The following is a 43801-nucleotide window of genomic DNA, read 5'->3' as shown; positions in this document are numbered from 1 at the left end:
GCCCCCGGGTTCGCCGGACGTGTCCGCCCAGGCGACATCGTGGTCGCCGGCAAAAACTTCGGATGCGGCTCCTCAAGGGAGCAGGCGCCCATCGCAATAAAATACGCGGGAATAGCGGCGATACTCGCCAAGTCTTACTCCCGGATATTCTTCAGAAACGCCATCAACCAGGGCATCCCGGCCTTCATCTGCGACACTGACGCCATGGAGGCGGGGGACGAGGTCACGGTAGATATCGAGAGAAACCACACCGAGCTGCCTGGCAAGAGGCTCGTAGTTCCGCTTGCGCCTCTTTCCCCCGTGATGCTGGACATTCTGGAAGAGGGAGGTCTCGTCGAATACCTTAAGAAAAACGGCACCTTCATCCTCCCCGAATGAGGCGAAAAGCGAAAGGAGAGTGGTAGGTCGGACAAAACACATCGTTTTAGGATCAAATAATGACAGGAGGTACGAAAAGTATGACGCGCAAAAAAATCATGTTCACAGCGGTGTTCGCCGCGGTACTCGCAGGTATGCTCTTCGCGGGCGCCGCAGGAGCGGAAGTGCATCTGAATATGGGCAGCACCTCCTCGACATCGGGAGTCTACGCCTGGTGCGTCGCCGCGGCCAACCTGGTCAACAAGGCCGACAACGGCATCCAGGTGACGGTGGTCGAAAGCGGCGCGGGCATGGACAACCTCAGAAAGCTCAGCGCCGGGGTCTTCGACTACGCCATGGCCATCGACCTTCCCGGATCACTGCAGCTCTACAAGGGCATCGAAGGCTTCGAGGGCAAGCAGTTCAAGGACGTGCGCTGGCTCTTCCTTAGAAACATCTTCGCGGACAGGCTCTACGTCCGCAAGGATTCCGGCGTCACATCCTTTGGCGACCTCAAGGGCAAGAGGTTCTGCCCCGGCATCCCCGGCTCCGCCTCGGCCGCCTACATCATGGATTACGACAAAATTCTGGGGCACGAGATAGACTTGGTCCCGTCCGCGCTAGGCGACGCGATCACGGCTCTCAAGGAGAACAGGATAGTCGGCATGCAGAAATCCAGCGGACTCAACAACATCGACGCGGCCCTCATCGAAGTCAATCTCACCACCCCTCTGACAGTGGTGGGGTATTCCGAGGAGGACGTCAAGAAGATCCAGGAGAGGATCCCCTACATGACCTTCCTTGAGCGTGAAAAGGGGAGCATAGTGGACTTCCCCGACGTCGGACCCATCTGGGAGGAGTGCCCGATAGCCGGAGCGGTCGCGACCGCGTCCATGCCGGAGGAGATCGGCTACCAGATAGTCAAGGCCTATGTCGAGGGATTCGACGAGGTGGTCGCCGCCTACGGCCCGGTCAAGGGCTTCGACCCTGTGGGAGACTACTTCAAGAACGCGGGCGACGACGTGGTTCCTGCCCATGCGGGGCTTATACGCTACGCCAAGGAACAGGGAATAGAGGTTCCCGAGCGTTTCATTCCGCCGGAGTACAAGGAATAGCGCGATAAGGCAATACTCTCTCCCGGCCGCGCCGCGGCGCGGCCGGGAGATTCCGGGAGGGAAACGATATGCTCTTTTCATCATTCGGCGAATACAAGACCAAGGTCATATTCTTTCTTGGCCTTCTCCTTGCGCTCTTCCAGCTTCTCGCGCCAATCTACCTGACCGGCTTTCTGGACATCCAGTTCAGGGCCATACATGTGGCGTTCGGTCTTTCAATAGCCTTTTTTTATTATCCTTTCTCGCGCAAAGCGGACAGGGACGACCAGGATGAAGGCATAACCCTTCTCGACGTCCTGCTGGTGGTCGCGCTTCTCGTCGCCAATATAAACGCCTTCGCGGAGGCGCTGAACATGTATACGGGGATGCGCGAGCCGAGCACGGTCGACCTCGTCCTCGGGGGAATCCTGGTGCTGCTGGTTCTCGAGGCCGCCCGCAGAACAGTGGGATACGCGATCCCGATAATGGTCGTCCTGCTCCTAGCATATATCTTCACAGGCAAGCACTTCCCGGGTATTTGGAAGATCAGGGGCCTCAACCTTGAGTACATCCTCAGCTCCCTCTACTACTCCCCCCTGGGGATATACGGAAGCGTCACGGGGATGTCGGCCACCTTCATCTCAATGTTCATCATCTTTGGCTCTCTCCTCTCCGCGACCGGCGGAGGCAGGACCTTCATCGACATGGCACTGGCCATCACGGGCAAGTACACAGGCGGCCCGGCCAAGGCCGCGGTCGTGGCAAGCGCCCTCTTCGGGAGCATCTCCGGGAGCTCCGTGGCCAACGTCATGGTCACGGGAAGCTATACCATACCTCTTATGAAACGCCTTGGTTACAAGCCCGAGTTCGCAGGGGCGGTGGAGGCCATAGCCTCCTCGGGGGGCGGCATCACGCCTCCCATCATGAGCATCACCGCCTTCATGATGGCCGAGTTTCTGAACATCTCGTACTTCCACATCATTGGCTACGCATTGCTCCCCTGCCTGCTGTACTACACGGGCGTCTTCAGCGGCGTCCACTTCAGGACCCTGCGCATGGGAATCGACAGGCTGCCGCCGGAGGAGATACCCAAGTGGAGGGACATCCTCACCCTGGAGAGGCTCGCCGGCCTGATAATCCCCACGGGAGTGCTGCTCTACCTCATCGCCGTCGGACAGCCCCTGCAGCTGGCGGGCTTCTATGCGTGTCTCTCGGCTCTGCTAGTCTTCCTCATCCTAGGCATGCTCAAGAGGGATATGAAGCAGACACTGAAGCTCATAGTCTCCGCTCTCTCCGAGGGAGGCCGCGACGTGGCGCAGCTCGTGCCCATCCTCGTCTCGGTGAGCATGCTGGTCAACCTGATAGGTCTCACAGGGATAGCCCCCAAGGTGAGCGGCGTGATCCTGGACATCGGAGGGACGAACATCTACTTCTCCCTACTGATCGCCACCATCGTGCCCTTCCTGCTTGGAACCTCCCTGCCCACGGTTCCCACCTACGTCCTCTCGGTGTCGATACTTGTACCCCCTCTTCTCAAGCTTGGCATAGACCCGGTAGCAGCCCACTTCTTCTTCATCTACTGGGCGATCCTGGGCGGCGTGACGCCACCCACATGCACCGCGGCCGTGGCGGCGGCGGGAATCGCCAAGGCGAATTGGGTCAAGACGGGGTTTTTCTCCGTCCGGCTGGGGATAGTGGCCTTCATACTGCCCTACTTCTTCGCCGTAAACCCGGCGCTGGTCGCAAGGGCGCCCTGGTCGGAGATACTGATCCACGGCAGCACGGCGTTCATAGGGTCGATATCGATCGCCTACGGACTGTTCAGCTACAGGGAATGCGCGATCAACCCGTTGATCTGCGGCGCCTTCGCGGTAGCGGGACTGCTTCTGCTCTTCCCGGAGACGATGCTCTCCGTGATCGGGCTCGCGATGCTCGGGACAGCGTTCCTCGTTGACAGAAAAGTGCGCTCCAACGGCGCTGCAAGCGGCAATCCCGCTGTATGAACGACAAACAGAGAGGAGACTGTAACTTGAAAAAGACCACAATGCTAAAAAACATGATCCTCGAGAGAAAGGCCCTCGTCTGTCCGGGGGCGCACGACGCCATCTCGGCCATGCTGATCGAAAGAGCCGGCTTCAAAGCCCTGCAGGTGAGCGGCTTCGGACTCTCGGCCACATACTTGGGACTACCCGACATGGCCTTCATCGGCTTCAGCGACGTAGTCCACTTCACAAAAAACATCGTAGACGCGGTGAGCATCCCGGTAATGGCCGATGCGGACACCGGCTACGGGAACAGCATCAACGCCATGCACGTGACCAGGGAGTTCATCAAAGCGGGCGCGGCCGGGATGAACATAGAGGACCAGGTGTTTCCCAAAAGGTGCGGGCACCTCGAGGGAAAGCAGATCATCCCCATCGAGGAGATGGTCCTTAAGATAAAAGCGTGCCGCGATGCCAGGAACCAGCTGGATCCGGACTTTGTAATAAACGCCCGGACAGACGCCATAGCCGTCACCGGGATCGACGAGGCCATCCGGCGGGCGAACGCCTATGCAGACGCCGGGGCGGACCTCGTCTTCGTGGAGGCGCCGCGGTCGGTGGAGCAGATAGAGAAAGCGGTCCGGGAGATCAAGGCGCCCGTAAGCATCAACCTCATGGATGCGGTCACTGGAGGCAAGACCCCCCTGGTCTCCATCGACAGGCTGCGCGAGATCGGCGTGGGAAGAGTGAGCATCCCGGTGGGCCCGTTGTTTGCCGCGGTGAGGGGCATGACGACCTACCTGGAGGCAATAAAAGACGACAAGATAGCAGAAGGGAGGACAGAACTGGTGGCGCCATTCTCGGAGTTCAAAGAGCTGGTGGGCTTCGAAAAGTTCAGGGAGCTGGAAAGGGGCTATCTTCCCGAGTTCGTGGATTAAAAACCGATCCCTTCCCTGGACGGAAGACCGCAGGAAGCTACTTCATCGAATCGTAATCGACCCGGAATACCCCGAGACGCTACGGTTACTCCATAACGCAAACGGCCGGCATGAGGGTCGATAATGTCGTCCCGAACGAGCGACTCACTTGTTGTCATCCCGAGGAGCTACTCTCTTGTTGTCATCCCGAGGAGCTACTCTCTTGTTGTCATCCCGAGGAGCTTGCGACGAGGGATCTGCCTTTAAGGCACCCTTACACCGGATCCCTCCTCCCGCTGGTCGTTCGGGATGACAACCCCCCGTAGTACCAAGCAAGCCGCCCCAATTATGTCATCCCGAGGAGCTACTCTCTTGTTGTCATCCCGAGGAGCTTGCGACGAGGGATCTGCCTTTAAGGCACTCTTACACCGGATCCCTCCCCTCTCCTCTGTTTATCAGTCTTTTTCGATGCTCTTTCCGACGGAGAACGCGTCGGCCACCGGTTTGTCCCCCAGGCCGTAGTACAGGCCGTACTGAGGCGCGAATACAAGCGGACGGACCTTGAGCGGATCCGGCTGCCCCTTGTCGTTCAGACACTCCTCCAGCGCCCAGGTCCTGACGACCTTTCCGACGAAGAGCACGTGCGAGCCGAGCTCCGCCGAGTGAACGACCTCGCACTCGAACGATATGGGAAACTCCTCCACCAGCGGGGCGTCGACCAGCTCTCCGCGCTTGGGGGTCAACCCCGCGGCGGCGAACTTGTCCCGGTCTCGCCCGGAGAATATCCCGAAGTAGTCCGCCTGTGCGGCCTGCGCCTCGGAGGGAATGTTTACCGTGAAGGCCTTCCGCGCCTCAATGCCGCCGAAGCTGTGCCGCGACCTCTGCACAGCGATGGAGATACACGGCGGCTCCGAGCAACACACTCCGCCCCATGCGGCGATCATGCCGCTGGGGCGAGACTCTTCGTCGTACACGCCCACCAGAAAGACGGGGGCGGGATAAACGGGAAGGGGTTTTGCAACGACTACTTTCACCTTGATCAGCTCCTTATCTGATTTCTCAACAGCGCAGCCAACTCTCATTCTATCCCATCCGGAGTATCCTGAGGACGGCTAGAACCAGTTCCCTCGGAATGATATTGTACGAAAACAAGAGATACACCCTGATATTTCTTGATATTTGCCACTAAATACGCCTGACACCGATTATCTACACTTGCCTGACCAATACTGACGTATATAATAGTATCGTAGGTCAATAAAGGTCAATAATAGACGGAGGTGTTGACTATGTCACGTAGATTTCTTGCAATAAGGCCAAGCGACAACGGATTGCCACTGAACGTTTTTCCCTCTATGGACAGGATGATGCGGGATATGATGAGGGTCTTCGGGGATTTCACGTCCGACGTGGGATATGCGGCCGATGCCGAGAGGATGCCCGCCGTCCCGAGGGGAGACTTCTACCGCAAGGACGGGAAGGTCTTCGCAGAGTTCGAGCTTCCCGGCGTGGACCCGTCCAAGGTGGAGCTGAACGTCTTCGAGGACAGGCTCGAGCTCAAGGCGGAAAAGTGCGACGAGAAGTCGGTCGAGCAGGGCGACGTGCTGCGCTGCGAGCGCTACTTCGGATCGGTGTCGCGCTCCATCCAGTTCCCGGTCGAAGTCGACCCGGACAGCGCCAAGGCAAGCTTCAAGAACGGCGTGCTGACGGTCGAGGTCGCGGAGCAGGTGCAGGCCGAGAAGATGAAGAAGGTCGCGATCGAGTCGTAGCAAGCGGCTCCCAGTATCAAAAGCAAAAGACAGCAGGAGGACGGAAAGGCTTCCAGGCCAGCCCATCCTCCCGCCGTCTTTCAGGACGACCGGAGTTCTGCTAGTAGCGTTGTTCCTCAGGATAAAAGAATACTCCCTGTCCCGAGCGTTTTCTCTCTGTCATCCCGAGGCGGTTTCATCGCCGAGGGATCTTGTTTTGTTTCACCAGGCCAGAGATCCCTCCAGCGCCTCACGCGATCCGGACCGCGTCACCTCTGCTTGAATAGCAAGACGGCGAAGGGCAGAAGCAGCAGCAGGGTCGAAGCGCCCCCTCCCCCGGCCGAACATCCGCCACCGCCGCCGCCTGGGAAGTGCATGAACTCGTAGGCCCCGATATCGATCCCCGAGCCCTGAGGCCTTTTAACTCCGCGCTGGTCCGTAGCGGGGGCGCCCTCGGAAGTGCCGGCGTCGATTGCCGGGCTTCCCGCCAGCAGGGCCATGGTCTTAGTCGGGCCAATGTTATCCGCAAGCTCGCCAAGCTTCGGGTCTTCGTCGATGATATGGTTCTCTTCATCGTCGTCGTCATATCCGCCCTTTATGATGCAGTATTTCACTTCACCACAGGAGCATCCAGCGGATCATGGCCGGCGATCTGCTCGCCCTGAGCCTCGCCCCAGAAGATGCTGTTTACGGCGGTCAAGCCGGCAGAGGCCTTTATTGACTCTCCTCCAACTCCATCAACAGTGCTGTTGTCCATGAAGGTGCAGTTCATCACCCTGACGTCGTCGATACTAAACAGCGCCCCTCCCTCGCCCGCTGAATTTCCCGCAAAGGTGCAGTTCACGACGGTGGTCGGCCTGTGCTTGAGTCCTAGAACAGCGCCTCCGTACAATTTCGCGGTATTGCCCGCGAAGGTGCATCCCTCGGCGCTGAATGCCGTGTCTGGAGCCAAGTAAACCGCGCCGCCGCCCAACACGCCGTTTGCCTTGTTCGACTTGAAGGTGCAATCTTTGGCGCTGAATGTCGCATCGCTTTGCGCGAAAACCGCGCCGCCGGAATCTTCAGCAGTGTTATTCTGAAAAACGCAACGCTCGGCGACAAACATCGCCTTTTCGTACAAGCAAACAGCAGCGCCGTAAATTGATTCGTTCCGAATGAAGATACAGTCCCTGGCCAGCAATTTACTGTTGTCACGACAGGAGACTCCCCCGCCAAATTCTTTATAGGAACCTTTTTTTGATTTCCCAAGGGTGATGGTGAGCGAGTCGAGGACAAAGTCATAGTCTTCCCCGTTGTCCGCCACGACGATGCGGTCAAGGGCATTCGGCGCATTCCCGTCCGGCAAGTATTCGAACCTGAGCACCGACGCGCCGCTGCCTCTCAAGGTGGTGGCGTTCGCCCCCGGGGTCCGCTCGTCCGGGGAGCTTTCGTCTCCTTTAAATCCGCCGTAGATGGATACGCCAATGGCGGGCTCGAAGGATTCATCGGCTTCAGGGGTGTACACGCCCTCGGCAAGCCAGAATTCGGTGCCGGGAGCGGCCGACTTGATCGCCGTTCTAAACGTCTCCTCGCCCATTGCTTTTGTCCAGGAACTTCCGTCCCCGCTGCCCTCGGGCACGACATACTTCACAGCCCCCTCGCCTTGCGCCGGAAGCACAAGAGAGAAGACGATCAATAAAACCGCCAGAAAAAAATACCTCCCGCCAAATCCGCGCGCCTTGCTCACGTGAAACCCCTCCTTGCCTAAGCCCGTCATCTTGACAACAGACTGTTGAATTGCCGCCATACTATCACATGATAGTTATTTATCAAGAGGAATTCTTCAGGCTAGGCACTTCAGTCTGATATATTTGACGTGCGGAGAGGGGTGAAGAGAGCCTCCTCGCGTTTCGCCTCCTCGATATTGCAATCGCCGGAAACGGCAATGCGAGGGCTAGGCCATGCTTGTCTCGCTTTTCCACAACGGCTAAGGAGACGTCTGGGCCCAGTACGATTTGGGCGCCATGTACCACAGAGCTCCGCTTGGTCCGCGGGGCGACTGTCGTCCCGTGGAGTGGCCTTTTATGTCATCCCGAGAAACTGCCTCTTTGTCATCCCGACGACCAGCGGGAGAAGGGATCTCGGTTTGGAGCGAGTTTGCCCCCGAGATCCCTCCGGCGCTTCGCGCCATTCGGGATGACAGAATGAATGGACATCGGGACGAAGAGAGGGTTGCAATCCTCGTCCGACCAGTACTCGAGTTCCTTCTCCGCTCTTGGCGACAGCTCAATCGTCCAAGTCAAGTCGCAATCGTCCATTGACGTTCGTTCTCATTTTGATAACATGCGGTCATTGGCTATTCCATCGAATACTTTAATGAACGGGTTCACGCCGCTATAAAAGCTTGGCCTGTCGGCATTCTCGCCGATTATGCCCGGATTGTCGAGATGCTTATGGAGTTCGGCCCCGAGCTGGGCATGCCGTTTTCGCGATCGATGGGAGACGGGCTGTTTGAATTGCGCCCCGGAGGGCGGGAGGGAAGCGGGCGAGCCTTGTACTGTTACATGACGGGTCGGCGGCTGGTCATACTCCACACCTTTGTGAAGAAAACCGGTTCCACGCCGCGCAAGGACTTGAACATCGCCCGCCGCAGATTGAAGGAGGTGCGCCATGACCGTTAGCGAGTATAGACCGGTGCCACACGATCACGAGGGTTTCCTGGCAAGGATGTCGGAGAGGCAAGGATTCGACTCCGCATATGACGCTCTGGAGGATGAGTATAAGCTTGCTCGCGAGCTCCTGGCGGCCAGAATCAAGGCCGGACTCACTCAAGAGGATGTCGCTGAGTCCATGAAGACCAGCAAAAGCGCGATTTCTCGGCTTGAATCGGGGAGAAGACACTCTCCTTCGGTTCAGACGCTGAAAAAGTATGCCAAAGCAGTGGGCTGCGAAATCGACATTCGTCTGGTAAAAAAAGAGGCTCGACTCGGGAACGAAACCGAGAACCGGTGTAACAACGACAGGTAAACCTACGCTCTTTGATCGCTCGTTCGGGACCGCCTTTGTAATCCCAAGGAGATTGTCCGTACAGAGATCCCTCCGGCGCTTCGCGCCGTTCGGGATGACATAAGCAGGCGACCGAACGAGCGGTTTTTCCGTTCGTGTCGATCGCTATCCCGAGGAGCGCAGCGACGAGGGGAGGGATCTCCTCGTGAAGCGAGTTTGCTCTTGAGGTCCCTCCCCCTATGTCAGCGCCCGTCCCGCTACTTCAGCATTCCCACCAGCTTCCTGATCCAGCCGGCCTTCATCTTGCCCATCATCCAGTCCTCGGCGAGCATCTTGTTTATCATGGAGATCGACGGGAAGGCGTGCTGCATCAGCATCACGTGGTGCATCTTCTTCTTGTACTGTATGGCCATCGTCCACTCGTGGATCAGCTCGCTGGCGGCCTCTCCGACTATGGTTGCCCCCCTGATCCTGCCCCTGGCGTCCATGACGACCTTGATAAAGCCCTCGGGGCGGCCGTCGGCAACGGTGCGGCCGTAGGAGCGGAACTCCTTCTTCACGACCTGTTCGGCCACGTCCAGCTCGCGGGCCTGCGCCTCGGTGAGTCCGACCTGCGCTATCTCCGGCTCGGTGAAGACGGCCCACGGCACGGCGTACCTTTCGCGCTTGAGCATCGGCAGAGACAGGGGCGACAGAGCGTGCATCAGGGCCAGCATCCCCTGGTGCATGGCGGCATGAGAGAGCAGGCTTTGCCCGTTGCAGTCGCCTATCGCGTAGATGTGCGATTTGCTGGTCCGCATGTAGCCGTCCACGGTGATGCCGCGCCTGGTGTGCTCTATCCCGGCGTTCCCGAGCTTCAGGGCCTCAAGCGCAGGTTTGCGCCCGGCTGCGACGAGTATGCGGTCCGAGGTCATGTCCCCCTTGTCGGTGCGGGTGATTATCTTGCCGCCCTTCATCTCGACGGCGGTGATCTTCGCGCCGTTGAGGACTTTTATCCCCTCCGCCGCGAAGGCCTCCTCCAGCACTCGCGCGGCCTCCTCGTCGGCCGGGGGGACGAGGTGCGGGTCCATGTGGGCCATCGTCACCCTGGCGCCGAGGCGAGTGAAGGCCTGCGCCATCTCGGAGCCTATCGCGCCGCCGCCGATTATGGTCAGCGACTCGGGTATCTTCTCTATCTCGAACATGTTCGTGTTCGTCAGTATATCCGGGACGTCGGCGAGCCCCGGAATGGGGGGCACGAACGGCTCCGTCCCGGTCGCTATGAATATGTGCTTCGCAGTGTACGACTCGCCGTTCACCTGCACTGTCCGGTCGTCGACGAACTCCGCCGTCCCGGGGATCAGAGTGGCTCGCTCGAAGGCCGACTGGAACTTCTTGTCGTTTATCCTGTGGATTTTTTCGCGGACGACCCCCATCGGGTCGGCGGACTTCACCGTCAGATCAGCGTCAAAGCCGAACTTGGCCAGGTCCCTCGCGGAGTGAAGCGCCGACCCGGCCTTCAGCAGGGCCTTGCTGGGGATGCAGCCGCAGTTGAGGCACTCTCCGCCGACCTTGTGCTTCTCGACGGACAGCACGTCCAGCCCCATCGCGGCGCCCATCGCGCTGACGGCCATGCCCGCCGGGCCCATTCCTATCACTATGATGTCGAACTGTTTCACCATCCATCACCCTCCCTTTATCACTCGGATGCGGATATTATACCCTCTATGTGTATTTATTAAAACCGGTTGCGCAGGGTGAACTCCGCCGCCTTCTACTCGTCAAGAGACGTGCTCTCGGAGCAGCCTGAGAAAGGCCTCTCCGTACTTATCCCGCTTCACCAGCCCCACTCCGTTGACCTTGAGCATTTCGTCGGACGTTTGGGGCTTCTTTCCGCACATGTCGAGAAGAGTTGCGTCGGAGAAGACCATGAACGCGGGCACTCCCTGGGCGGCCGCTATCTCCTTTCGCAGGGCGCGTAGCTTTCCGAAAAGGTTCGGAGCTGCTGCGGGCATCTCCGGCACTGGCTCTTTAACAGGCACGGGCATCGCCAGCGTTTCCCCCCGGAATAGGACTCCCTTCGCCTGCGGGGTGGTCCTCACCACGGGGAAGGTATCGTCGCTTACGTCCAGAAACCCCCTGGAAACCAGAAAGTTTATCTTTCCCCGAAGCGACTCACGGCTCTCGTCCTTCATAATGCCATAGGTGGAAAGCCCGTCCAGCCCCAGCTGCAGAATGCGCTTGCTCCGGCTGCCCCGCAGCGTGTCTATCAGCAGGGTTATTCCGTAGCGCTCTTTCATTCTGAGCACGCAGGACAGAATCTTCTGGGCGGGGATGGTAATATCCTCCATCCTGAATTCCCTTGTGCAGTTGAAGCAATTGTCGCACGAGTCCGGGGCGTCATCGCTGAAGTACCCCAGGATGGTCGAGCGCAGGCAGTTCGTAGTGCGGCAGTACTCCACCATCTGGCGCAGACGCTTCCGGTCGGCCTCGCGAACCTTCTGAAGGGTTTCGAAGTCCAGCTCCTCGTTTTCACGGTCCTTCTCTATGAAAAACTGGTTGGTGATCACGTCCTGGCCGCCGAAAAAGAGCACGCACTCGGCGGGGGAACCATCCCTCCCTGCGCGCCCGGCCTCCTGGTAGTAGCTCTCCATGTTCTTCGGCATGTTGTAGTGGAGCACGTAGCCCACATTCGACTTGTCTATCCCCATGCCGAAGGCGTTGGTGGCGACTATTATCGGCGCACTGTCCGTCTGGAAGCGCTCCTGGTTTTCGCGCCGCTCCTCCTGCGACAGCCCGGCGTGGTAGCGCGTCGCCGGGTAACCCGCCTTGAGGAGCTTTCCCCAGACATCGTCAACTCCCCTCCTGGTCAGGCAGTAGATTATGCCGCTCTTCCCCCTGCGGCTGCCGAGGAACTCCATCAGAGAAGCCTCTTTGCTCTCTGGAGTCCGCACCTCGAAGTACAGGTTTTTCCTGTCGAAACCGGTGGTGACCAATCGAGGTTTGCGCAGGTCCAAAAGCCTGACAATGTCGTCCCGGACCTGTGGCGTGGCGGTTGCGGTGAAAGCTCCCAGCACGGGGCGGCAAGGGAGAGACCGGACGAAGTCGCCTATCTTCAGATAGCTCGGGCGGAAGTCCTGACCCCACTGGGAGACGCAGTGAGCCTCGTCCACGGCGACGAACGGTATTGACGCACCACGGGCGAAATCCACGAAATCCTCCGTGTCCAACCGCTCCGGGGCGACGTAGAGCAGCGGATACTCCCCGGCTGATGCATTTTTGAGCACTGCCCTCATCTGCCGGTAGGTCAGGGCGCTGTTCAGATAGGCCGCCGCCACGCCGGACTGGCGAAGGGCGCCCACCTGATCCTTCATCAGAGAGATCAGCGGCGATACGACAAGAGAAACTCCCTCGAAGATCAGGGAGGGGAGCTGAAAGCAGAGCGACTTTCCCGCGCCGGTGGGCATTATCCCCACCGCGTCGCGCCCTTCAAGAAGGGAGTCGATTACCTCCTCCTGCCCGGTCCTGAAGCCGTCGAAGCCGAAAAGCTCCTTCAGAGCCGCCTCCTTGCCGCCCGTCAGCACCCCGCCGCTCCTGAAGGCAAGGCGATCAGGGACTTCCCGCCCCTTTCGCTCAACGCCTCTCCTCCTCAAGCAGCACAAGCGCGCTCTTTGTCATTTCAAGCTCCTCCTTCCAACAGAACGGACAGCGCCGTTAAAGCGTTTATCTTTTACTCGCCGCTCCATATTCAACATTCTAGCATGCAACTGGCAGGGAATAGGGGATTAAGCTCGTGACGTGCGCAGGCCTTCAGCCTGCGGGGCGTTTCCGCTCGTGTATAATTACGGACATAACAGGTTAAAGGAGGGAGAACTTTGCAAGACGCTGTGAAAGAGGCGATTAAAGCCTTCTTCGAGGGGGACGATAACGTCCGCCTAGCCTTCCTCTTCGGCTCCATGGCCAGTGGGACTGCCCGTCCCGACAGCGATGCGGACGTGGCGGTTCTTTTTGCTTCGCCCCCTTCTTCCCTAGAACTAGTGGACCTGCGCACCAGCTTGGAAGAGCATCTGAGGCGGGATGCCGACCTGATCTCCCTGAACAGCGCGGGCTCCATAATAAAGATGCAGGTTCTTAAAACGGGAATTCAAATACTTGGAACAAAGAGAGATTACGAGGAGTTTTTCGTCAGGACCGTCAACGAATACCATGATTTCAAGCGAATAATCGCCCCTCTGGAAGAGGCTGTGCTGAGGAGGAGAATCTATGGCTGACCGGGATGTGATTCTGTTGAAAGCGGCGACAATCCAGAGATGCCTGGCGCGGATAGCCGAGGTCACCGGCTTTGATCCTGAGAGCCTTGAGGACATAGACAAGCAGGACATTTTTGTCCTCAACCTCCAGCGGGCGGTTCAGGCCGCCATCGACATGGCCGCTCACGGGGCAGCCTCGGAGCACCTGGGCATTCCCGAGACCGCCGCCGGAAACTTCACCCTGCTGCAACAGGCCGGAGTTATTGATGATCAGCTAACGGAGAAGATGAGAAAAATGACGGGCTTCAGAAATATCGCCGTGCATGACTACGAGGCGCTGGACATCGAAATATTGAAATCCATCCTGGTTCACAGGCTTAAAGATTTAGAGGGCTTCTACAGCGCCATGCTTAAGCGATTTGAGAAATAGGCAGGACTCAGCAGGACTCAACGGAAGAGACATTCTCTCAGGTTGGCTTCTTAAGAAGAATCCTCTCTTTTTTAATATTCTCCCTGAAGGAGGCCGGAATCCCACGCCAGTCCAACACATCGACAAAAAAGGGCAGTGAGGACTCCTCAAGAGCGTCCAGGAGAGCGCCGAGCCTCTCTATCGGGACAGGCTCCGCTCCAACAAGAACCAGATCAAGATCAGAGCCCCGATGGGCGTGCCCCGAGACCCGGGAGCCAAAGGCCCATACCTCCCGCTCTGGCACATGCTCATTCAGGATTTGCAGCAACGTCGCCAGGTGTTTTTCTTTAATGTCCAGGCAATCCTTCATTCTCTGCCCCCTGAGTTCGACGCCCCTTTAAGACGCATAGCGTCAAGAAGAAGAGTCGCCTGCTCCTCCAGATTTTCCGCATGGGAGAGCAACATGGCGCTTTTCTCCTCGCTGTAGTCGTGTGAAGTGCCGAGGCGGGCGTCCCAGAAAGTTATCCAGGTTTCCGCATCAAGCATGCCGAGACTTCCTGCAAGCCGGAAAAGACTCTTTGGGCCTACTTCTCTGTCGTACCCCTCCGTCTGCACAAGAAGCCTCTTACATGTTTTCCACGAGGACTCTATCAGATACTCAAAACGCTGAATCAGAGCCTCCCTTACAGTTACAACGAATGGTTCAAGAGGCTGCTGCACAGGGGTTGTGCAACAGCCTCGCACGAGTTTATTTAAAACCGGTTGCGCAGGGTGTAAGTGACGACCTTCTCCTCGCCCGGCTCCGCTGTTATATCAAAGCGAAGTCCGAACGCGTCCGTCTTCTCGTATTCCTGCGAGGATGAGAGCACCTCCCAGGTACCGTAGACCCTCTCCATGAACGACACGGTCGCAGGCTCGTCCTTCTTGCGGTTTTTGACGACAAGCTCCCAGGATGTCTCTATCACGTTCTCCGCTATCTTCTTGTACTTTGTCTGGCGTCGCTCGGCCACCACGTCGAAGGCCTCGCCCACGGTCAGCCGTACCTCCTCGTCGCGGGGAGTGTGGTCTATTCTGTCCTCGCCGATGAACTGGAGGCTGCCGCTCGAGTCCTTCTTGTACAGGCGGATTATCCCCTTGGGCAGCGGCATGCCGAGGTTGTTCTCCTCGGAGTTCTTGAACGAGATCACCACGTTCACCTTCTGCTTGATGCGCCCTCCCCTGTACTGGGAGCGGAAGTAGTCGACCGACCCGCCCGCGATGAGCTCCTTCTTCAGCTTCGAGTCAAAGGCCTCCAGCAGGCTGATCTGCTTGGTCTGGTTCTGGCCGATGGTGGTCCTGCGCGAGAGGTTGTAGATGTGGTACTCGAAGAACTCCTCCTCCTGAAAGGAGGGCGGCGCGGCGGGCGCGGGCATGGCCGCCCTGCCCATGTACATGGCTGGGGGCATGATGTCTCGGACCTCCTTGACCTCGCCCGCGATCAGCTTGAGCACGGCGTCGTTGTAGCGAGCACCGCTCTGGTTGTTGATCGTGACCCAGCCCGTGAGGTCCGCGGTCCTGTCGTCGCCGCTCAGCACCAGGATGTAGTCTGCCTTCCAGTTCATTCCCCTGGTCATGTAGGAGACCTCCATCTCGTGCGGCTCCTTGGAGGAGTTGGCGCACAGCCAAGCGAGTGTCGGGCGGGCGTAGAGGTTGTCCGGGATAGAGGGGACGATCTTCATCCCCGGATAGTTAAGGTAGATCTGTCCGTCTATCTCGAAGACCATGCCGTTGTTGACGCTCAGCAGCTTCGCGTCGACCATCCTGGATTTGTCGTGATAGTCGTTGCGCAGCTCGATCTTGATCTCTCTGCCGACGAACTTCTCAAGCAACTTCTCCGGGCTGATCAGGTCGTACTCGTAGTTCTGCTCCAGTATTGCGAGGCCATCCGGCCTGTTCTTCGACTTTACGTGGACCGTCTCCGGCTTGATCGCCGAGGCCACGTCCATGAAGCGCAGCTCCCCCTCCCCCTCGGGTAGCGAAACGCTGCGGGTGTCCTTGACCAGCGCGAGGTCTGAGTTGTAGACGGTCACCTCAAGCCCGGTCCGCTCGGAGTCCGTGCTTGTGGTCGTCTCGGCGAGCGCTGGAAGGGCCGGCAGCAGCAGGAAGAGCAGGATGATTATCTGTAAGCTTTTCATGTCTTGGAGCCTCCTTGAGTTATGGTTTTTCCCCTGCGAGCCTCTTGATATCGTCTACGAGGAAGAGCACCCGCAGCAGGTAGATGAGCACGCCGCCGTTGGCGATCAGCACTACGCTGATGACGAGGCCCGGTATGATGCCCGGCAGTAGCATGGACGCGCCGAACAATATGGAGACGCAGCCCATGACCGCCTGCGTGCCGAAGAGCCTGAGCAAGACCCGCCCGACCGGCTCCGGCGGCGGAGATTTCCTGGTCGCGCTCAGTGACGGCAGGGCCTTCAGCAGAGTCATAAGGCCGTTGATCACGTTCAGGGCCCCTATCAGGATAGTGAGGGTCGGGACAAGCACGTCGGGCACCACGCACGAGACTATGCCCGCGCCGGCAAAGAGCAGCCCAAGCAGCAGCATCGCCCTGCTACGAGGGAAGGGTCCTATGGGAGTGCTGCCCGCGGCGAGCATCTGCACCGAGTTCACCACCATCAGCAGGCCGAGCTGGGCGCTTGGAGAGAATGGAAGGATGCCGAGGTTCACGGGGACGAGCAGGGCTCCGAGCAGGACGAGGAAGACTCCCATCAGAAGAAGCATGCCTTTGTCGAACGGAAGCCCGCTCCCCTCCTCTGGCTGCGGGTAGGCCCTGTAGACGGAGGCCAGCAGTCGCGCAAGGTGGATGACCGCTCCACCCTGCAGCATCAGCATGAAGGCGGTCAGGTAATGCACGGAGGCGGACTGGTCTGCATATAAAAGCGCCCCTATCACCATCGAGAGGAGGTATACGGCGGCGCACGAATAGGGCAGGTGCTTGAGCACCCCGCCGGTCCTGACCCAGAGGCGGAACCTCTGCGGAGAGAGGATCATCTGGGCCATCAGCAGCATACCGCCGGGCGTAAGGCAGATGAAGAGCGCGATCCTTACCGCGCCGTCCGGGACGGACGGTATGACGCACGTCACTATGCCGGCCGAGGCGATGAGTAGCCCGACCGCCAGCAGCCCCCTGGACGCCGGCAGCTCTCCGAACGGGGTTTTTCCCATCAGCATGGTCTGCAGGGCAAATATGAAGAGTACAAGGCCATGCAGGCCGCTCTCGTAGTAGGGCGTCAAACCCGCCGTCGCGGGGAGGAGCAGCGTTCCCGCGATCAGCGCGGTCATCCCGACGACGACGAGCACCGCCGTCTCCAGCGGGAGCTCGGCCTCCGCTAAAAACCACCTGCGCACAGTCAAGCAACTCCTTTCATCATGGCAAGCAAGATCCTGGAAGGGTCCACAGAACAGTAGGCAGCCAAGGGCTTCGGCCCCCTTTCGGAATAATTTTTCTTATTATACTCCTTTCGGGTTCTCGGGCGAAGCATCCCCGTCTTTTTCCGGGGGAGTCGACGGGCGGCCGCCACAGAGCGGCGCCGGCGCTGGATCCCCTCTATCGCCCTGCTCGGTCCAGCTCGTCCAGGGCCAAGGCCAGAGCTCCGCAGACACCGGCGTCGTCGCCCAGGCCCGGGGGAACGATGTATTCGTCCATCCCCTCTTCCAGCGAGGGAGACACAACGTATCCGTTTAGAACGTCGCGCAGATCGGCGCGCACCATCGCGAAAAATCTCTCCGCGCCGAGCAGGCCGCCCTTCGGCACGCTGCCGCCGAGGATTATGCGCCGGGGCGACAGGGTGCAGACGATGTTGCCGAGGGCGAGGGCCGTGTAGCGGGCCTCCAGCGTCCACGCCTCCGAGTCCGGCGAGATCTCCGTCGCCGCCATCCCCGTGCGTGCCTTCATCGCGGGCCCCGAGCACAGCCCCTCCCAGCAGTCTCCGTGGTAGGGGCAGACTCCGGGGAAGCCGTCCCCGTGAAAGCGCGGGATGCGCATGTGCCCCGCCTCCGGGTGCACCAGTCCGTGTACCGGCTTTCCTGTAGTCACCACCCCGGCTCCTATTCCGGTGCCGATGGTGATGTACACGAAGTCGTCCAGCCCCTTCGCAGCCCCCCATCTCCTCTCGCCGAGCGCAGCGGCGTTCACGTCCGTGTCGAACGCGACCGGGACGTTCGCAAAGGCGCGCCTCGCCCTGCCGAGCACGTCTGTGTCGCGCCATCCCTGCTTCGGCGTGGAGGTTATGAAGCCGTATCGCGGAGAGGCGCGGTCCAGGTCCACAGGGCCGAACGACCCTATCCCGACGGCTCGCAGCAGCCCGCGTCTCGCCTGTTCAGCGAGCAGCCATCCGAGAACCTCTCCGAGCGCCGTCTCCGGATCCGACCCCGAGGGAAAGACGGCCCTGGTCAGATCGTCCGGCCCTCTCCCGACCGCGCAGACTATCTTCGTCCCCCCCGCCTCTATTCCACCGACAAGAGGTCTCTCCCTCATCCCGCCATCCCTCCCTCACATGCAGATTATATCCTTTTCCCGCCCGGAGTGCAGTTGCGCGGCTTTCTTCCATGGACTATCATTGCGAAGCTGGCAAAGCAGCGGGGAAAGAGAGGACGAAGGAGGCATCCGATAGTGAAAAGATTTACGATGAGAGGGGCGTTCTTGGGGCTGACGGCGGCATGCGTGCTCATGGCGGCATGCGCTTCGGCGGATGCGGCGATGAGGGTGGCGAGGGTGACTGGAAACGGAGTGAATATGAGAAGCGAGCCGTCGACCTCCGCCGGCAGGATCTCCGGCCTGTCGAACGGCGACTTCCTGCTTGTGATGGAGGAAAGAAGGGGGGACAAGCACCCCTGGTACGGAGTGATGGCTGAAGGCGCGGTGGAGGGATGGGTGTACGGGCATCACGTTCGGTTTCTGACGGAGGAGGATAGGGACAGGTCCTACGACATGGATGTCTACGAACAGTTCGAGGCCTTTCACATGGCGGTCCTGGACCAGCTGCCACATAACCACGAGGGAGCGAAAGAGCGCTTCGGCAAGCCCGCCTCGGAGGAACACATACCCATTCCATCGGATCACGACCCCAGCAGCATTGTCGACTACTACACTCTGAACTATCCGGGCTTCGAGCTCATCTACTTCGAGTCGGACGGCGGCTCCGGCCTGCTCGGAATCGACCTTCCGGCACCTGGCCTCACGCTTGGCAAGCGAGTGAAAATAGGGGCGGACGTGTCGGATGTGGTTCTCGAAGCGGGAGCCCCCATCTTCTGCGAGGAATCGACGCTTATTTGGACGGATTTCTCGGGTTACACGGAATTCTACGTCTCGCTCGATGGAAGGAGCGTCACGAAGATCAAGCTGTTGACCTGGCTTGACTGACCGTAGCCCGGCGCGCGTGGTATGATACCCTCGACTCGACGAGAGGAGATAGTCCATGCTTGAGACAATACTTGTAATCCTGATCGGGCTGGCCGGGGGCGTTGCGGTCGGTCTGCAGTCGCCTCTCGCCGGTGCGCTGGGACAGAGGATCGGCCCGGCGGCCGGCAGCGCGATAGTCCACCTTGGGGGGCTGCTGCTCTCCCTCATGCTGGTGCTGCAAAGGGGCGGAGAGAGGATAGGCGAGTGGGCCTCCGCTCCTTGGTACATGCTGGTCTCCGGTACCCTGGGCGTCGTGCTCTTCCTGACGATCAACGTCACTCTGCCCCGCCTGGGCGCGGCGGCGATGATAGCACTGATCATAGTGGGGCAGCTTCTCACGGGAGTGCTGATCGACACGCAGGGTTGGCTGGGCGTGCCCGTCCGCCCGCTCGACCTGTACAGGGCGGCGGGTATCCTGCTGTTGCTCGCGGGAGGCTGGCTGTTGGTGCGCTAGGCAAAGGAGCAAGGCCTATGTTTTGTCGTCCCGAGCAGCCCGCTACTCTACCGCGTCGGCGGGCCTGCCTGAGGCGAAGGCGAACAGGAACGCCCCCGAGAGGATGATAGCGCCCCCTACGACGGTGGCTGAGTCCGGAAGTTCTCCTACGATCAGGAAGCCCTGCAGCGTAGTAAGGAAGGGCGTTATGAACATGTAGTTGGTGACGTAGGACGTGCGCTCGGCCTTCATGAAGGCCTTGGCCCACGTTATGTACGCGATCGCACTGGGGAATACCCCCAGGAAGACCACGTAGGATAGAAGCGTTCCGGAGGCGGTGCGCGCCTCTTCTATCGAACCGGGAAGGAAGACCGCCAGCATGATTGTACCGGCGAATATGCCGTAGGTGGTCACCTGCAGCGCGGAGTAGCTCCTGGTGAGGAAGCGCTGCAGCAGGTTGTAGGCGCACAGAGAGACGGCGGCGAGAAGCAGCCACAGTATGCCGCTGTTTATGGTGAAGACGCCGTCCTTCATCGTGAGCACGACGATCCCTGCGAATTCAATGGCTATGGCCAGCCACTGCACTCCCCTGAGGCTCTCGCCCAAGACCATGCGGGCGAAGAGAGCGGTCATCACCGGCACCGTGGCCATGATGACGCTGCTGGTGGAGACGTTCACCGTCTCGCACCCCTTGTTGAAGGCTATCATGTAGAAGAAAAAACCGAGTGCACCGGCCGCGGCGAACCACTTGATGTCCTCCCGCCGGGGCGGCTTGATCCCCGTGGCGAGCGCGACCGGGAGCAGGGTGAGGGAGGCCGCCAGGTACCTGAGAAACCCCAGCGAGTACACGGAAAAGTGGTGGAGCGCCAGCCGGGTGGTCACGAAGGCCAGCGACCAGAAGAGGATCGTGGTCATTGCGTAAGGGTGAAAAGAGTCCCGGAATCTCGTAAGATCTCCCCCTAAAGACAGTCTGATTCGGCTGAAAAAAAGACAAGACCACCACCAAGGGCCGGATTCCTGTCGGCCCGGGCAGCACTGAAAGAACGAGGCTTGAATTACACCAGTTTCTCTATCTCGAGCGCGTTGATGTAGAGTTCGCCGCTGCCCAGCGAGGAGCGCACATCCCCGCGCACCCGCAACAGCGTCCCCTCCTCCAGCCCTCTGAAGGACTCCTGGAGCTTCGGATCGTACACCCTGGCCAGCAGAAAATCTTTACGGACGCTTCCATCCGCCCCCGGCGTCTCCTGGCGTATGGAGAAGGACAGGTACTTCTTGGGCTTGCCGGCGGTCGATGCGTCGACCTTGATCAGATGGAGCGTCCCGGACACAGTCACAGCGTTTTCCGTCTTCATCGGACATCAACTTCCCTTCCAGGATTATTAGGGCTAGCGCTAGCGCCCTCCCCTTCAAATTGTATTCCTATTGTACCACCTTCGCCCTCGTATGTCCGCGCCGCAAAATGTATTTTGCACCATACACGCAATGGCGCGGCTCTACCGATAATCCTCCCTCTTCTCCTTCGGCCGGTGCACGTACACGCTGCACGGCGCCTGGGCGACGACCTTCGCCGCCACGCTGCCCAGGAAGAAGCGCTGCATCGGGCTCAAGCCCCGGTGACCGATCATGATGATGTCCGCGTCCTCCTCCTCGGCGAATCGGACTATCTGGTCGTAGACCCTCCCCTTGCGCACCGATATGGACATCCTCGGAATCCTCTGGCCGGCGACCTCCATTCGCTCTTCGATGAACTTCCGGAACTCCTCCTTCACCGTGTCGTCGGACGGGGGCAGTATCACCTCGGCCTCCCCGTAGAAGACCGGTTCGTGCTCCAGTATCGTCATCACGTGCAGGAAGAGCATCTCCGCCGCCTCCTCCCTGTTGGCGTAGTAGATCGCGTAGTCCACCACGCCCTTGCTGGTATCGCTGCCGTCGATGGGCACAACCACTCTCTTCATTCTTGTCGCCTCCCCTGAAGAATGATAAAAAACTTGACTTAACGCCCTTTCACGCCCAAGTATATCACCGAAGAGAACGCGGCATCCGCTCCCTTTTCTGCTACAATAGCCGAAAGCAATCAACCGGGAGGTACAGCAATGATAACAGTCTCCGACTCGGTATTCTCGTTCTCGCCGGACCACCCGCCCGTCGCAAGGGTTCGGCCCGGCGACACGGTGCGCTTCGTCGTCCAGGACTGCTTCTGCGGACAGATCACGGACGAGTCGGTCCTGACGACCGAGATAGACTTCAGCAAGCTCAACCCGACCGCCGGACCGGTGTACGTCGAGGGAGCGGAGCCGGGCGACGCTCTATGCGCCGAGATCCTGTCGATCGACATCGCCGACAGGGGCTATCTGTGCACCATGCCCGGCTATGGGCCGATGGGCGACTGGTGCGAGCTCCGCACCAGGGAGGTAGAGGTCCTGGACGGAGTGCTGCGCTTCAAGGACCTGCTCTTCCCCGCGCGGCCGATGGTGGGGGTAATGGGGACCGCCCCGGCGAGCGGCGAGGTAGCGTGCGAGGACCCGGGACCTCACGGGGGAAACATGGACTGCAAGCTGATCGAGGCGGGAGCGAGAGCCTACTTTCCCGTGCGGACAGAGGGCGCCCTCTTTCAGCTGGGCGACCTGCATGCATCGATGGGCGACGGGGAGATAGGCGGCTCGGGGGTCGAGATAGCCGGAAGCGTGATAGTGCGCCTGGGGCTGGTCAAGGACTTCCAGATCGACTGGCCGCTGGTGGAATCGCGCGGCATGCTGCACGCCGTGGCGAGCGGGCCCGAATTCGTCTCTGTTCAGCGCGACGCCGCTCGCCAGATTCAGCGTCTGATCACCGCAGCATGGGGGTGGGACGACACGGACGCCGCCCTCTACCTCGCGGCCAGGGGGGACTCCGCCATCTGCCAGAGCTGCAAGCCGAGCGACTTCGACATGGTGCTGCGAGTGGGCGCACCGATGGAGCCGAGCATGCCGCGCCTGGCCCCCCTCCCGTAATCCCTTAAGGAACAGAGGCACGGCATAGTATGAAAACCCTTCTCTTTCTGACCAGCTCCTACCCGTACTACCCCGCGGAGTTTTTCATCGAGAACGAGATACCGTACCTGGCCGAGGCCTTCGACACTGTCTGCGTCGTCCCGATGGGCGGGGACGACACAAGACCGCCTCGCGCCGTTCCCGAAAACGTTATCGTCGCGGACGACGTGCGACGTCTGCTGAACGGAGGCAGGCGGGGGCTCCTCGAGAAGATCGCAATAGGCGCTGTCTCTCTGCCCAGAGGCATTCATGCCGTTGGAGAGGAGGCCCTCTCCCGTAGGAAGGCGATCATGCGAAAGAGCAGGGCGCTTCCGGCGATGCTGCGGCAAGCCGCGGTTGCCGGCTATATCGCTCCGGCGATAGAGGAATTGATCGTTCGCCATAAGCCCTCGGTTGTCTACAGCTACTGGCTTTCCACCTCCGCTCTGGCGGCTCAGCTCGCGCTCGACCGACTGGGGCGTCCCGCGCCCCTTGCCGCCAGGTCTCACAGGTTCGATCTGTACGAAGAGGAGAACGACCTGAACTACTGTCCCTTCCAGAACTACCTGGTCTCAAGACTGGACGCGGTGCTTCCTGTATCCGACCACGGAACCAGCTACATCAAGGGAAAATACGGCGGCATCGCCAGAGGCGACATAAGGACCTCCCTCCTCGGCGTGCACGGTGGAGGGATCTCGCGGCCCTCTGCCGACGGAGTGGCTCGCGTGGCTTCCTGCTCCTTCGCGAGGCCGATAAAGAGATTGCCGCTCATGGCGGAGGCCATCGGACAACTGGACTACCCTGTCCTCTGGACCCACATCGGAGACGGGCCACAGCTTCCTGAAGTCAGGAGACTTGCGGCTGACATCATGAAGGAGAAACCCCACATCCGCATCGAATTCAAGGGGGAGCTTCCCAACAGAGAGGTGCTGAACTACTACGACACGAACCCGGTGGACGTCTTTCTCAACGCAAGCTCGTCGGAGGGGATCCCGGTGTCGATCATGGAGGCGTCCAGCAGAGGGATTCCGACAGTCGCGACCGACGTGGGAGGAACCTCGGAGCTCGTCCATGACGGCGACGGAGGCGGACTTCTCATGCCCAGGGACGTTACGTCCGCGGGAATCGCGGAGAGTCTGAGCCTCATGCTGAACGAGCCGAAAAAAGACAGGAAGAACAGGAGAGAGGCGGCATACAGGAGATGGAATAAGTGTTTTAACGCCGCCACGAACTACGGGGAGTTCTGCGGCTACCTGCAATCGCTGTAGTCCGGGTCTTGCGGAGCTGTGCCGTCGGGCGTTCGGGATGACATTATCACTTTCCCGTAATAAATCGCGATTTTGGACTTGACAAATAGCGTTTACTGGTCTAGCATGTTCACCCAACAGCCCCCGAGGGGGGATTATTCAGGAAGGGAGACGGTCGCGATGGCGAGCAGGGCCATGAACACGAACTTCGCAGCAGACGGCGGATTCTTTGCGTTCGCGTTTACTGGCGGCCTGTGGCTGTATTATTACGCCACCGGCCAATGTTCGCGTAGAGATCCGTCTTCGGCTTCTTTATATCCGCCCTCTCCTGTCTAGCAAGGGACAGGACCAGGCGGAGCAAAAAGAAGATATAGGCCGGAACCGGGTTTCTACGCCCGGTTCCGGTTTTTTGTCTTATGGACATATCAAAAAAGGAGGAGAAGGACATGATGGTGGTCGAGATGGCGGACGGCAGCACTGGAAGGGACCTGGACAGAGTGTGCGAATCGCTCGCGGAGGCTGGTCGCGGTTACAGGGTCGCTCCGGGGGGCGGGCGGTCGTACGTGATGTCGGCCGACGTCTCGGCGACCGCGGACTCGGAGGCCTTCGAGGGGCTTGCGGGCGTGAGCAGCGTACGAGTCACGTCCTGCTGCTACCCCCTCGCCAGCAGGGAGATAGGGGGCGACCCGCGCCCGATGGAGCTGGCACCGGGGCTGTGGATCGGCGATGGCGAACCCGTGATAATGGCCGGCCCCTGCGCGGTGGAGAATAGGGCGCAGCTGATGGACACGGCCAGGGGAGTGAGCCGCGAGGGGGCCCACGTGCTGCGCGGAGGGGCGTTCAAGCCGCGCTCCCACCCCTACGCATTCCAGGGGCTCGGCAGCGAGGGAATAGCACTGTTGAAGGAGGCTCGCGCTGCAACCGAGCTGCCGGTGATCACGGAGGTCATGTCTCCGGAGGAGGCTGAATGGATCGCTCCGCACATCGACATCCTCCAGGTGGGGACCCGCAACATGCAGAACTACCCCCTTCTTCGGACTCTGGGCGAGCTGGACAGGCCGGTGCTGCTGAAGCGCGGAATGTCCGCCACAGTGGACGAGTGGCTGCAGGCGGCGGAGTACATCCTCGCCGGTGGCAACGAGCGGGTGATACTCTGCGAGAGGGGGATACGCAGCTTCGACAAGAGCACGCGCAACACGCTCGACCTTAGCATAGTTCCGCTGGTTAAATCGCTGACCCACCTGCCTATCGTCGTGGACCCAAGCCACGCCACCGGCAGGCGCGAGCTCGTAGCGCCCATGAGCCTCGCCGCTCTCGCCGCCGGAGCCGACGGACTGATTCTCGAGGTCCACTGCTCCCCGGAGACGGCGCTGTGCGACGGACCGCAGTCGCTGACGCTCGACGACTTCGCCAACCTGATGTCGCGAACGTCCCGGCTTATAAACGCGCTGCAAGAGGAGGCCCCATCATGGCAGATGCCGATTGCCAGGTGACTCGACGCTGCGCGCAGGAGGCCGAAGATCGCGTGCTGCTGCGACAGGGCGCCGCCACCACAATTGTTGTCGGAGAGGGATTGCTGTCGCAGCTGCCTCGTATCGTAGGGCTAAAATCCCTCCCGTTCGTGGTCGCCGACGAGATAACAGGCCCGCTGTTCGCGGACTTCCTGGGCGATCGGCGCGGGCTCTTCACTCTGCCGCGAGGGGAGGATGCCAAGAGCTTGGACAGCCTGTCAAGGATCTACTCCTCCCTGGCAGCAGCCGGCGTGGACCGGTACGGAAGCATCGTAGCCCTGGGAGGCGGTGTTGTGGGCGACACGGCCGGCTTCGCCGCGGCCACGTGGATGCGGGGAGTCGCTCTGATACAGTGCCCTACCACCCTGCTGGCCCAGATAGACAGTGCAATAGGCGGCAAGACGGCGGTGAACCTTCCGGAGGGCAAGAACCTGGTCGGCGCATTCCACCCGGCCGAGTGGGTGGTGTCCGACGTTGGCTGTCTGCGCTCCCAGACGGACGAGGACTTCAGACAGGGGCTTGCGGAGGCGGTCAAGTACGGCCTCGGCGAGGAGTGGAGCTTCTTCGGCTGGCTGGAGGAGAATGCGCGCCCCGTGCTGCGCAGGGCGTTGCCAGCGCTTAAAATTCTGGTGGCAGAGTGCTCGCGGATGAAGCTGGCCGTCGTGAACGAGGACGAGCACGAGACGACGGGGGTTCGCGCGCGGCTGAACCTGGGACACACTGTCGGGCACGCGCTCGAGGCCGCCTCGGGCTTCCGCTGGAGGCATGGGGACGCTGTAGCTGCCGGTATGATGGTAGCAGCCCGCCTCTCCGTCAAGAAGGAAATGTTGCACGAGGAGACTCTATCCCGGCTCGATAGTCTCCTGACTGCCCTGAGGATTCCTCACCGCCCCGACATGACGTGGGAGGAGATCGCCCCCTTCCTGGCACGAGACAAGAAGTTCCGCTCCGGCACCCCCCTGATGGTCCTGCCCCGCTCGAACGAGAGATGCGCCCTCCTTTCGATCTCGCATGACGAATTGCGCAAAGCCTACGAGGTGGAGTTCGGAGACGGAAGAATCCATCCTTTTCCCCATTGACTCGAGTCCCCCGAGGGCCTAGAATTAGACCGTAAAAAGAGAATATGCGTTCTCCGTCGAGCAATCCGGTGAAAAACCGGAGCGGCCCCGCCACTGTGACCGGACTGAATTCCGGGAGCCAGAAAATCGCCGGAGGGCATTTGGGTGTTGTGCGCGGGCATGTATCACCCTGTTTTTTATCACTTGAGGAGGCCCGCGGGCCTCCTCATTTTTTGGAGGAAAGAGTCGATGCGAATCAGCACCAAAGTCCGGATAAGTGCGCTGATCCTGGCGGCGACCCTCTTCACCTCGCCCCTCGCGGCGGCGCCGAACAGGATAGTGTCGCTGACGCCCGTCGGCACGGAGATTCTGTTCGCGCTCGGACAAGGCGACAGAATCGCCGCGGTGACGGAGTTCTGCGACACGCCGGAGGAGGCCCGCCTGAAGCCGCAGATCGGCGGGTTCGCGGCATTCGGGCTGGAATCGCTGCTGGCGATGGAGACCGACCTGGTCGTGATGCAGGACATACACGCCCAGTTCGCCCCGCAGTTTGAACAGCTGGGCATTCCGTACGTGATGCTGCGGCAGTCCACTCTGGAGGAGGTGCTGGCCTCCATCGAGGAGCTTGGCCTGGTCTGCGACGCCTCCCAGGAGGCATCGGAGATGATGGGAAAGCTGCGCCGGGAGATCTCGCGCGCTGCCGAGGGCACGACCGAGGGGAGCGAACGTACACGGGTGCTGATGTGCGTGTCGCGCGAGCTGTCGGAGCCGAGCATATCGGCATTCTACGCGGCGGGGCGCGGCACTTTCTACGACGAGCTGCTGGAGCTGGCGGGCGGGGTCAACGCTGTTCCGCCGGGGGGATCCCCCTATCCGATGCTCTCCCCCGAGGGGCTGGCGAAGGTCGACCCGGACGTGATCATCGACCTGGTCGGCGACCGAGGCTACTACCACTCGATGGAGCCGGTCGACGAGGACCTTGTCTTCGACACGGAGCGGCTGAAGCGCCAGTGGGTGGACAGCGCGGACACTCGCGCGGCGAGGGATGGGCGGGTGCACGTGCTGGAGGGGACGGTCTTCCTGCGACCGGGGCCGGAGATGTGGCGCATCCTGCGCGCACTTGCGGAGATAGTCCATCCCGAACGGGAGGTATCGCGATGACGCCCCTGCTTGAGGCCCGCTCTGTCGGACTGTCCCTGTCCGGCTCCGTCATCCTGGAGGGCATCTCCCTGTCGGTCGGCAGGGGGGAGTTCGTGGCCGTGATCGGGCCGAACGGCGCCGGGAAGAGCAGCCTTCTGAAGTGCCTCGGCGGACTGATCAGGCCGACCTCGGGGGAGGTGCTGCTGGAGGGCAGGCCGCTCGGCAAACTGTCGGGTCGCGAGATCGCCCGCAAGATCGCGTGGATTCCGCAGACCGGCACGGACATGCTTCCCTTCTCGGTGAGGGACTTCGTCTCCCTCTCCCGTTACGCCTGGATACAGCCGTTCGGCGGAGAGAGCCCGCGCGACCGGGAGATAGTCGACGAAGCGCTTCACCTGACGGAGATATCGGGGCTGGCGGAGCGGCGCATGTTCAGCCTCAGCGGCGGCGAGAGGCAGAGGGCGCTGCTGGCGGCGGCTCTGGCCCAGACGTCGGAGATGCTCTTCCTGGATGAGCCCGCGACCTCGCTCGACTACCGAAGCCAGGCCGAGGCAGCTGCCCTGGTCGACCGGGTCAACAGGGAGCGCGGCATCTCGGTGGTCATGGTCACTCACGACGTCAACCCCGCCCTGCGCAGCGCGCACAGGGTGATCGCGCTCAAGGAGGGCAGGCTGGCGCACAGCGGAGAGGCGCGCCTCTTCGCCGACACAAGCCTGTTGCGCGAGATATTCGGCACGGAATTCCTGGCCCTCGACGGCGAGGGGGCGAGGGCCCCCTACATAGCGCCCCGGAGCATGGTCGGATGAGGCGGCTGGTCATGCCCTCGATCATAGTACTGTCGCTCGTCTGCCTGGCGACCGCCCCCTTCATAGGGATGCAGAGCCTCTCCCTCGCGGACATCGCGGACGAGGGCTCGGGGGGGCGCATCCTGAGAGAGCTGCGCATCCCGCGCGCCCTTCTGGGGTGGACGACCGGGGCGACACTCTCGCTGTGCGGGATGGTCTTCCAGGCCCTCTTCCGAAACTCGCTCGCCTCCCCGGACATGCTGGGCGTCTCGACGGGAGCTGCGTTCGGCGCCGTGGTCTCGATAAGATACGGTCTGTCGTTCACCCTTTTCGGGCTCCTCTCGTCCCTGTCGGTATGCTCCTTTCTGGGCGCGATGGCGGCGGTAGCCACGATCTGCGCGGCGTGGCGGCTCCGCGGCGGGGGGATCTCCGAGGGGACGCTGCTGTTGTCGGGGGTCGCGGTGAGCTTCCTCTTCAGCAGCCTGAACATGATTCTGCAGTACGGCGGCGGTTACGTGGACACGTTCAGGGTGATGAGATGGTCGATGGGCGGGATCCAGACGGTCGGCTTCTCCTCCCTCGGCGCGGCGGTCCCGGCTATGCTGCTGATCCTCTTCATGGCCTCGGCCTTCTCGCGCGAGCTTGACCTGATGGTCTGCGGCGAGGAGATAGCCATGAGCCGCGGGGTCCAGGTCGAGAGGGTGAGATGGCTGCTCTTCCTGGCGGTCTCCCTTTCGGTGGGGATGAACGTCGCCGTGTGCGGCCCCATCGGCTTCGTGGGGCTGGTCGCCCCCCACATCTGCCGCTCGCTGGTCGGGGCGGAGCATTCGCGCCTGTGCGTCGCCAGCCTCTTCTTCGGCGGCGGCTTCCTGGTCCTGTGCGACACGGCCGCTCGGACCCTCTGGGCGCCCGCCGAGATTCCGGTGGGAGTGCTGACCTCCTGCATAGGCTCGGCGTTCTTTCTGTGGCTGCTCATAGGGCGAGGGAGGAGGAACGATCGATGGAGGTGAACGCGATACTTTCCTATATGCAGGCGGGGGGCGCTCTGATGTGGGCGCTGCTGGCTCTGTCCGTTGCCGCCGCGACTGTGGCGGTGGAGAGGCTTATCTTCTTCTTCGCGTCTTCGACGGACGCCGCGGGACTTGAGGCGCGGCTTGGCCCCGCTCTTAGCGAAGGCAGGCTGGACGACGCGCGCGAGATCGCCTCTTCGTCCCGCAGCTCGCTGCACCGGGTTTTCCAGGCCGCTCTGGCCCACTGGCGCATAGACAGGGAGGACATGGCGCTGCTGCTGGACCAGGAGATTCGCCGGGAGATATTCCGATGGGAGAAGCGCCTCCCCTTTCTCGAGATGACCGCCCGGGCCGCTCCTCTGCTGGGGCTCCTGGGCACGGTGCTCGGCATGGTCGAGATGTTCGCCTCTCTGCACGATGGCGGGCAGATAACCGCCTCGGCGGTCACTGGCGGAATATGGAAGGCCCTCTACACCACCGTGGCCGGGCTGACGGTGGCGATACCGACGCTCTTCGTCCATTCGATGCTGGCAGGCCGCATCGACTCGCAGGAGGAGTGTCTGAGGCGAGGGGCGGACTTCCTCACCAGGAAGAGATTCAGGCGGGAGGGGGACGAATGAGCAGGCGCGCGAGGGCCGAGCTGGACATCACGCCCCTCATCGACGTGCTGTTCATCCTGATAATCTTCTTCGTGCTGACGGCGAACTTCCTGCAGGGGAAGATAGAGGTCGATCTGCCTCAGGGGGAGACCGCTTCCGAGATAGGCGAGAGCCCTCTGCTGCTTACAGTCCGCAAGGACGGCGTCGTCCTTTGGGACGGAGAGGAGGCGGCTTCGGAAGAGCTTGCATCTCTGGCCGCCGATGCCGTGGCCGATAAGCGGGAGGTGCTGCTGGCGGGCGACAAAGAGGCCCCCTACGGCTCTGTCGCCCGCGTGCTGGAGATCCTGCGGCGCGAGGGGCTGACCTCGGCGGGGCTGGCGCTGCAGGGGGAGGATTCGCCGTGAGGAGGTGGGCGCCCGCCCTGTGCGCGAGTTTGGCCCTTCACTCCCTGCTGCTTCTCGCGCCGGGGGCGAGCGAGACCAGGAGGGAGGGGCCGGGGGAGTTTCGCCTGGTGCTGCGAGCGGTGAAGGCCGAATCGCCCAAGCCGGCCGTATCGGCTCCCGAGCCCGAGAGGCCCGCGCCCAAGCCGCCGGAGAAGAGGCCTGAACCGGCCAGTAAAGCGGCCCCGAAGTCCCAGCCGAAGCCCAAACCGCAGCCAAGGCCGAAGGAGCTCCCGGCTCCGCAGGCAAAGCCCCCGGCGGCCGCTGTCGATCCGCCTGAGGACGGGCGCAATGACGGCATTGGTGCCCCCGCGCAGGTCGCGAAATCACCGGACGCGGGCAGGCCCGCGGGCGCTACGGGATCGACCGAAGCGAAGGCGGGCCCTGTGGATGTTAAGACGCTGCGCATTCTGTCGCAGCCGCCTCCTGAATACCCTCTCTTCTCGCGCAGGCGCAAGGAGGAGGGGGTCGTCCGGCTGCTGCTCACGATACGCTCCGGCCGGGTCGCGGACGCGTCGGTCGCCGTCGGCAGCGGCTCGTCCAGGCTTGACGAGGCGGCCCTGAAGGCGGTTAAACAGTGGAGGTTCGACCATCCGGGAGAGGTGCGGGCGACTGCTTCCATCGTCTTTCGGCTGAACTGATGCTATATCTTCGAGGAGTGGATTCCTGGTGAGAGTATTCGGTTTTTCCAGGGCGAACGCGGTCGCCCTTTTTATAGTTCTCTGCTGCTCGACACAACTGGCGGCTTTCGAGGCGGAGCTGCCCGAGCAGATCGTGACCGCCGACGTTATCGGCGACGAGGAGCCCTTCTCTCCCGGAGCGGTCACTGTCGTTCGCCCGGAGGAGATGGAGGGCGAACAGAAGAGCCTCCCCGACCTGCTGAAGCGGGTCCCCGGACTGCACGTGATCGAGGCGAGGGGACGGGGGGCCTATACAGTCGCGTCCGTCAGGGGAAGCACGTCGGCGCAGGTGGCGGTGTACGTGGACGGAGTGCTGGCCAACCTCGGCAGCGAGTCGGCGGTGGATCTGTCCACCATCCCCGTGAGCGATGTCGAGGCCATCGAGGTCTACCGAGGGTACGTCCCGTCGCGCTTCAACCGTGCCTCGATGGGCGGAGTCATCAACATCGTAACGAAGAGGCCGACCAGTGCGGGAGGCAGCGCGTCGCTGGGAGCGTCCTCATGGGGCGGTAAGAGCGGAGCACTGTCGTGGAGCACGCCGCTGGGCGACGGGCGATTCTACCTTGGCGCGTCCGCGGAGAGAAGCGACGGCGACTTCGAGTACAGGAACGACAACGACACCCCCTACACCCCGGAGGACGACTACGACGCCAGGCGCAGGCACAATCACTTCGATCGGAAGAACCTGCTGCTGAAGTGGGAGGACGACGACTGGCACGCGCGTTTATCGTGGCGGGAGGACGAGCGGGGTCTGCCGCCTCCGGCGCCGGGATTCGACAGGCCGGACGAACCGAGGCCGCGCGGCGCATGGCTCGGGACCGACCAGTGGAGCGTCTCGGTCGGCCGAAGGTATGTCTCGGGCGAGTTCGATTGGGGGTGGAGGGCCGACTGGCTTGACCGGTTCAAGGAGTACAACGACCCGGACGACGTGATCGGCGGGCTTGGCGAGAGGCACAACGAGTACCGGTCGCGGCGCGTCGGTTTCGCGGTCGATGCCTCACTGCCGATAGGCGACTCGCACCTCGCGGAGCTCCTGATCGACTGGTCTAGCGAGAATCTGGACGTGCGCGGGGACGTGGTTCAGCGCCTCGGGGGGCGCGACTCCTTCTCCCAGGACAGCCTGAACGTCCACCTGCAGGACACGATCTCCCTGGGGCGGGAGGGGAATCTGCTCTTCACGCCCCTGCTGCGATGGAGCGCTCAGGACGGCGAAGGACGATTCTCCTGGAGTGCGGGGCTCGTCCAGGAGTTCGGAAACGGACTGTCGTGGCGAGCCTCGTTCGGCTCCTACAACCGTTATCCCAATCTGTACGAGCGCTACGGGGACGGGGCAAGCATCCGCCCGGCGCCTGATCTGAAGTGGGAGGAGGGCACGCGAGCCGACCTTGGCGTGATGTGGAGCGGCGAGGCGTTGGGATTCCTGATCGACGCGGAGGCAACGCTCTTCGCGGGGCGCTCGAAGAACCTCATTGAGTTCGTCATGACCAGCCCCCGCTTCGGAATTTACCAGAACATCGGGGAGTCCAGGGTGTACGGGCTGGAGGTCGAGTCAACCATGCGGCGCGACCCGTGGGAGGTGTTCACGTCCTTCACCTGGATGGACGCGGTGAACGAGACGCCGGGCGACTACAGGCACGGAATGCGCCTTCCCAACAGACCGGAGCTGGAGGGACTGCTGCGCGTCGCGAGGAGCATCGCGGGCGGCAGAGGCTCTCTCTTTACCGAGCTCCACTACACAGGGGACATGTACTTCGACAGTGCGGAGACAGTCCGATCGGGGAACCTTCTCACGGTGGGAGCGGGCGGAAAGTACGACCTGTCGGACTCGCTGCGAGTGTCGGCGGGGGTGGACGACCTGTTCAACAGGGGGCCGGAGGTGCTGCGCGAAGGAGGTGGTACCGGGCCGGACAGGACCATGTACTACCCCTTCCAGGGCAGGAGCTTCTACCTTACTCTAGACTGGTTTTTCTAAATACACAAAGGAGGCAGCATACATGTTGACAAGGCGTTTCATGCGAATCTTCATCCTAGCAGCAGCCCTGCTGGCGGCGTCCGTCGCCCATGCGGGCGTGGTCTACACGGTGGTCGACGACACCTACACCTCGGGAAGCCTGGGCAGGGTGATAGTCTCCCCCTCCGGGATCCCGGGGCCGGCCGCGCCGAGGATTGTGACCAACCTGGGAGGCGACCACTCCCTGCACACGTTCCGAGACGGCGCGGGGGACCTGCGGGTGCTGCTCTCCCAGTACACATTCGGCCGCCCGGACACGGTCTGGATCTACGACGCGCGCGGGGGCTACAGGAGGCCGCTCAAGGAGGCCCAGTGGCAGGGGCTGGTCAACTGCCGCGGCGCGGCGTCACTGGGGGAGAGTCTCTACGTCGTCGGCTACGACAATTCAGAGGTCTCCGCGTTCAACACGGAAAGCGACTATTCGCCCGCGGGATCGTTCGTCTACAGAGCGACGAACGGCTACAACGCCCACGGGCAGGGAACGGCGCGCGCGGGCGACCACGTGTTCGCCCTCTTCAACGAGGAGAAGGGCGACTACCCGAACTACGACTACAACGGCGGCAGGCTCGTCAAGCTGACAGCTGATCTTCAGGAGGCGGGAAGGGCGACGGTAGGAAGGAATCCCTTCTCGGCGAAGGTCCACGGCGGCATGATCTACGTCGCCTGCACGGGCGGCGCGCAGAGGGGCGGCGACTTCAACCGCAACTCCGTCATTCAGAGAGTGGACCCGGACACACTCGAGGTCGAGACCCTGCTGAGGGCAGGTGACATAGAGACGGACGGCTGGAACTACGACCTCCGCGACATAACCTTCGCTCCGAACGGCGACGTCTACATCCTGGCAGGGGCCTACAGCGAGGACTGGTCGCGCTTCAACGCCAGGATCTTCAGCACGACCCTCCAGGAGCTGGCGGACGGCTCGATAGGATCTGAGTACAGGGACGTGAGCGGGCCGGGGTTCGTATGGAGCATCGAGTACGACACTGTTGACAGCATACTCTGGTGCGCCGCGGGCGACAGGCTGAGGGCGTTCGACGAAGGGGATTCCTGGGAGTTCGACGCCGAGGCGCTGGGCGGCAACTTCTACTCGTTCGCGGTGGTGGACGCCCCGGCCAACCCGACCCCCGGCGACGGTGACGGCGGCGGATGCAACAGCGCGGGCTTCCCGGCAGTCCTGTTGATAGGCCTGCTGCCGATCCTCGGAAAGGCCTCCGGACGACGCAGGTAGGGCTTGACACAGTGCGCTGCTCTTCTCAAGACGCGAAGAGCAGCGCAATACTTTCCGGTACCTTCCCGTGGTATAATCACGAGGCAATCGCGGCGAAAGGGGGAGTACACTATGCTGGCCGTGGAGTTCGAGGCAAAGGTATCGGACGGGATGATTCGTATTCCCGATCCGTACCGCAACCAGATCAACGATATGGTGCGAGTCATCGTACTTATAGAAAGGCCGGAGACAGAGGACAACTACATCGACCGCCTCCTCGCCGAACCGCTCCGGATACCGGATTTCGCACCGCTGCGCCGTGAAGAGACCCATGCTCGATGCAGAGATCAATGAGCGTTGTTTTGTAGATACCAACATCTGGCTTTACGCCTTTGTGGAGGCGCAAGACCGTTTGAAGCACTCCTTGGCGAAAGCCGTGGTTCAAAGGACTGGAGTGGTCCTCAGCACACAAGTCGTCAACGAAACATGCTTCAACTTGTTGAAAAAAGCAAATTCGTCCGAGACCGAAATCCAGCGGTTGATCGCTTCATTTTACGCGAAATACAAAGTGGTTCCTACAGAACGATTCGCAATGCAAAAGGGGTCGAATCTTCGTAAACGATACGGGTTTTCCTACTGGGACAGCCTGGTCGTGGCCTGCGCTCTACTGGCCGAATGCACCGTGTTGTATTCGGAGGACATGCAGACAGGATTGAGAGTAGAGGATCAGACTACGATTGTAAACCCTTTCAGCGACGCCCTGCGCCCCGCGTGAGCGCGTGGCGGGATCCCTCGCTGCGCTCGGGATGACAATATCGTGCGTTCCACTGGGTTAAACCCTAGCACCGCTCCACCAGCATGGCCTTCGCCAGCTCGTCGGCCTTCTCCTTGCCCTTCAGTCGCTCCGCCAGGGCCAGGACGAAATCCATCGCGACGCCCGGCCCGGCGGCAGTGATCAGCTTCTCGCCGACGCATAGGCGCTCGTCCGTCCTGTTCGCCTCGCCAAGCCGACGCTGGAAGGCCGGGTAGCAGGCGACCCTCTCGTCGCCGAGCAGCCCCAGCGGCTGCAGCACGACCGCGGGTGCAGCGCAGATGGCCGCGATCATCCGCCTCTCGGAATGCTGCCTTCTCAGCATGTCGGCGAGCCGGGCGGAGGCCGCCAGGTTGGCCGCGCCAGGCATCCCGCCCGGCAGCACGATCAGGTCAAAGACCCGGTCCGCGACCTCGGCGAGGGTCGCGTCGGCCTGTACCGCGATCCCGCGCGCCCCCCTGACCACCGGCCCGTCGAGCGACGCGACGGTCACATCCACGTCGAGCCGCCGCAGCACGTCGACCGGCGTTATAGCCTCTATCTCCTCGAACCCCTCGGCAAGCACTGTAAGCACGTATTTCGCCATGGCGATTCCTCCTTTTCTCACGGGATCTTTGCACCTAAAGACATCTTTGTTCTCTTTTCATTATACCAGTGCAGATAATTGTCTGCTATTGTCATGAACTCATCTATGCTCAAGGCCTGCTGGCTCTTATTTCGGAAAAGCCAGCCAAACCAGCGGTAGTGAGCGCCTCTGTCGGTATGAACTCTGGAATGCTCGCCTTCGAACAACGGTTCGGAGTTGACACCGCACACCTTTGTGTTACGATGCAATACAAAGGAGGCGGCTGAAAATGGCGACTTTGGAAAAGACACTAACGGTGCGGCTCACCCCCGAAGAGCGCATGGCGGTCGAGGAGTACGCGAAAGAGAACAATATGACCATCGCCCAGCTTGCCCGAGCGTCTCTTCTCGAAAAAATCGAGGATGCCTACGATCTCGAAGTGTATACGGCATGGTTGAAGAGCAAGCGAGAGACGGTGAGCTTCGAGGATTTAGTGAAGGAGTGCGGATTTTCCGAGGGGGATTTATGAGCGGCTGGTCGGTAGAAATAGATGCCGGAGCGGCGAAGAAGATACAAAAACTCGATCGGGAGACGCAACACCTTATTTTGAGCTATATCAACCGACATCTTCGGAACAGCCCCGATCCGCGCGCTTCCGGGAAAGCTCTCACGGGTCCGCTGCGCGGACTATGGCGCTACAGGATCGGAGACTACCGTCTGCTGGCCGAGATACGGGATGACGAACTCATCATCGTCGCCGTGGATATAGGACATCGTTCGGCGATCTATTCCCGAAGGAGATAGACTGCGTTCTCCTGTGGGCGATGAAGGCTGCCTCTCCATTTCGAAGATAGGGCTGGCGGCGTAAAGTCCAAAAAAACGTCCGCACCCCACTTCGGGGATTTCCATTATGCTATAAAGACGGAAGGACCGCACGGCCGAGATAGTGTGGCAGGGCATAGGCCGCGCTCATGGGCGCATCCTCCGCGCCCGGTGCGGGTACTCCGGGAGCACATGATCAATCCTCTGGCCTACGTAGCGTATAATGCTGCCGGCAGCGTTGAAATTCGTCGTCGGGATGTACCTGGTCAGGCGATGCTCGCACGAGGGAAGGGTGTAATTTCGTTGACAGGTGCCTTGCGCCGCGAAGCACGCCTGCCGACGGTCCTCGGTCAAGGGGTGAACCGATAAGCCGAGAAGCGAGCAAGAGGCCTTCAAGAGATCAAGGAGGGGATCTCGGTTGGAAAAACTTCTCGAAAAGCTAAGGAAGCTCGTACCCGGGGAAAAGCCGTGCGACGGTCCCGGGGCTCGCCGTTATCCCGAGGCCAAATGGCCGAGGGGAGGGATCTCCGGGCTTGGCTGTTCTCTTGAGATCTCTTGCATTCGCTCAGGGTGACAATAACGTGCGCTCCACTGGAGGCATGATCAAGCGTCGCCTGATCCTCTTCCCATATCGATGCACTTGGTCCGTCCCAGACAAACAATCCCTGGCGCGTTTTTTAACTTTTTGTCGAACGATATAATACGTCCTTCGGATACATCCCGTGCAACCGCGCATAGGCATGCATCTCCAAAGTGAGGAACGGGGCCGCTGAACAATTCCAAGGCACTTATCATGCGGTCTTTTTCCGCCATTACGAAATGTTTCATTTTTAAGAGAGGAAGCAGACACTCTGTTATCTTTGCGCGTTCAACCTTATAAAAAGAGGAAAGAACCCACACAACCTCGGCAAGAATCACCGAGTCGCACCAGACGGACAAATCTCCCCTCTCTACGGCCAGCATAACGGCCTCTGCGGCCGGGCCAAGTTCTTCGTTGTCCCCGAGAAGAAATCGGAGAATTACATTCGCATCAATGCAATACAAATCACTCATTCGCTTCCGCCACTGCGCGATACATAGCCTCGCGCTCGTCCTCTTCGGTGCTTCCGGGAACAGCGTAATCGGCGAGCACTCCGTACAGTCTCCTGACATCACTGGCCGGCGTCAGCACTATCTCTCCGTTCCTCACCCTGACAAACAACCTCGTTTTCGCCTCAATATTGAGCTGCCTGCGAATAGTGGCTGGTATCACAATTTGCCCCTTTTCAGAGGATGTAATTATCATTTCAAAACCTCCTCGCCGTTTCCTTCCGAGAGGCTTGGGAAGCCTCACGCCGCAGGGGGCTGGGGCTTCTCCTCGAAATCCTTCTGGTATGACTTGCCGGAGCCCATCATCACGCTGATCACGTTCAGGGCTGGGAAGTTCTCGCAGACTATCTTTATGATCGCCGCTATGAGCACCGAGATCAGCGCCCCCACCACTCCCCAGATGAGGCCCCAGAAGAGCAGCGAGATCAGCACCACCACGGGGCTCAGGTTCAGCCTGTCCCCCATGACCTTTGGCGTGATGAAGTTGCCTATGGTCATCTGGATGGTCAGAAGCGACAGGGCCGTCAGCAGGGCGATGTACACCCCCGGATAGAACTGCACCAGGGCCACCAGGATCGGGGGGATGGATGCAACGATGGAGCCGATGGTCGGGACGAAGTTCAGCAGGAAGGCCAGCACTCCCCATGTGACGGCGAAGTCGACCCCGAGGTACTCCAAGGCCAGCCACACGAAAAAGCCGGTGACGGCGCTGATCATCGCCAGGGTGCTCAGGTAGCTGCCTATCTGCGTCGAGATCGTGTTCAGTATCTTGCGGGCCCTCTCCGCCCCGTGCGGGGTGACGAATGCCTTTCTGATCTTGTACTCGAAGTAGGGGGAGCCAAGCAGCATGAAGACCAGGAATACTATCACCATCACGAGCTTTGAGATTATCGTGAAGAACGAGCTGGAGAGGTTCAGCAGGTATCCGCGTATGGTGAAGCCCCAGTCGATTGACGACCAGAAGGCCGGCGGCAGGTCTATGTTGGCGGTCAGCGTCTTTCCGATCTCCATCAGCCGGGCGTAGTACTTGGGTATCGCGGCGGCGAAGGTGGTTATGCGCGTGTTCAGGAAGAGAGCGCCCAGGAAGCAGAGGCCAAAGAAAATCCCCATGACGAACACCACCGCAACACCCGCCGGTATGCGTCGCCTGGCCAGGTAGCGGACGATGGGGCCGAATACGTAGGAAAGAAGCCACGCGATGATCAGGGGAATGAAGACCGACTGGGCGAAGCGCAGCACAAAGCCCACCGCCACAAGGGCTATCACCCCCACGAGGCCTATCAGGACCTGAAACTTCTTCTCCACTCTATCTCTTCCCTTCGGGCAGTCTCGAGAGCAAAACCTCCTATCATATTGTACACGCAGACCGGGATTTTTGCCGAGCGGAGAAAGAAAATGGTCATTTCATCGCTTAGTCCGCCGATTCCGCCACGTCCACCCCCAGCTCCCCGAGCATGGCGGCTATCTCGCGCCTGGTCTCCTCGTTCGCCGGCGGGATGGGAGGCCGAGGCATCCCCGCCCCGCGGCCGACCAGCTCCATCGCCGCCTTCATCCCCCCTATGCCGAAACGGGTCGTGACGGCGGCGTTCAGCGGCAGAAGCGCCAGCTGCATCCTGCGCGCCCCCTCCAGGTCGCCCCCCTCGAACCTCTCCATTATCTCGACGCAGTAGTCCGGCACCACGTTCGCCACAGCCATCGTCCCCCCTACGCCGCCCATGGCCAGCACCGGCAGCAGGAAGCTCCCCGACCCGGCGAACACCGAGAAGTCCGCAGGCGCCTTCGCAAGCACCTCCGAGATCTGCACGATGCTGCCGCCGCTGTCCTTGATCCCTATGATATTAGGATGATCCGCAAGCCTCAGGGTCAGCGACGAGGGGATATTCACCCCCGTGTTCCCGGGCATGTTGTAGAGCATGACCGGAATCGGAGCGGAGTCCGCCAACGATGTGTAGAACCGCTCCAGCGCCCCCTCGCTCAAATCCCTCTTGTAGTAGTGGGGCGTCACCACCAGGGCCGCCTCCGCCCCGGCATCCGCGCATCGCTTGGTGAGCTCCGCCGTCTCCGCAAGCGACTCGCATCCCGTCCCGGCGATCAGCATCTTCCCCGAAGGCAGGTGCTCTTCCGCGGTCGCGACCAGCCTTACCTTCTCCTCCAGCGACAGCATCGCGAACTCCCCGTTGCTACCTAGAACCACCAGCCCCGCCAGTTTGGTCGCCCCGAGGTCGCGGACGTTCTGCGAGAATACTTCCAGGTCCACCTCGCCGGACTCGTCGAAAGCAGTGGCGATCGGCGCGAATATGCCCCTCACACATCTCATCTTCGATCTCCCCCTTAAATGCATCGTGCCTCTGATATGGTACATCAAAAGGCGGACATTTGTCTAAAGAGAACAGCGGGACCGAGCATTTTTCTTCTTCTCCAGCCCTTCATGCTGTACAATATGGATAAGACGAGTTGGAGGTTGATATGTATTTCATCGAAAAGATAAAGGAGATCAGCATCTCCGTGGTGCCGGTGCTCTTGCTGGTCCTGCTGCTCTACCCCACGATCGCTCCCATAGGGACCACCCTTCTGATCCAGTGCTTCATTGGAGGCGCGCTGATAATTGTCGGACTCGCCTTCTTCCTGATAGGGTCGGACATAGGCGTCCTGCCCATGGGGCACCTCGTCGGGGCCGAGCTCATGCAGAGAAGAAACGTGTGGCTGCTTCTGTTAAGCGGCTTCATCATCGGCTTCTCGGTCACGGTGGCGGAGCCGGACGTGCACGTCCTGGCAAACCAGGTCGCCGCGGTCGCCCCGTCCATATCCAGAAGCGGACTGGTCCTGATGATAGCCACGGGGCTCGCCCTCTACGTCTCAGCGGGGATAGGGCGGGTCCTGCGCCGAACCCCCTACTACTACCTTGTGCTCGGGTCCTATCTGCCCCTCTTCGCCATCGCATACTTCTCCGCCCCTCAGTACCTGGGGATAGCGTTCGACGCCGGGGGCGCGACCACCGGCCCGATGGCCGTCCCCGTTATAATGGCCATGGGCGTCGGAGTAGCCTCGGTCCAGGGGGCGAGCGAAAGGGAGGAGAGCAGTTTCGGCTTCGTCGGACTGGCATCCATCGGCCCGATAATGGCCGTGCTCGTCCTAGGGCTCTTCGCCAAGGGCGCCCCGATCCATGTGACTGTGCCGCCGTTGCCCGTCGGGGCGGACAGCGTTGCTGCCGCGTTCCTTAACGTCCTGCCCGAGACTATTATCGAAGTCACGATGGTGCTGGGCCCGCTCGCCGCAATCTTGGTCGTCTTTCAGGTCACCCTGCTCAAGATGAGCCGCCGCCGCTTTCTTCGCATGGTGAAGGGAATCCTGCTCAGCTTCATCGGTCTCATCCTTTTTTTCATCGGCGTAAACGGAGGCTTCCTCCCGGCCGGAACGGCGATAGGGGGGAAGATAGGTGCCTCGCCTATGAGCTGGCTGCTCTTCCCCGTGGGCCTCACCCTCGGTGCCATAGTCGTCCTGGCCGAGCCGGCCGTCTGGATACTCAACGAGCTGGTGGAGGAGGTATCCGGGGGGCACATAACCAGGCGCCTCATCCTGATCGCCCTCTCCATCGGAGTCTCCGTCTCGGTGGGAATCTCCATGCTGCGTATTCTCTATTCCCTTAGCATATGGTGGTTCTTGATACCGGGCTACCTTCTCGCGATGCTGCTCACCCTCTTCTCGCCACCACTCTTCACCGCTATCGCCTTCGACTCGGGCGGAGTCGCATCCGGCCCCATGGGCTCCACCTTCGTGCTATCCTTCACACTGGGGGCCTCGTCGGCCTTCGGCGGCGACCCGGTCATGGACGCCTTCGGGGTGGTTGGAATGATCGCCATGACCCCGCTGATCACGATACAGATACTCGGAATACTGTTCAAACGCAAGGAGGAGGAAGCGAGAATGGCCGCTGAACAGCCCATGGAGGTCCTTCATGACGACGATTAAGAGAGAAGACGGCATAACCGGCGGCAAGCTGATTCTGACAGTGGTCAGAAGAAGCCTGGGGGAGCGGGTCGTGGCCCTGACGAGAGCCGCCGGTGCGAAGGGAGGGACGGTTGTCCCCGGAAGGGCGAAATCCGACGGACGGCTGGAGAGATTTCTGGAGATCGACGACGCCCCGGAGGACGTCATTCTCACCCTCGCCTCCGACGAGGACTCTCGGTCGATAATGGAGGCCCTGGGCACCCACGAGGAGAGGACGGTAAGGCACAGGCAGGGGTTCGCCGTCCAGCTGGACGTCCGGCGAATCCTGAAAAATGGAGCGATGTCCCGGGCGGACGGCGCTTTGCGGAGGATACCGGAGATGGAAAACGCCAGTGGAGTTCTGATATGTGTCATAGTCAACAGGGGGTGCGCGGACGACATCATCTTCGCCGCCAGGGAGGCCGGTTCGGGACCGGGGGTCATACTGAACGGCCGGGGCACGGCCAGTGAAAAGGACGTCGAGTTCCTGGGGATACCACTCTTCCCGGAGAAGGAGATAGTCCTCATCCTCGCCCGTCCGGAGCAGGCCGACCCGCTGCTTCGGACGCTCGGCCAAAACCCCTGCCTGACTCGCCCCGGGGGCGGAATAGCGTTCGCCGTCGATGCGGAGAAGATCATATCTCTCGGCAAAATTCCCGGATAGTGGGACGACCGCAGGTACGGTCTTCCTCGGCTCATCTTAAAAAACAAAAGGAGTGTGTTCGATGAACGAGTTCACAACCTGGCACAACGAGATGATAGGCGGCTCGGTGGTGGAGGCCCTGAAGAACAACGGCTTCGAGGCCGAGTACTGCGCGGATCGTGAGGAGGCTGTCTCGCGCCTGCTGGAGCTGATCCCCGAGACGGCGTCCGTCGGCTGCGGCGGCTCGTGGACCATCAAGCAGCTCGGGGTCGCCGATAAGCTGGCGGAGCGAGGCAACACCATGCTCGACCACGGTGCCCCCGGACTCACAAACGAACAGAAGAACGAGATACGAAAACAGCAGCAGATCTGCGACGTCTTCCTGGCCGGCTCCAACGCCGTCACGATGGACGGCAGCCTGGTCAACATGGACGGCACCGGCAACCGAGTCTCCGCCATGATCTACGGGCCTGACAAGGTGATAATCGTCGCCGGAACGAACAAGATAGTCAGGGACGTCGCCGCAGCCGAGGAGCGCATACGCACCAAGGCCGCCCCGATAAACAACAAGAGGATAGGCAGCCCCAACCCCTGCACTCGCACCGGCGTCTGCATGGACTGCGAGGGGCCGACCAGGATCTGCAACGTCCTGACCGTGATAAAGAGAAAGCCGGGAGGAACCAACTTTCACGTCCTGATCGTGGGAGAGGACCTCGGCTTCTAGGGTTCGTCCAGTAAATTGCGGCTTCGGAAGTGAAAAAGCAGGGGCTTTCCGCCCCTGCTTCGTCATGCCAGCTCCGACTTGTCCCCCCACAGAAGGAGGGTGTTCTCGGACGTTATCCTCTCCCTCAGCCGGGCGAACTCATCCCGCGTCAGGAACAGCGGCCGGATCTTTCGCTGTATCATGCCCTCTATCTTACCCGCCAAACTCTCGAAATACGTCCTGTCGATCTTCCCGACCAGCACCAGGTCTATAAGCCCGGAGTCGATCCCGCTCGCGTAGTCACCCGTGACCAGCGCCAGCTCAACGTTCCCCAGTCGCGAGATCACGTGCTCCACCACCTGGTCGATGCCCAGCGTCTTCGAGGCTATGGCCTGCAGCTCCGGAAAGAGCGGGTGTTTCGTATTAGCCCGGTAGACCTTGGTCCTCCCCTCGTCCGCGCACTCCAGCAGCCCGGCCCCCAGCAGCCGGTTCAGCTCCACTCGCACGCCGTTTGTGGACTCCCCGAACTCGTCGGCGAGTGCCCGCAGGTATGCGCTGGTGCTCGGGTTCAGAAAGAACTTCAGCAGCAGTTTGACCCTTGTCTTGGATGTGATAAGAGATTCAAGCATAATGCTCCCTTTTCATGAAGAGTATAGAGTAATATTATTACTCCATACCGTTTTTGTCAACTAAGCAGGCGACAGGCGAAGCGGAGCGAGCCTTGTCGATCGCTTATCCCGAGGAGCAACGCGACGAGGGATCTGACAGACGACAAGCGGCCGCCCAATTGGGCGGCCGCTTCTCTCTTTCAAGGGATTTCCGGCGTCGACCTTCTCTCCCACGGATAGCCTCCGCAGTACCATCGGCGATGGAGGGCTTGACTGCCGGGTT

The 43801-nt window shown here is 61.0% G+C and carries 49 protein-coding genes and 1 riboswitch; of the genes, 30 read left to right on the top strand and 19 right to left on the bottom strand.

Features of this window, described 5'->3' with window-relative positions; translation table 11 throughout:
• The 4 genes from GX181_10635 to GX181_10620 all read left to right on the top strand — a co-directional run.
• Window positions 1-378: 3-isopropylmalate dehydratase (locus GX181_10635; GenBank protein NLM72397.1), on the top strand; the 378-nt coding region annotated here is incomplete at its 5' end.
• A 98-nt stretch (window positions 379-476) separates the two neighbouring features.
• The gene (locus tag GX181_10630; GenBank protein NLM72396.1) at window positions 477-1472 is read left to right on the top strand and encodes a TAXI family TRAP transporter solute-binding subunit; all 996 of its coding nucleotides are present in this window, start codon (window positions 477-479) and stop codon (window positions 1470-1472) included.
• Window positions 1473-1540: 68 nt separating this feature from the next.
• The gene (locus GX181_10625) at window positions 1541-3454 is read left to right on the top strand and encodes a TRAP transporter fused permease subunit (GenBank protein ID NLM72395.1); all 1914 of its coding nucleotides are present in this window, start codon (window positions 1541-1543) and stop codon (window positions 3452-3454) included.
• Between the two features lie 26 nt (window positions 3455-3480).
• Window positions 3481-4371, top strand: a complete 891-nt coding sequence (locus GX181_10620) for an isocitrate lyase/PEP mutase family protein (protein NLM72394.1) — start codon at window positions 3481-3483, stop codon at window positions 4369-4371.
• 434 nt (window positions 4372-4805) lie between these two features.
• Here GX181_10620 and GX181_10615 read toward each other — a convergent pair whose 3' ends face one another.
• Window positions 4806-5432 carry a flavin reductase family protein gene (locus tag GX181_10615; protein NLM72393.1) on the bottom strand — a complete coding sequence of 209 codons (627 nt, stop codon included), beginning with the start codon at window positions 5430-5432 and terminating at the stop codon, window positions 4806-4808.
• A 207-nt stretch (window positions 5433-5639) separates the two neighbouring features.
• Here GX181_10615 and GX181_10610 point away from each other — a divergent pair, with 207 nt between their 5' ends.
• Window positions 5640-6119 (top strand): Hsp20/alpha crystallin family protein, encoded by a 480-nt coding sequence (locus GX181_10610; protein NLM72392.1) that lies wholly within the window; start codon window positions 5640-5642, stop codon window positions 6117-6119.
• A gap of 248 nt (window positions 6120-6367) precedes the next feature.
• On the opposite strand, the gene GX181_10605 is transcribed toward GX181_10610, so the two are convergent.
• Together GX181_10605 and GX181_10600 are read right to left on the bottom strand one after the other, a co-directional pair.
• Window positions 6368-6712 carry a hypothetical protein gene (locus GX181_10605; protein ID NLM72391.1) on the bottom strand — a complete coding sequence of 115 codons (345 nt, stop codon included), beginning with the start codon at window positions 6710-6712 and terminating at the stop codon, window positions 6368-6370.
• Window positions 6709-7824, bottom strand: a complete 1116-nt coding sequence (locus tag GX181_10600) for a hypothetical protein (GenBank protein ID NLM72390.1) — start codon at window positions 7822-7824, stop codon at window positions 6709-6711. The genes GX181_10605 and GX181_10600 overlap by 4 nt, the downstream gene beginning before the upstream one ends.
• 604 nt (window positions 7825-8428) lie before the next feature.
• Here GX181_10600 and GX181_10595 point away from each other — a divergent pair.
• Both GX181_10595 and GX181_10590 read left to right on the top strand, forming a co-directional pair.
• Complete coding sequence (locus GX181_10595) at window positions 8429-8758, top strand: type II toxin-antitoxin system RelE/ParE family toxin (GenBank protein ID NLM72389.1); 330 nt, start codon at window positions 8429-8431, stop codon at window positions 8756-8758.
• Window positions 8748-9104 (top strand): helix-turn-helix transcriptional regulator, encoded by a 357-nt coding sequence (locus tag GX181_10590; protein ID NLM72388.1) that lies wholly within the window; start codon window positions 8748-8750, stop codon window positions 9102-9104. The genes GX181_10595 and GX181_10590 overlap by 11 nt, the downstream gene beginning before the upstream one ends.
• 236 nt (window positions 9105-9340) lie before the next feature.
• Here the strand turns inward: GX181_10590 and GX181_10585 are convergent, their stop codons facing one another.
• Together GX181_10585 and recQ are read right to left on the bottom strand one after the other, a co-directional pair.
• Window positions 9341-10741: an NAD(P)/FAD-dependent oxidoreductase gene (locus GX181_10585; protein NLM72387.1), complete on the bottom strand. Its 1401-nt coding sequence runs from the start codon at window positions 10739-10741 to the stop codon at window positions 9341-9343.
• Window positions 10742-10843: 102 nt separating this feature from the next.
• Window positions 10844-12619 carry a DNA helicase RecQ gene (recQ, locus tag GX181_10580; protein NLM72386.1) on the bottom strand — a complete coding sequence of 592 codons (1776 nt, stop codon included), beginning with the start codon at window positions 12617-12619 and terminating at the stop codon, window positions 10844-10846.
• A 318-nt stretch (window positions 12620-12937) separates the two neighbouring features.
• Here recQ and GX181_10575 point away from each other — a divergent pair, with 318 nt between their 5' ends.
• Both GX181_10575 and GX181_10570 read left to right on the top strand, forming a co-directional pair.
• Complete coding sequence (locus tag GX181_10575; protein NLM72385.1) at window positions 12938-13333, top strand: nucleotidyltransferase domain-containing protein; 396 nt, start codon at window positions 12938-12940, stop codon at window positions 13331-13333.
• Complete coding sequence (locus GX181_10570) at window positions 13326-13742, top strand: DUF86 domain-containing protein (GenBank protein ID NLM72384.1); 417 nt, start codon at window positions 13326-13328, stop codon at window positions 13740-13742. The genes GX181_10575 and GX181_10570 overlap by 8 nt, the downstream gene beginning before the upstream one ends.
• A 37-nt stretch (window positions 13743-13779) precedes the next feature.
• On the opposite strand, the gene GX181_10565 is transcribed toward GX181_10570, so the two are convergent.
• The 5 genes from GX181_10565 to GX181_10545 form a co-directional block, all read right to left on the bottom strand.
• A complete protein-coding gene (locus tag GX181_10565) occupies window positions 13780-14091 on the bottom strand; it encodes a nucleotidyltransferase domain-containing protein (protein ID NLM72383.1) in 312 nt (103 codons plus the stop codon).
• Complete coding sequence (locus GX181_10560) at window positions 14088-14441, bottom strand: hypothetical protein (protein ID NLM72382.1); 354 nt, start codon at window positions 14439-14441, stop codon at window positions 14088-14090. Before GX181_10560 ends, GX181_10565 begins: the two co-directional genes overlap by 4 nt.
• Before the next feature lie 32 nt (window positions 14442-14473).
• Entirely contained in the window at window positions 14474-15895 is a 1422-nt protein-coding gene (locus GX181_10555; protein ID NLM72381.1) for a DUF4139 domain-containing protein, read from the bottom strand.
• 19 nt (window positions 15896-15914) lie between these two features.
• On the bottom strand, window positions 15915-17042 hold the full coding sequence (locus tag GX181_10550; GenBank protein NLM72380.1) for a hypothetical protein: 1128 nt from the start codon (window positions 17040-17042) through the stop codon (window positions 15915-15917).
• A 265-nt stretch (window positions 17043-17307) separates the two neighbouring features.
• Window positions 17308-18237 (bottom strand): ROK family protein, encoded by a 930-nt coding sequence (locus GX181_10545; protein NLM72379.1) that lies wholly within the window; start codon window positions 18235-18237, stop codon window positions 17308-17310.
• 135 nt (window positions 18238-18372) lie between these two features.
• Between GX181_10545 and GX181_10540 the strand changes: the two genes are divergently transcribed.
• A complete protein-coding gene (locus tag GX181_10540) occupies window positions 18373-19122 on the top strand; it encodes an SH3 domain-containing protein (protein NLM72378.1) in 750 nt (249 codons plus the stop codon).
• A 55-nt stretch (window positions 19123-19177) separates the two neighbouring features.
• A complete protein-coding gene (locus GX181_10535) occupies window positions 19178-19615 on the top strand; it encodes a DMT family transporter (protein NLM72377.1) in 438 nt (145 codons plus the stop codon).
• A gap of 42 nt (window positions 19616-19657) precedes the next feature.
• Here the strand turns inward: GX181_10535 and GX181_10530 are convergent, their stop codons facing one another.
• The 3 genes from GX181_10530 to GX181_10520 all read right to left on the bottom strand — a co-directional run bounded on the left by GX181_10530 (window position 19658) and on the right by GX181_10520 (window position 21549).
• On the bottom strand, window positions 19658-20509 hold the full coding sequence (locus tag GX181_10530) for a DMT family transporter (protein ID NLM72376.1): 852 nt from the start codon (window positions 20507-20509) through the stop codon (window positions 19658-19660).
• Window positions 20510-20649: 140 nt separating this feature from the next.
• Entirely contained in the window at window positions 20650-20946 is a 297-nt protein-coding gene (locus tag GX181_10525; GenBank protein ID NLM72375.1) for a DNA-binding protein, read from the bottom strand.
• A 141-nt stretch (window positions 20947-21087) separates the two neighbouring features.
• Window positions 21088-21549 carry a universal stress protein gene (locus GX181_10520; GenBank protein ID NLM72374.1) on the bottom strand — a complete coding sequence of 154 codons (462 nt, stop codon included), beginning with the start codon at window positions 21547-21549 and terminating at the stop codon, window positions 21088-21090.
• Window positions 21550-21687: 138 nt separating this feature from the next.
• On the opposite strand from GX181_10520, the gene GX181_10515 reads away from it, so the two are divergent.
• From GX181_10515 to GX181_10450, 14 genes are all read left to right on the top strand, one after another.
• Window positions 21688-22584, top strand: coding sequence for an acetamidase (locus GX181_10515; protein NLM72373.1), 897 nt, complete (start codon window positions 21688-21690; stop codon window positions 22582-22584).
• A gap of 29 nt (window positions 22585-22613) precedes the next feature.
• Window positions 22614-23870 (top strand): glycosyltransferase, encoded by a 1257-nt coding sequence (locus tag GX181_10510; GenBank protein ID NLM72372.1) that lies wholly within the window; start codon window positions 22614-22616, stop codon window positions 23868-23870.
• Between the two features lie 425 nt (window positions 23871-24295).
• Window positions 24296-25342, top strand: coding sequence for a 3-deoxy-7-phosphoheptulonate synthase (aroF, locus tag GX181_10505; protein NLM72371.1), 1047 nt, complete (start codon window positions 24296-24298; stop codon window positions 25340-25342).
• Window positions 25318-26439, top strand: coding sequence for a 3-dehydroquinate synthase (locus GX181_10500; protein NLM72370.1), 1122 nt, complete (start codon window positions 25318-25320; stop codon window positions 26437-26439). Before aroF ends, GX181_10500 begins: the two co-directional genes overlap by 25 nt.
• A 62-nt stretch (window positions 26440-26501) precedes the next feature.
• Window positions 26502-26565: riboswitch (cobalamin riboswitch) on the top strand.
• A 102-nt stretch (window positions 26566-26667) separates the two neighbouring features.
• Window positions 26668-27579: an ABC transporter substrate-binding protein gene (locus tag GX181_10495; GenBank protein NLM72369.1), complete on the top strand. Its 912-nt coding sequence runs from the start codon at window positions 26668-26670 to the stop codon at window positions 27577-27579.
• Complete coding sequence (locus GX181_10490) at window positions 27576-28364, top strand: ABC transporter ATP-binding protein (GenBank protein NLM72368.1); 789 nt, start codon at window positions 27576-27578, stop codon at window positions 28362-28364. The genes GX181_10495 and GX181_10490 overlap by 4 nt, the downstream gene beginning before the upstream one ends.
• On the top strand, window positions 28361-29353 hold the full coding sequence (locus GX181_10485; GenBank protein ID NLM72367.1) for an iron ABC transporter permease: 993 nt from the start codon (window positions 28361-28363) through the stop codon (window positions 29351-29353). The genes GX181_10490 and GX181_10485 overlap by 4 nt, the downstream gene beginning before the upstream one ends.
• A gap of 5 nt (window positions 29354-29358) precedes the next feature.
• Window positions 29359-29973 carry a MotA/TolQ/ExbB proton channel family protein gene (locus GX181_10480; protein NLM72366.1) on the top strand — a complete coding sequence of 205 codons (615 nt, stop codon included), beginning with the start codon at window positions 29359-29361 and terminating at the stop codon, window positions 29971-29973.
• Entirely contained in the window at window positions 29970-30356 is a 387-nt protein-coding gene (locus GX181_10475; protein NLM72365.1) for a biopolymer transporter ExbD, read from the top strand. Before GX181_10480 ends, GX181_10475 begins: the two co-directional genes overlap by 4 nt.
• Entirely contained in the window at window positions 30353-31033 is a 681-nt protein-coding gene (locus GX181_10470; protein ID NLM72364.1) for a TonB family protein, read from the top strand. The genes GX181_10475 and GX181_10470 overlap by 4 nt, the downstream gene beginning before the upstream one ends.
• Window positions 31034-31061: 28 nt before the next feature.
• Complete coding sequence (locus tag GX181_10465) at window positions 31062-33044, top strand: TonB-dependent receptor (protein NLM72363.1); 1983 nt, start codon at window positions 31062-31064, stop codon at window positions 33042-33044.
• A 22-nt stretch (window positions 33045-33066) separates the two neighbouring features.
• Window positions 33067-34311, top strand: coding sequence for a hypothetical protein (locus GX181_10460; protein ID NLM72362.1), 1245 nt, complete (start codon window positions 33067-33069; stop codon window positions 34309-34311).
• Between the two features lie 111 nt (window positions 34312-34422).
• The gene (locus tag GX181_10455; protein ID NLM72361.1) at window positions 34423-34644 is read left to right on the top strand and encodes a hypothetical protein; all 222 of its coding nucleotides are present in this window, start codon (window positions 34423-34425) and stop codon (window positions 34642-34644) included.
• Window positions 34622-35065, top strand: coding sequence for a PIN domain-containing protein (locus GX181_10450; GenBank protein ID NLM72360.1), 444 nt, complete (start codon window positions 34622-34624; stop codon window positions 35063-35065). Before GX181_10455 ends, GX181_10450 begins: the two co-directional genes overlap by 23 nt.
• A gap of 64 nt (window positions 35066-35129) precedes the next feature.
• On the opposite strand, the gene GX181_10445 is transcribed toward GX181_10450, so the two are convergent.
• On the bottom strand, window positions 35130-35687 hold the full coding sequence (locus tag GX181_10445; protein ID NLM72359.1) for a DJ-1/PfpI family protein: 558 nt from the start codon (window positions 35685-35687) through the stop codon (window positions 35130-35132).
• 268 nt (window positions 35688-35955) lie between these two features.
• On the opposite strand from GX181_10445, the gene GX181_10440 reads away from it, so the two are divergent.
• Window positions 35956-36195, top strand: a complete 240-nt coding sequence (locus GX181_10440; protein NLM72358.1) for a CopG family transcriptional regulator — start codon at window positions 35956-35958, stop codon at window positions 36193-36195.
• A complete protein-coding gene (locus tag GX181_10435) occupies window positions 36192-36470 on the top strand; it encodes a type II toxin-antitoxin system RelE/ParE family toxin (GenBank protein NLM72357.1) in 279 nt (92 codons plus the stop codon). The genes GX181_10440 and GX181_10435 overlap by 4 nt, the downstream gene beginning before the upstream one ends.
• 621 nt (window positions 36471-37091) lie before the next feature.
• On the opposite strand, the gene GX181_10430 is transcribed toward GX181_10435, so the two are convergent.
• The 4 genes from GX181_10430 to GX181_10415 all read right to left on the bottom strand — a co-directional run bounded on the left by GX181_10430 (window position 37092) and on the right by GX181_10415 (window position 39894).
• On the bottom strand, window positions 37092-37541 hold the full coding sequence (locus GX181_10430) for a type II toxin-antitoxin system VapC family toxin (protein ID NLM72356.1): 450 nt from the start codon (window positions 37539-37541) through the stop codon (window positions 37092-37094).
• Window positions 37534-37773, bottom strand: a complete 240-nt coding sequence (locus GX181_10425) for an AbrB/MazE/SpoVT family DNA-binding domain-containing protein (protein NLM72355.1) — start codon at window positions 37771-37773, stop codon at window positions 37534-37536. Before GX181_10425 ends, GX181_10430 begins: the two co-directional genes overlap by 8 nt.
• Window positions 37774-37817: 44 nt before the next feature.
• Window positions 37818-38861 (bottom strand): AI-2E family transporter, encoded by a 1044-nt coding sequence (locus GX181_10420; protein ID NLM72354.1) that lies wholly within the window; start codon window positions 38859-38861, stop codon window positions 37818-37820.
• A gap of 127 nt (window positions 38862-38988) precedes the next feature.
• Window positions 38989-39894, bottom strand: coding sequence for a dihydrodipicolinate synthase family protein (locus tag GX181_10415; protein ID NLM72353.1), 906 nt, complete (start codon window positions 39892-39894; stop codon window positions 38989-38991).
• Window positions 39895-40043: 149 nt separating this feature from the next.
• On the opposite strand from GX181_10415, the gene GX181_10410 reads away from it, so the two are divergent.
• The 3 genes from GX181_10410 (at window position 40044) to GX181_10400 (ending at window position 42931) form a co-directional block, all read left to right on the top strand.
• Window positions 40044-41546: a DUF1538 domain-containing protein gene (locus tag GX181_10410; GenBank protein NLM72352.1), complete on the top strand. Its 1503-nt coding sequence runs from the start codon at window positions 40044-40046 to the stop codon at window positions 41544-41546.
• Entirely contained in the window at window positions 41533-42228 is a 696-nt protein-coding gene (locus tag GX181_10405; protein ID NLM72351.1) for a hypothetical protein, read from the top strand. The genes GX181_10410 and GX181_10405 overlap by 14 nt, the downstream gene beginning before the upstream one ends.
• Window positions 42229-42289: 61 nt before the next feature.
• Window positions 42290-42931 (top strand): lactate utilization protein, encoded by a 642-nt coding sequence (locus tag GX181_10400; protein ID NLM72350.1) that lies wholly within the window; start codon window positions 42290-42292, stop codon window positions 42929-42931.
• Window positions 42932-42993: 62 nt separating this feature from the next.
• Here GX181_10400 and GX181_10395 read toward each other — a convergent pair whose 3' ends face one another.
• The gene (locus tag GX181_10395) at window positions 42994-43539 is read right to left on the bottom strand and encodes an ArsR family transcriptional regulator (protein ID NLM72349.1); all 546 of its coding nucleotides are present in this window, start codon (window positions 43537-43539) and stop codon (window positions 42994-42996) included.
• Window positions 43540-43801 lie beyond the last annotated feature (262 nt).

The organism is Synergistaceae bacterium, assembly GCA_012521675.1.
In the GTDB taxonomy this organism is placed as follows: Bacteria; Synergistota; Synergistia; order Synergistales; family Aminobacteriaceae; genus JAAYLU01.
Note: the sequence above shows the minus strand (reverse complement) of the source record. Positions and strands in the feature narration are given on the sequence as shown.

Bases quoted from the DNA above. Each gene is read 5' to 3' on its own strand.
- GX181_10590 (NLM72388.1), top strand. From the start codon at position 8,748: ATGACCGTTAGCGAGTATAGACCGGTGCCACACGATCACGAGGGTTTC.
- GX181_10615 (NLM72393.1), bottom strand. From the start codon at position 5,432: ATGAGAGTTGGCTGCGCTGTTGAGAAATCAGATAAGGAGCTGATCAAG.
- GX181_10440 (NLM72358.1), top strand. From the start codon at position 35,956: ATGGCGACTTTGGAAAAGACACTAACGGTGCGGCTCACCCCCGAAGAG.
- GX181_10435 (NLM72357.1), top strand. From the start codon at position 36,192: ATGAGCGGCTGGTCGGTAGAAATAGATGCCGGAGCGGCGAAGAAGATA.
- GX181_10630 (NLM72396.1), top strand. From the start codon at position 477: ATGTTCACAGCGGTGTTCGCCGCGGTACTCGCAGGTATGCTCTTCGCG.
- GX181_10395 (NLM72349.1), bottom strand. From the start codon at position 43,539: ATGCTTGAATCTCTTATCACATCCAAGACAAGGGTCAAACTGCTGCTG.
- GX181_10545 (NLM72379.1), bottom strand. From the start codon at position 18,237: ATGAGGGAGAGACCTCTTGTCGGTGGAATAGAGGCGGGGGGGACGAAG.
- GX181_10485 (NLM72367.1), top strand. From the start codon at position 28,361: ATGAGGCGGCTGGTCATGCCCTCGATCATAGTACTGTCGCTCGTCTGC.
- GX181_10405 (NLM72351.1), top strand. From the start codon at position 41,533: ATGACGACGATTAAGAGAGAAGACGGCATAACCGGCGGCAAGCTGATT.
- GX181_10510 (NLM72372.1), top strand. From the start codon at position 22,614: ATGAAAACCCTTCTCTTTCTGACCAGCTCCTACCCGTACTACCCCGCG.
- GX181_10425 (NLM72355.1), bottom strand. From the start codon at position 37,773: ATGATAATTACATCCTCTGAAAAGGGGCAAATTGTGATACCAGCCACT.
- GX181_10520 (NLM72374.1), bottom strand. From the start codon at position 21,549: ATGAAGAGAGTGGTTGTGCCCATCGACGGCAGCGATACCAGCAAGGGC.
- GX181_10500 (NLM72370.1), top strand. From the start codon at position 25,318: ATGGCAGATGCCGATTGCCAGGTGACTCGACGCTGCGCGCAGGAGGCC.
- GX181_10450 (NLM72360.1), top strand. From the start codon at position 34,622: ATGCTCGATGCAGAGATCAATGAGCGTTGTTTTGTAGATACCAACATC.
- GX181_10555 (NLM72381.1), bottom strand. From the start codon at position 15,895: ATGAAAAGCTTACAGATAATCATCCTGCTCTTCCTGCTGCTGCCGGCC.
- GX181_10415 (NLM72353.1), bottom strand. From the start codon at position 39,894: ATGAGATGTGTGAGGGGCATATTCGCGCCGATCGCCACTGCTTTCGAC.
- GX181_10495 (NLM72369.1), top strand. From the start codon at position 26,668: ATGCGAATCAGCACCAAAGTCCGGATAAGTGCGCTGATCCTGGCGGCG.
- GX181_10610 (NLM72392.1), top strand. From the start codon at position 5,640: ATGTCACGTAGATTTCTTGCAATAAGGCCAAGCGACAACGGATTGCCA.
- GX181_10455 (NLM72361.1), top strand. From the start codon at position 34,423: ATGCTGGCCGTGGAGTTCGAGGCAAAGGTATCGGACGGGATGATTCGT.
- GX181_10400 (NLM72350.1), top strand. From the start codon at position 42,290: ATGAACGAGTTCACAACCTGGCACAACGAGATGATAGGCGGCTCGGTG.
- GX181_10445 (NLM72359.1), bottom strand. From the start codon at position 35,687: ATGGCGAAATACGTGCTTACAGTGCTTGCCGAGGGGTTCGAGGAGATA.
- GX181_10535 (NLM72377.1), top strand. From the start codon at position 19,178: ATGCTTGAGACAATACTTGTAATCCTGATCGGGCTGGCCGGGGGCGTT.
- GX181_10460 (NLM72362.1), top strand. From the start codon at position 33,067: ATGTTGACAAGGCGTTTCATGCGAATCTTCATCCTAGCAGCAGCCCTG.
- GX181_10410 (NLM72352.1), top strand. From the start codon at position 40,044: ATGTATTTCATCGAAAAGATAAAGGAGATCAGCATCTCCGTGGTGCCG.
- GX181_10430 (NLM72356.1), bottom strand. From the start codon at position 37,541: ATGAGTGATTTGTATTGCATTGATGCGAATGTAATTCTCCGATTTCTT.
- GX181_10625 (NLM72395.1), top strand. From the start codon at position 1,541: ATGCTCTTTTCATCATTCGGCGAATACAAGACCAAGGTCATATTCTTT.
- GX181_10490 (NLM72368.1), top strand. From the start codon at position 27,576: ATGACGCCCCTGCTTGAGGCCCGCTCTGTCGGACTGTCCCTGTCCGGC.
- GX181_10570 (NLM72384.1), top strand. From the start codon at position 13,326: ATGGCTGACCGGGATGTGATTCTGTTGAAAGCGGCGACAATCCAGAGA.
- GX181_10475 (NLM72365.1), top strand. From the start codon at position 29,970: ATGAGCAGGCGCGCGAGGGCCGAGCTGGACATCACGCCCCTCATCGAC.
- GX181_10515 (NLM72373.1), top strand. From the start codon at position 21,688: ATGATAACAGTCTCCGACTCGGTATTCTCGTTCTCGCCGGACCACCCG.
- GX181_10565 (NLM72383.1), bottom strand. From the start codon at position 14,091: ATGAAGGATTGCCTGGACATTAAAGAAAAACACCTGGCGACGTTGCTG.
- aroF (NLM72371.1), top strand. From the start codon at position 24,296: ATGATGGTGGTCGAGATGGCGGACGGCAGCACTGGAAGGGACCTGGAC.
- GX181_10530 (NLM72376.1), bottom strand. From the start codon at position 20,509: ATGACCACGATCCTCTTCTGGTCGCTGGCCTTCGTGACCACCCGGCTG.
- GX181_10550 (NLM72380.1), bottom strand. From the start codon at position 17,042: ATGACCGCGCTGATCGCGGGAACGCTGCTCCTCCCCGCGACGGCGGGT.
- GX181_10525 (NLM72375.1), bottom strand. From the start codon at position 20,946: ATGAAGACGGAAAACGCTGTGACTGTGTCCGGGACGCTCCATCTGATC.